Raw genomic sequence first — 56,201 nt, 5'->3', positions numbered from 1 at the left:
GGCATCTCGGGCTCCGGCGGCTCGCAGATCTCCGGCTCGTTCTCGTTCGAGCAGGCCAAGAGCCTGGCCAACCTCCTGAAGTCCGGCTCCCTGCCGCTGAAGCTCAACGTCATCTCCTCCCAGCAGGTCTCCGCGACCCTGGGTGAGGAGGCGCTCTCCCAGGGCCTCCTGGCGGGCATCGTCGGCTTCGGCGTCGTCGCGCTGTTCCTGATCGGCTACTACCGCGTCCTCGGACTCATCGCCGTCGCCGGCCTCGCCGCGTACACGCTCTTCTTCCTGGCGATCATCAAGCTCGTCCCGGTCGTCCTGACCCTGCCGGGCATCGCCGGGCTGATCCTCACGATCGCCGTGGCGGCCGACGCCAACGTCGTCATCTTCGAACGCTTCAAGGACGAGCTGCAGGACGGCAGATCGGTCCAGCGCGCCATCAAGGACGGCTACCGCAAGGGCCTCTCGGCCATCATCGACGGCAACGTCATCACGTTCCTCGTCGCGTTCGTGCTGTTCCTCGTCGCCACCGCCGGCGTCAAGGGCTTCGCGTTCACGCTGGGCGTCGGCGTGCTCCTGTCGATGTTCACGGCCGTCCTGCTGACCCAGGCGATCCTGGGCTTCGCGGCCCGGTCCAAGCTGATGTCGCACCCGGCCGCCCTCGGCGCCCGAAAGCGCGACCCGATCTGGCACCGCTTCGACTTCAACGGCTTCGGCCGCTGGTTCTTCGCCGCGTCGGGCATCATCCTCGCCATCGGCGCCATCGCCGTCGGCCAGCGCGGCCTGAACTTCGGCATCGACTTCGAGTCGGGCACGCAGATCACGGCGACCGCGCGCCCCGGCACGACCGTCGACCAGGTCCGCGACGCGCTACGCCCCGTCGGTCAGGGCGAGGCGAAGATCCAGGAGGTCAACGACGGCGCCCGGTTCCAGATCCAGACCGAGGACCTCTCCACGGCCGAGCAGACGCGCGTCAACCGCGCCCTGCAGACGGGCGTCGGCGTCCAGCCCGACGATCTGAACTCCAACACGGTCGGGCCGACGTTCGGCGAGACGGTCGCGAAGACGGCGGTGATCGCCATCCTCGCGTCGTTCATCCTGATCGCGTTCGTCATCTGGTTCCGGTTCGGCCTGCGCTACACCGTCCCGATCCTCATCGCCGTCGTCCACGACCTGCTGATCACGGCCGGCATCTACGCGTTGTCGGGTGCCGAGGTCACCGCCTCCACCGTGGCGGCGCTGCTGACGATCATCGGCTACTCGCTGTACGACACGATCATCGTGTTCGACCGCGTCCGCGAGAACCTCAACCGGCTCCCGTCGGCGGCGTTCTCGCAGATCGTCAACCGCTCGATGAGCGAGGTCCTCGGCCGGTCGCTGATCACCTCGTTCTCGGTCGGCCTGCCGACGCTGGCGCTGTTCCTCTTCGGCGGGGACACGCTGAAGGACTTCGCCCTGGCGATGCTCATCGGCACGATCTCCGGCGCCTACTCGTCGGTCTTCATCGCCGCCCCGGTGCTCACCGAGTGGATGGAGCGCGTGCCGGCCTTCAAGGCCCGTCGCGCCCGCCTGATCGCGGCCAACGGCGGCACGCTGCCGCCGTACCCGGAGAAGGGCGGCCGCGAGGTCGACGTGGACGCCGCGAAGAAGCGCCGGGCGTCCAGCCGAGTCACCACCCCGGACGCCGCGGGGGAGCAGGTCTCCGCCGCCGAGTTCGCCGAGATGGTCCGCGACCTCGGCGTCGAGGGCGCCGAGGCCCAGACCCGCGGGCGCACCGTCGAGCCGCCCGAGCTGACGACGAGCGAGCCGACCAACCGCGCCGAGCGGCGCGCGGCCGCCCGCCGTCCCGCGACCTCCCCGGCCGTCCCGGACGAGCCGGTCCAGGACGACGGGCCCCAGGCCCCCAAGCCCGTCGAGCGCGCCGCGGACCTCTCGCCCGAGGAGGTGACGTTCCGGGACGACCCGGGCCGTGGCTCCAAGCGGAAGAAGCGCCGATGAGCACGCAGAAGACGACGCCCGCCCCGCGCGGCACCACGGAGGACTGACATGGCGATCCTGGTCTGGGTGCTCATCGCGCTCGCCATCTGGCACTTCACCGTCTTCGTCCCCGACCGCTTCGCGGGCGGCATCGTCGGCGCGTTCGGCGTGGCGATCGTCGGCGGCATCGTCGGCGGCCTGCTCCTGTCGGGGCTGTCGATGCCCTCGCGGGACGCGACCGACGTCGTCACCGTGATCCTCGGGATCCCGGGCACGCTGATCTCCCTGGGCCTGCTCTGGCTCTACGGCGCCCGTCGCGAGGCCGCCGAGGCCCGCGCCGCCGGCTCCACCGAGGCCTGAGCGCCCGGGGTCGCCCGGCGGCCCCGCCGTCCGCCCGCCACCGCGGGCGGACGGCGTCGGCGACACGGCGGTCCTCCGGGCCGCCCCGTGGTCGGTGACGCTGCCGTCCGTCGCGGCGCCTACCCTCGACGGGTGCGTTTCGAGATCCCGCCCGCGCCGGCCGCCCGGGTCGCGGCCCTGCAGGCCGCGCTCGGCGTGGGCCCCGTCTGCGCCGAGGTGCTCGTCCGGCGCGGCTTCGCCGATCCGACGGCCGCCGCCCACTTCCTCGCCGCGGACGAGCACCCGCCGCTGAGCGCCTTCGCGGGCCTCGCCGACGCCGCCGAGGTGGTCCTCCGCCACGCCCGCGCGGGGTCGCGGATCGTCGTCCACGGCGACTACGACTGCGACGGCGTCTGCGCCACGGCCACCCTCGTCCGCGCGCTCCGCCAGGTCGGGGCGCAGGCGGACTGGTTCCTGCCCCACCGCGTCGAGGACGGCTACGGCCTGCACGAGCGCACGGTGCGGCGGTTGGCGGCCGAGGGCGCCGGGCTGGTGATCACCGTCGACTGCGGCATCACGTCGGTCGACGAGGCCGCGCTGGCGACCGAGCTCGGTCTCGACCTCGTCGTCACCGACCACCACCGTCCGCGCGCCGACGGCGTGCTGCCGGACGTCCCGATCGTCCACCCCGGCGACGGTCGGTACCCGTTCCCGCAGCTCTGCGGCGCCGCGGTCGCCTGGCGGCTCTCCGGGGCGCTGCTGGAGGCCGCGGGGCTCGACCCGCGCGACGCGGACGTCGACCTCGACATCGTCGCGCTGGCGACGGTCGCGGACGTCGTCCCGCTGACCGGCGAGAACCGCTGGATCGTCCGCCAGGGCCTCCGGGCGATCGCCGACTCGCGTCGGCCCGGCCTGCGGGCGCTGCTGGACGTGTCGCAGACCTCGCCGTCGGACATCGACGCCACCGCCGTGGCGTTCCGGCTGGCCCCGCGCGTCAACGCCGCCGGCCGCATCGGTCGTGCCGACCCGGGCGTCGAGCTCTTCCTCGCCGGGGACGAGACGGAGGCCCGTCGCCTGGCCGACCGCCTCGACCGCGCCAACCTCGACCGCCGCGAGGTCGAGCGACGGATCCTCGACGACGCCGAGGCGCAGGCCACCGCGCAGGGGGAGCAGCCCGCCTACGTCCTGGCGGGCGAGGACTGGCACCCGGGCGTGGTCGGCATCGTCGCCTCGCGCATCGTCGAGCGGTTCGGCCGCCCGGCGATCCTGCTGGGGCGCAACGGCGACGAGCTGACGGGGTCCGCGCGTTCCGTCCCGGGGTTCGACCTGCTCGCGGGCCTCGACGCCTGCGCCGCGCACCTGCTGCGCCACGGCGGCCATCGCGCCGCCGCCGGCCTGGCGTTGCGGCCCGACGACCTGCCCGCGTTCGCCGCCGCGCTGCGGGCCTACGCCGCCGAGCACCTCGACGAGGACGCCCTGCAGCCCGCCGAGGTCGTCGACGCCGTGGTCGGCGGGGCACAGCTCGGGATGGCGCTCGCGGACGAGCTCTCGGCCCTCGGTCCCTTCGGGGAGGGCAACCCGGAGCCCGTGCTGCTCGTGCCGTCCGGCCGGGCGGAGGGCGTCCGGCCGCTCGGGGCCGCGGGGGCGCACATCGCCTTCACGCTGGCGTCCGGCTCGTCCCGCGTCGCCGCGGTCGCGTTCGGGCGCGACCGGATCCCCGGTGCCGACGAGGCCGCGGCCTACGCGGGCGGACCGATCGCGGGCACCTACGTGCTCGAGCGTCACGCGTTCCGGGGCAACGTCACGCCCCGCCTGCGCGTCCGCGAGCTCGCGCACCCGGCGCCGGCCCCGGTCGACCGGCTCGACGGGGCGGCCGCCGACGCCGCCCTCGCCGTCCTCGAGGCCCCCGACGGCCTGCCCGCGACGGTGGCGGACGAGCCAGGCACGCCCGACTGGCGCACCCGCTTCGTCGACCGGTCCGCCTCGGGCGCAGCGGCCGCCATCGCCGCGCTGGTGGGCACCGGCGAGACCGTCACCGTGGTCGTCGCCGACGCCGTCCGGCGCGTCGGCCCGCTGTCGCAGGTGGTCGGCGGCTTCGCGCTCACCGACTGGTGGAGCGTGGCCCGCGCACCGCGGTCCCTGGACGGCACCGTCCACCTCGTCGCGCTCGATCCCCCGAGCGACCCGGCGCACGTCGCGGTGCTCGACGTGCTCGCGGGCGTGCAGCCCTGGAGGGCCTGGGGGGACCCTGAGCTACGATTCACGGTAGATGCGCTCGGACGCGAACACGACCTGCGGAGCGGGGCGACGGCCCTCTACCGCCGTCTGCGCCGCGACGGACCTACCGCCGTGGGCGCGCTCGCGGAGCCGGACCTCCCCGGATGGTGGCTCGGGCTCCTGCTCCGGGTCCTCGAGGAGTCGGGCGCGATCGTCGTCGACCGCGCCGAGCGGATCGTCGCCGTCGGTGACGGCCCCGTCCGTCCGCTGGACGACGGCCCGACGGCCCGCGCGTGGACCGCTCGCGGCCGGGAGCGCCACGCATGGCTGACCGGCACGCTCCCGCGCCCGGTCCCGGCACGGTGACCACCCACGACGGCCTCGACGCCGTCCCGACGCGCGCCCACGCGGACGAGGCGCCCGTCCGGGGCGGGGGAGTGCCCGTCACCGACGAGCGCTCCCGCGACCGCGTCGGGCTCTCCGCGGCCGACCTGGCCGCCGGTGCGCCGGGCGTCCACCAGGCCCCGCCCGAGGCAGGTCCGGACGAGGTGCGGGAGGCCGCGCAGGAGGGCGAGGTCCTCACGGCCGAGGAGCTCTCGCTCCGCGCCGACCTGCACGCCGTCATCGCCGAGCACGCCGAGGAGGACCGCGCACCGATCGACGTCGAGCGGGTCGACGACGCGTTCCGCTTCTCCTGCCTGCACCACCGCGAGCAGCGCCGCAAGTCCGGCGAGCCGTTCATCGCCCACCCCGTCGAGGTCGCGAAGATCTGCGCGGGCATGCACCTCGACACCGAGGCGGTCGTCGCGGCGCTCCTGCACGACACCGTCGAGGACACCGCCGCGGAGCTCGAGGAGATCGAGTCCCGCTACGGCCGCACCGTCCGGCTGCTCGTCGACGGGGTCACCAAGCTCGACGGCATCGCGTTCACCTCGCGCGACGAGGCGCAGGCGGAGAACTACCGCAAGATGGTCGTCGCGATGGCGGCGGACGTCCGCGTCATCCTGATCAAGCTCGCCGACCGCCTGCACAACGCCCGCACGCTCGCGGCGCACAAGCGGCCCAAGCAGCTCGAGATCGCCAAGGAGACCCTCGAGGTCTACGCGCCGATCGCCCACCGCCTCGGCATCCACGCGATCAAGTGGGAGCTGGAGGACCTCGCGTTCGCGACCCTGCACCCCCGCAAGTACCAGGAGATCAAGGGCCTGGTCAACCAGCAGCGCGGCGAGCGCGAGGTCTACGTGGCCTCCGCCGGCGAGTACCTGGCGCAGGAGCTGGAGGGCGTCGGCATCGAGGCCGAGATCTCCGGGCGCGCGAAGCACTTCTACTCGATCTACCAGAAGATGACCCGCAAGGGCCGGGAGTTCAACGAGATCTACGACCTGACGGCGATGCGCGTCGTGGTCGACTCGGTGAACGACTGCTACGGCGCGATCGGGGTCATCCACTCGATCTGGAAGCCCCTGCCGCGGCGGTTCAAGGACTTCGTCGCGATGCCGAAGGCCAACATGTACCAGTCGCTGCACACGACGGTCGTGGGGCCCGAGGGCCAGCCGCTGGAGATCCAGATCCGCACGCAGGACATGCAGCGCACCGCCGAGTTCGGCGTCGCGGCGCACTGGATCTACAAGCAGCGCGCGCCGCAGGACACGAGCACGGGCGCGTCGACCACGACCTCGGGCACCCCGACGGTCGACGAGATCCGCTCCGACGGCGACCGCTTCACGTGGCTGCGGGCGATGCTCGACACCTCGCGGGACAACGACGACCCGCAGGAGTTCATGGACGACCTGAAGGTCGCCCTGTTCGAGGACGAGGTCTACGTCTTCACCCCGAAGGGCGACGTCAAGTCGCTCTCCCGCGGCGCCACCCCGGTCGACTTCGCCTACGAGGTCCACACGGACGTCGGGCACCGCTGCGTCGGCGCCAAGGTCAACGGCAAGATCGTGCCGCTGAGCTACACGCTGCGCTCCGGCGACATCGTCGACGTGCTCACGGCCAACCGCGAGCGCGGGCCGTCCCGCGACTGGCTGACCCTCGCGCAGACCAGCCGCGCGCGGTCGAAGATCAAGGCGTGGTTCAAGGCCGCCGGCCGCGAGGACTCCGAGCACCTCGGCCGCGAGCTCCTGCAGGAGCAGCTGCGCAAGGCCGGCCTGCCGGCCCAGCGCCTCGTCGGCTCGCCGCTCCTGGCCGACGTCATCAAGGAGATGGGCTACCGGAAGGGCGACGACTTCTACATCGCCCTGGGTGGCGGCAAGGTCTCGCCGCACGTCGTCGTCAACAAGGTCCTCAAGCACCTCAAGGAGGGGGAGGCCGCCGACGACGAGCCCGCGGGCCCCGTCGAGGCGCTGCTGCGTCCCGACGTCGTCCGCCGTCAGCCGACGGGCTCCGCCAAGAGCTACGGCGTCACCGTCGACGGCGTCGGCGACGTGATGCTGCGGATGGCCAAGTGCTGCCGTCCGGTCCCGGGCGACCCGATCGTCGGCTACGTGTCGCTCGGCCGCGGCATCACGATCCACCGCGACGACTGCCCCAACGCCCAGCAGCTGCGCAAGGACCCCGACCGCTTCGTGCCGGTCGACTGGGCGGGCCAACACCAGCAGTCGTTCAAGGTCGAGATCCAGGTCGACGGCTACGACCGCCACCGCCTGCTGGAGGACCTCACGCGCGTCTTCGCCGAGGCCGGCGTCAACATCGTCTCGGCCGTCTGCACGACGACGCCGCCGATGGTCCGCAACCGCTTCGTCGTCGAGGTGGGGGACACCAAGGCCCTGCGCACGACGGTCAACCGCCTGCGCAACACCGAGTCGGTCTTCGACGCCTTCCGCATCACGCCGTCGGTGTAGGCGCCCGACGAGGCGGAGGACGCGAGCGGCGCGAGGGCCGGCCGGGCGGCCCGGCCCGTGGTCGATCGGTCGACCGAGGCAGGTTGGTGCGGTGGGGCGGCACGTCGCTGCGTCGCACCGGGCCTGCGGTCGACCGACGCAGGTTGGTGCGGTGGGGCGGCACGTCGCTGCGTCGCATCGGGCCTGCGGTCGACCGACGCAGGTTCGCGCGGTAGGGCGGCACGTCGCTGCGTCGCACCCGGCCCGGCGGCGCACCTCCGCCGCCGTGCGCCGGCCCAGCCGCCCGGGTCCCGCGGCGGGAGGGACGGGGGCCCGGCGCCCCGGGTACCCTCCCGTCCGTGCCGTCTCCCGACACGTCCGCTCCCGCCGCGACCGAGGACCGCGAGGCCCTGCTGGCCGAGGCCCTCGGTCGTCCCTGGTACCACACGATCGAGGTCGCACCCGGGCGGTTCACCGACGGGACGGTCGACCACCGGGAGATGACCCCGAAGCTGCTGCCCGCGAGCCTCGCCGGCAAGCGGTGCCTGGACGTCGGCACCTTCGACGGGTACTTCGCGTTCGCGATGGAGGAGCGCGGGGCCGCCGAGGTCGCCGCCGTCGACCTCGAGACCTTCGACCAGGCCGAGTGGCCGCCGCGCAACCGCCCGCGCCTGCTGGCCTCCGGCGGGGACGCCGAGCCCGGCGAGCGGTTCAAGATCGCCGCCCGGCTGCGGGGCTCGGACGTCCGCCGGGCGCTCACGCCGATCCACCTGATCTCGCCCGAGACGGTCGGGGGGCCGTTCGACCACGTCGTCCTCTCCGACCTGCTGCTCCACGTCCGCGATCCCGTCGGGGCCCTCGAGGCCGTGCGCACCGTGATCGCCCCCGGGGGCCGCCTGCTCGTCGCCGAGGAGGTCAACATCCGGCTGTCGATCGCGTCGCCGCGCCGGGCGGCGGCCAAGCTCCAGACCGGCTGGACGGACTACGGCTGGTGGCAGGCCAACGTCGCGGGTCTGTGGCAGTGGCTGCACCAGGCCGGCTTCCGCATCGAGAAGCGCGCGTTCTACACGCTGAACGCGAAGGGCGCCATGAAGCGCCTGCACGTCGCCTTCGAGGTCACGCCCGACCCGTCGGCACCCCAGGCCGGCTGACCCGGGCGGGCGTCAGGCCACGATCAGCAGGCCGCCCGGCCGCACACCGATCTCGGCGCGGGTCGTCCCGCCGACGAAGTCGCCGTCGACCTGGAACGGGAGCGGCCGGTCGTCGGTGCTGCGGATGACCGCGGACGTCAGGCCGGGCACCGCCTCGACGGCGCGATGGCGCCCGAGGTCCAGCGACGGGACCAGGGCGCGCAACGTGACTCCGGGCATGACGGTCGGGCGCGAGTGCCGGAGGACGGCGCCCGAGAGGTGCCCGGTGTCCAGGGCCTCGCCGTGCAGGAGCCGCACGGGCCGCGAGGCGAAGTACGTGAACTCCGGGGCGTTCTGGAAGATCGCGGTGACACCCGGCAGCTCCCGACCGTCGGGCAGCTCGAGCACGAGCTGCGGCGGGTTGCGCACGTAGTGGCGGTTGAACGTCGCGACGGCGGCCGCGGTGTAGAACCACGGACCGAACCGGGCCTTCAGGTTCGGGCGCTGGTCGACGCGGTCGACGACGCTGGCGTCCAGGCCGACGCCGGCGGCGAAGGTGAACCACCGGTCGCCGATCCGGCCGACGTCGACGGCCCGGGGCTCCCAGCGGTCCGCCAGCGACAGCATGTGCTCCGTCGCGTCGATGATGTCGCCGGGCATCCCGATCAGGCGGTGGAAGACGTTCGTCGCGCCACCGGGCAGCGGCACGAGCGGCACGCCGCTGTCGATCAGGCCGTTGGCCGCCTCGTTGACGGTGCCGTCGCCGCCCAGCGTCACGACGGCGTCGGCGCCGGACTCCACGGCCGCGCGCGCCAGCTCGGTGGCGTGGCGCGGGCCCTCCGTGTCGACGGGCTCGACGTCGAAGCGGTGCGAGAGGGCGTGGACGACGAGGCTGCGCAGCCGCGGCGACGTGGTCGTCGCGTTCGGGTTGACCACGACCGTCAACCGCCGGCGCCGGGAGGAGGTGAGCGCCGAGGCGTCGGGGGCGGGCGCGGAGGCGTGCACGTCGTTTCACAACCCCGCCGGGTCCGCCACGTTACGCCCGTCGCCCGCGACCCCTCCGGAAGTACCATCGCCCGGTGCCCCTGCCCGAGGATCCCGAGCTCCGCCGCATCGCCCGCTTCTGGGACGCCCGCGCCCGCGAGGACGCCCGCCGGTACTCCGTCCCCGGCGGCGCCCGCGTGGGCGAGGCGACGTTCGAGGGCGCCGGCGAGGCGGTCCTGAGCGCGCTCGAGGCCACGCTGGGCTGGTCGGCGGAGGGCGCCGCCGTCGCCCTCGACCTGGGGTGCGGCGCCGGACGCCTCACGCCCGCCCTCGCCGCGCGCGCCGACCAGGTCGTGGCGGTCGACGTCGCGCCCGGGATGCTCGACGCGGCCCGTCAGCGGGTGGGCTCGACCGACGCGGTCAGCTACCTGCATGCCGACGCGGGGGAGGTCACCGGGCTGCCCGCGGCGTGGGTGGACGTGGCGCTCGTCCTCGGCGTGCTGCCGCACCTGCCGACCGTCAAGCTCGTGGCCGCCGTCCTGCACGAGCTGGGTCGTCTGCTGGCCCCGGGGGGCTCGGCGGTCTTCGACGTGCGCTCCGCCGACCCGGCGCTCGTGCTCCCCGGCGAGGACGACCTGCCCGCCCACGTCGCGGGCCACCCGCTGTGGCGCGGGACGATCGTCGACCTGGAGACCCTGGCGGCCCTGGCGCACCAGGCGGAGCTCGTGGTCGAGCGGATCGAGGGCTCGGGAACCGCGCGCTGCCTGGTCCTGGTCCGCCGCGAGGAGCACTGATCGCCGCGGGGAGGGGCCCTGCGTACTGCGTCGGACCCACCGGCACCACTGGTACCCTCGCGGCGGCCGCCGTCCCGGACCGGCCGTCCCCCCTGATGCCCCATTCCTCCGCAGCTCCACGTCCACCGCGCCGCGCGCGCCGCATCCTGCTCGGGGGCGTGCTGAGCCTCGGGCTGGCCGCCGCCCTGCCGGCGGCCGCGTCCGCCGACGCGCCGACCTGGGCCGAGTTCGACCCCGCCGGACTGCCGCAGCCCGTCGAGGTGCACCCCGCCACCGGCGAGCAGAAGATGATCATGGTGGCCATCCCCGGGGGTGGCTGGAGCGCCGGCACCAACACGCTGCTCGAGCTCTACGGCTACATGGACTGGTGGACCAAGCTGGCCCAGTCCAAGGGCATCTCCATCCACGTCATCACCCACCGCCAGGGCGGCTTCTCCGGCGCGGTGCCGCTCGAGATCGCCGACCTGGGCGACGCGCTGGGCACCATCCGTCAGCAGAACCCGAACGTCCCGATCTGCGTCTACGGGCTCTCCTCCGGCGGCCACCTGGCGGCGATGCTGCAGATCCTGCGGCCGGACATCACGACGTGCGTGGTGTCCGACGGCGGCCCGCTGGACATGGACGCCTTCTTCCAGGACTCCTCCGAGCTGCGCGGCATCACGCTCGGCGACTTCTTCCAGGGGCAGACCGCACAGACGCAGGTGCGCGACTGGTTCAACACCCCGGAGCACCCCGACAACGTCTCGCGGCTCTCCCCGTCGACGCAGACGGGCCGGATCGGCGACCTGTTCGCGATCGAGGCCGGGCGCAACCCCGACAACAGCGCGGCGGACCGCTCCGTCGGCGATCGCCAGGGAGAGCTGATCCGGCAGCGGATCCCCGCCCGGACGACCGTGCGCTACGTGCACGCCGCCCGGGACGGACAGGAGTCGCTCCCGACCGCGCACAACCTCTACTCGTCGTTCCTCGACGGCTCCCCCGGCGGTGCCGAGGCCACGGAGGCCCGCCAGATCTACGGCGAGGCCGCCGACTGGATGCTGAAGCAGGCCGCCAAGTGGACGGCGGCGCAGAACCCGGCCCCGGCCGCCCCGGCGACGCCGCCGCCCGGCGCCGCCGGTCTGCCGACCGTCGTCAAGGCCCAGAAGGTCGCCGTCGCCCTCCGGGCCTCGAACGTGCGCCCCGACAGTCGCGGGCGCGTCAAGCTCCGGCTCCGCTGCACCGGGGCGACGACGTCCTGCAAGGGCAAGGTCAAGGCCACGATCTCGGGCCTGCCGTCGCGGTCGGTCTCCTACTCGATCACCCCCCGGCGCTCGACCTTCGCGACGGTGCGCGTGACGCTGACCGCCCGGCAGCTCGCGGTCCTCGCGCGGCGCACCAGCGTCGTGGCGCGCGTGCAGATGACCGCCGCGTCGCCGCAGCGCACCAGCGTCAGGTCGACGGCCAACGTCCGCATCCGCCGGACCGCCGCCCTCGCGCGCAAGAACGCGGCGGCCAAGGCCGCCGCGGCGAAGCGGGCCTCCCGCTAGAGCACCGGGGTGCGGTGCTGCGCGCTGCCGACCAGCAGTGACGCGGCACCGACCACCTCGCCCGCGGCGCGGACGGCGGTGATCCGCGGGCCGACCTGTCGCAGGGCGCGCACCTGGCGGGCCGTCCACGGCAGCGCCCCGAGCAGCGGCGATGCCCGGCGCGTCACGACGGCGGTCGCGATCGACGCCGCGGCCAGCGTCGTGGTGGCGGTCGCCGCGTTGAGGACGACCCCGGCGGTCAGCAGCTCGCGGCGCAGCTCGGGCACCCGGGCCACCAGGCTGGGCATGTGCTGCAGGTCGCGGTGGTGGAGGATCCAGCCCCGCGCGTCGCGCGGGAAGACGGCGTGCTCGACGAGCGCGTCGGGGGCCCAGGCGGTCCGCGCACCCGCCCGGATCGCGCGCCAGGCCGTCACGGTGTCCTCGCCGAACGGGCGCCGCGGGGCCTCGTGCGCGTCGGCGACCCAGTCGTCGAAGCCGCCGGCGGCGTCGAGGACGCGACGCTGCACGAGCAGGTTGGCGGTCGCCCAGAGCGGCGTGGGGGCGGGGTACTCCAGCGTCCGGTCCCAGGTGCCCCGGATCGCGGTGCGGTCGGCGGCCACCGGCCCGGCCACGAGCTCCGCGGCCGCCGTCCCCCGCCACAGCGCCGCGAGCCAACCGGGGGTGGGGAAGCAGTCGGCGTCGGTGAAGGCCACGTGCGTGCCGGTCGCGGCCGCCACCCCGGCGTTGCGCGCCCGTCCGGGACCGCCCGCCCGGTCGTCGAGCCGCACGACGCGCGCCCCGGCGCGTGCCGCGAGCTCCCCGGTGCCGTCCTGCGACGCGTTGTCGACGACGATCAGCTCGAACGCCGGTGCGCCGGCCTGCGCCAGCACCCCGCGGACCGCCCGCTCGATCGTGTCGGCGGCGTCGCGTGCGGGGACGACGACGCTGACCTGCGTCGTCGGGTCCCGGCGGTCGGTCACAGGTAGTCGTTGCGGCGGAACCACCAGATCATCCCGCCGAGGATCGCCAGCATCACGCCCATCAGGATCCAGAACGCGTGCGACTCGGCCTCGCCCGGGACCTTGACGTTCATGCCGAAGACCGACGCGATCAGCGTCAGCGGCAGCACGATGACCGTGATCGCCGTCAGGACCTTCAGGGAGTCGCTCTGCGCGTGGGCCAGCACGGACTCGTTGGAGCCCTCGAGCGCCTCGGCGACTTCCTTGAAGTTCTCCAGGGTGTCCCAGACCCGCTCCGAGGCGTCGTTGATGTCGTCGAAGTAGAGCTCCTGGTCCTCGACGAGGTACCGGCGCGCCGCGTTGAGGTCCTTCAGCGCCGTGCGCTGCGGGCGGACGATCTTGCGGAAGTTGATGATCTCCTGCTTGGCGTTGGAGATCTCGCGCACGATCTCCTTCGAACGGCCCTCGAAGATGTCCTCCTCGAGATTCTCGAGCTTGTTGCCGATCTTGCGCAGCATCGGGAACGACGCGTCCACGCACTCGTCGACGATGCGGTAGAGCAGGTAGCCCGGTCCGCGGGAGAAGTGCCGCTCGCGCTCCTCGTCGCGGTCCTCGACGCGCGAGAACAGGTAGTCGATGGTCCGCAGCGGGCGGTTGGGGATCGTGATGACGAAGTCCGGCCCGATGAAGACGTCGAGCTCCAGCGCGTTGAGCCGGCCGATCGCCTTGTCGTAGTGCGGGAAGTGCAGGACGACGAAGATGTAGTCGTCGTAGACGTCGACCTTCGGCCGCTGGTTGCGCGACGAGATGTCCTCGTAGTCCAGCGAGTGGAAGTCGAAGTGCTCCTGCAGCCACGCCATCTCGGCGCGGCCGGAACGCCCCAGGTTGATCCAGCGCAGGCCGTGCGCCTCGACGACGTCGACCTGCGGCGTGTCGGGCTCGTCGTGGCCCGAGGAGGTGGTCTCAGCGGTTCGGCTGCCGAACCCGAAGCGCGGACGGGGGAACGTCGGCATCGGGACTGAGGGGATCGTCGTCGACGGCGGGCACGGTCCGATGCACTCTACTCCGCACGCCGTCGGCGGCCCTCGCCCCCGGCGGTCCGTGGCGACGACCGATCGGCCGGGCCGCCTCTGTACCGTGCACGCCCATGACTCCCCCGACCGCGCCCGCGGCCGCCCCCACCGCCGCGGAGGTGCGCGCCGCGGTGGACGCGGTGCCGCTCTGGTACCACTCGATCGACCTGCCCCACGGGATCACCACGCCGGGCTGGTTCGACCTGCGGCCGATCATCGACACGATGCCCTGGCCCGATCTGCGCGGCAAGCGGTGCCTCGACGTCGGCACCTGGGACGGGCAGCTCGCCTTCGAGATGGAGCGTCGCGGCGCGTCCGAGGTCGTCGCGATCGACCTGAAGGACCAGACGCAGTGGGACATCCCCGTGCGCGGGCGCCCGCTCGCCGCCCCGGTCCTCGAGGGCATGGTCGGCGAGGACAAGGCCGCCGGGTTCACGACCGCCCATCGCCTGCTCGGGTCGAAGGTCGAGCGGCGCGCGATCTCGGTCTACGACCTCACCCGTGAGGCCGTCGGCGAGTTCGACTTCGCCGTCTGCGGCAGCCTCATGCTGCACCTGCAGAACCCCGTCAAGGCCATGGAGGCGATCCGCAAGGTCACCACCGGCCACTTCCTCTCGGCCGAGATGCTGCGGGTCCGCGCGACGCTCCAGCACCCGCGCCGCGCCGTCGCGCTGCTCGAGGCCGACGAGGGCCTGGTGCAGTGGTGGCACCCCAACCTCGCCGCCCATCGCCGGATGGTCTGGGCCGCCGGCTTCGTGACCGAGAAGCAGAGCCGCCCGTACGTCATCCGCCTCGGCGAGGGGCACCCGACCGGCTACACCCTCAAGGAGCGCGCCTTCGCCCTCGGCCGCCGCGCGCTCTTCGGCCACCACGGCCTGCCGCACGTCTCCCTGCTGGCGCGCGTCGACCACACCGTCGACGCCGTCGCCCGGTAGGGAGAAGGCCGGGCCCCGCCCCGAGCGTCGTGCTCCGGTCCGCGCCGGACGTCGCGCGCCTCGGGGCACCCGGAAGGACCGGGCCCCGCCCCGAGCGTCGTACTTCGGTCCGCGCCGGACGTCGCGCGGCTCGGGGCACCCGGGCGAAGCGGCTGCTCAGCCCGGACGTCGCGGGCTCCTTGATACGCTGCCCCGGCAGCACGCATAGACACATCCAGAGGGGGGGAGGGACTGGCCCGTCGAACCCCCGGCAACCACCGCGAAATCGCCGACGCGGAGAGGTGCCAATTCCAGAGAGATGTGTGGCTGGACCAGTACGGACCTCCGCCACACCCTTTCGGCGGAGGACCGACCAGGAGTTCAGCCCCTATGACTGCCAGTTCCCTGACCTGTCGCGAGTGCGGCAGCACGTACCCGCTCGAGGCGCACTTCGTCTGCTCGCGGTGTTTCGGCCCGCTCGAGGTCAAGTACGAGGACAACCCCTCCAAGGGCGATCCCGAGGCGATCAAGCGGCGCATCCAGGCGGGCCCGCAGAACATCTGGCGCTACGCCGACTTCCTGCCCGTCGACCGCGTCCCGGTCCTCCCCGCCGGCGGCCCCGGCGGGACCGCGGGCCTCGAGGGCCTGCCCGCCGGCGTGACCCCGCTGGTCCGCGCGGACAACCTCGCCCGGGAGCTCGGCCTCCGCGAGGTCTGGGTCAAGAACGACGCCGCGAACCCGACGCACTCCTTCAAGGATCGCGTCGTCGCCGTCGCCGCCGCCCGCGCCAAGGAGCTCGGCTTCACGACGCTGGCCTGCGCCTCGACCGGCAACCTCGCCAACGCCGTCGCCGCCGCCGGCGCCGCGCTCGGGATGCCCGTCTACGTCTTCATCCCGGCGGACCTCGAGGAGCAGAAGATCCTCGCGACGGGCATCTACGGCGCGACCGTCGTGACCGTCCGCGGCAACTACGACGACGTCAACCGGCTCTGCACCGAGATCGCCGGCGAGCGGCCCGACTGGGCGTTCGTGAACGTCAACATGCGCCCGTACTACGCCGAGGGCTCGAAGACCCTGGCGTACGAGATCGCCGAGGACCTCGGCTGGCAGATGCCCGACCGCATCGTCGCCCCGATCGCGTCCGGGTCGCTGTTCACGAAGATCGGCAAGGGCTTCCAGGAGTGGCAGGACCTGGGGCTGCTCGACGCCGAGCAGGCGCTGCCGATCATGAGCGGCGCCCAGGCGGCCGGCTGCAACCCCGTCGCCCACGCGTTCGAGCAGGGCCAGGACGTCTGCCGGCCCGTCAAGCCGAACACGATCGCCAAGTCGCTGGCGATCGGCAACCCCGCCGACGGCCCCTACGCGATCGAGCTGGCGCGCAAGACGTCGGGCACGATCGACCAGGTCACCGACGACGAGATCCGCGCGGGAATCGCCCTGCTCGCCCGGACGACCGGCATCTTCACCGAGACCGCCGGCGGGGTGACGACGGCGGTGCTCAAGAAGCTCGCCGACGCCGGCCGGATCGGCGCCGACGAGCGCGTGGTCATCGTGATCACGGGCGAGGGCCTCAAGACGTTGGATGCGGTCCGGGGCACCTTCGAGTGCCGCGAGATCGATCCCAACTTCGATCAGTTCGAAGCGACCGCGGAACACCGCACGGAGGTGTCGGTCTGATGGCCGAAGTCACGTTCAAGATCCCCACCCAGCTGCGCGCCGCCACCGGCGGCGAAGGCACGGTCAAGGCGGAGGGCACCACCGTCGGCACGGCGCTGGAGAGCCTCTTCACCGCCCACCCCGAGCTGCGGGGCAGCCTGACGGACTCCGAGGGCGACCTCCGCCGGTTCGTCAACGTCTACCTCGACGGCGAGGACATCCGCTTCGGCGACGGCCTCGGGACCGCGGTCCAGGACCGCCAGGAGCTGCAGATCCTCCCCGCCGTCGCCGGCGGCCGCTAGCGACCGGAGGCCGCCCGTGGGGCGGCCCGGGCGCACCGAGGGACGACGAAGGCCGGGCGCATCGCCCGGCCTTCGTCGTTCTCGCACCGCGCCCCACGCAGCCGCGCCCGACGCGGGGGAGGCCCGACACCGCCGCGCCCGGGGAGCCGGGCGGGCGGACCGCTCCGTCCGGGGCGCGCTCAGTCGCCCGAGGCGCCGGCCAGCGTCGGCCGCCGGGCCGGGGTGCGCGACGGCGTCCGGCGACGGGCCCAGGCGATCGCGGGCTTCTCGATCAGGTGCCACGAGACGACCGCCAGGACCGTGCTGATCGTGAGGACCAGCAGGATCGCCACGGCGGGCTGCGCCGGGAAGCGGTCGATCGACCGCAGGACGTAGATCACCGGGAAGTGCACGAGGTAGACGCCGTAGGAGAGCGTCCCGTACCACTGCAGCGGGCCGCGCTCGAAGACCACCGAGCCGGGCAGACGGCCCGTCGCCACCGCGGCGATCAGGAGCGCGAAGCCGACGCTGGCGGGGGTGTCGACCAGCGCCTGGTGCATCGTCGCGGGGCCGACGTCGAGGACGAGCCACCCGGCCTCCATCACGACGAGCGCGGTGCCGACCGTGGCCAGGACGATCGTGCCGCGGGGCGATGCACGGCGTCCGTGGGCGAGGACCGCGACGAGCATGCCCGCGCCGAACGACGCCAGGCGGGCGGGCAGCGTGTGGCGGACGTCCACGCCCCAGCCGTTGAGGGCGGCCTGACCGAGCACCACGGCGCCGGTCACCAGTAGTCCACCGCAGGCGACCGCGAGGACCGCTCGGCGGTGGCGCGGATCGGGCAGCCGGGCGGTCAGCGCGGCGACGAGGATCGCGAACACCGGCACGAGCAGGTAGAACGACGCCTCGACCGCCACCGTCCACGTCGGCGGGTTCAGGGTGCCCATCGCCGCCGGGTCGTAGACCTGCAGGAACAGGAGGAACGACGGGAGGACCGACGCCGGCTGGGCGTACCCGGAGTCGATGCTCGCGAGCACCGCCGCGGTCAGGAGGATCGCGACCCAGTACGCCGGGCCCACGCGTGCGACGCGCCGCAGGGCGTAGACGCCGATGCGGGGGAGGCGCCGACCCTCGATCGCCGCGGCTGCGAACGGCCGGAAGATCAGGTAGCCCGACAGCACGAAGAACATCGGCATGCCCAGGCGCAGCTGGCCCATCAGCCCGTCGGACAATGACCCCGGCGCGGCCAGGCCCGTGTCGGGGGCGAACATCCAGACGTGGACCAGGATGATCCCCAGGGCGGCCGCGCCGCGCATGCCGTCGAGCGCGCCGAGGCGCGGACGGTCGGACGCTGACGCCGACCCGGTCGCGGGCGCATCGGGACGTGGAGGACTGGAGGAGCTGCCGAAAGCGATGACCTGAGGCTGTCAACCCCGGGTTCATGCAACCTAAACGGGTCCGATGGGGTTGCTCGCCGCCTGCCCGCCGCGGGTCGTGGGGTCTGCGAGGATCGCCGGGTGCAGGACATCGAGATCCGTGGGGACATGATCCGGCTGGGGCAGCTGCTGAAGCTCGCCGGCGTCGTCGACTCCGGCGGCGAGGCCAAGGCCGCGCTGCAGGAGGGACTGGTCTCCGTCAACGGCGAGGTCGACGCCCGCCGAGGGCGCCAGCTGCACGACGGGGACGTGGTCGCGTTCGGCGACGACGTCCTGCGCATCGTCGCTGCAAATTGAGGGGTTCTGTCCGGCGACCGCTCTAGGTTGCCGCCATGTCGACGCACGCCGCCGCGGACCCGAGCTGGGCGGCCAGCGACCTCCTCGAGCACGCGCGGACGCTCACCGCTCTCGCGGCCGGCCCTGCGCCGTGGGACGCCGACGAGGGCGCGCTCGTCTCCGGCGTCCGCGAGCTCCACGCGCGGTGCGTCCGCCTCGAGATCGATCCCGTCGTCGCGCAGGTCCCGTCGCGTCAGCGCGCGCGGCTGGCGGAGGCCTTCGACCGGCTCGCCGGTGCCTCGGACGACCTCGCGTCGATCGTCCTCCTGCGCTGCACCGACGACGGCGGGGCGCCGGACGGCTCCACGCCCGACCTGCCGGCCCTCCTGGAGCGCGTCGCCGAACGCCACGACCACGTGATCGCCCTCCTGGGCCGCGCGGACGTCCGACGGACGCACCCGACGAGCTGACCCCGGGCGTCCGCCTCGGCGTCGCTCGGTGCCCCTCCGCGACGTCACCCGGCGCCCCGCCGTGGCCTCGCCCGGCGCCCCTCCGCGACCTCGCCCCGCTGCCCCGCCGTGGCCTCGCCCGGGATTCCGGGAGCCGTCGCCGGGGCCCCGCAGCCCCGCGGTCTCACGGGACTCTCACGGCGCGGCGCGGGGGCTGCTCTAGGCTCGATGCAGCCCCCAACGCCCGGTGTCCCCACCGGTCGGGCGGCCCCGTCCACGACGGGACCGCTCCTCCCACAGGCGCCCCGAGTCCGCGCCGGACAGAAGGAGAGTCCACATGATCCGCATCGCCCCGACGGTCCTCGCGACCGCCGCCATCGTCGCCGTCGTGCCAGCCGCGTCGCAGGCCGCCGCCCCGGTCGTCAAGCCCAGGGCCAGCACGGGCCTCGCCGGCTCGATCACCCCGGAGAGCGCCACCCTGACCGGAGCCGTCGACCCCGGCGGCGCGCCGACGAACTACCGCTTCGAGTTCGGCACCACGACCAAGTACGGCCTGAAGACCCCGCGGACGAGCGCCGGCTTCGGCGTCTCGCCGGTCGCCGCGACGGGCGGCCTCGGCGGGCTGAAATCCGCCACGCTCTACCACTACCGGATCGTCGCGAGCAACCGGAAGGGCACCGTCCGAGGGAAGGACCGCACCTTCAAGACGCCGCGCCAGCCCCTCGGCTTCGCGGTCGCCGCCAACCCGAGCGCCGTGGCCTTCGGCGGCACCACCACCATCGCGGGCACCCTCGGCGGCACCGGCAGCGCCGGCCGCCAGGTGCGCCTCGAGCAGAACCCGTGGCCCTACACCGCCGGCTTCCAGCCCGTCGGCAACGTGCTGCTGACCACCGCCACCGGCGGCTTCTCGTTCCCGGTCCTCGGCCTGGGCATCAACACGCAGTACCGGGTCAGCACCACCGACAAGACCCCGACGGTCAGCGACGTCGTCGGCACGCAGGTCGGCGTCGTGGTCACCACGAACGTCAAGCGCCGCGTGAAGAAGGGCAACACCCTGCGCTTCTCCGGCCGCGTCCGCCCGGCGAAGGTCGGCGAGCAGGTCGGCGTCCAGCGCCTCTCCGGCACCGCCTGGAAGACCCTCAAGGGCTCCCGCACCCGGACCGGCACCGCGGAGTACGCGAACTACGCCACCCGCGTGACGATCCGCAAGAGCGGCACCTACCGCGTCTTCGTCACCGTCGCGGACGGCAGCCTGCAGGGTCTGCCGGGCTCGTCGGTGCGCATCTCCCTGCGCCGCTGAGCAGGAGGCGCACGACGCCGACGGAGGACCCAGGGTCCTCCGTCGGGCGGCCGTCGGGGCGCCGGCCGTCGCGGCGGCCCCGCGGTGCCCCGGGCCGCTACGCCGGGTTCGCCGCGACCGGCCGGGCCTCGGCCTTCGACGGGCGCGGGTCGCCCAGACCGAGGTCGCGGCCGATGAGCTCCTGCATGATCTCGTTGGACCCGGCCCAGATCCGCGTCACGCGGGCGTCGGCCCAGGCACGGGCGACCTCGTACTCGTTCATGTAGCCGTAGCCGCCGTAGAGCTGGACGCAGTCGTCGATGACCCGGTTCTGCACCTCGGCGGTCCAGTACTTCGCCTTCGCCGCGTCGACGGCGGTCAGCGCCCCGTCGTTGTGCGCGCGCAGGCACTGGTCGACGTAGGCCTGCGTGACCTCGACCTCGGTGACCATCGTCGCGAGCTTGAAGCGGCTGTTCTGGAACGTGCCGACGGGTCGACCGAACGCCTGACGCTCCTTGACGTACTCCAGGGTCCGCTCGAGCGCGATGGCGGCGTGGCCGATGTTCACGCAGGCCGCGCTCAGCCGCTCCTGCGCGAGGCGCTCCATCATGTACGGGAAGCCACGGCCCTCCTCGCCGAGCAGGTTCTCGGCGGGCAGGCGGACGTTCTCGAAGAACAGCTCGGCGGTGTCGGCCTCGTGCTGGCCGACCTTGTCGAGCTTGCGGCCGCGGTTGAAGCCGGGCATGCCGTCCTCGACGACGAACATCGAGATCGCGCTGCGGGACGGACCGTCGGAGGTGCGGGCCGCGACGACCACGAGCTCGGCGTAGTAGCCGTTGGTGATGAACGTCTTGGAGCCGTTGAGGATCCAGGAGCCGTCGTCCTGCTGCACCGCGTTGGTGCGCAGCGCGGCCAGGTCGGAGCCGGCACCCGGCTCTGTCATGCCGATCGCGGTGCGCAGCTCGCCGGTGACGAAGCCCGGGAGCCAGCGCTCCTTCTGCGCCGGCGTGGAGAGCTCGACGAGGTACGGCGCGACGACGTCGGTGTGGATGCCGACGCTCGAGCCGTAGGCCATGCCGGCCTTGGCCAGCTCCTCCTGCAGCACCGCGTTGAAGCGGAAGTCGTCGAGCCCCGCGCCGCCGTACTCCTCGGGGATCCCGATGCCGAGGAACCCGGCCTCGCCGGCCTTCAGCCAGACCTCCTTGGGGATCTGGCGGGTCTCGCGGATCTCCTCGTCCCGGGGCATGATCTCGCGCGCGACGAACGCGGCGACCGCCTCCCGGAACATGTCGTGGTCGTCGGTGTAGATGTCGCGCTTCATCGGTGCTCCCTGGGTCTGACCGCCCGCAATCAAACCACCCGGCGACGGGTCCCGGGGGCACCCGTGGCCGAACGGGGCGGCCCCGGGCGGCGGGGCCGTCGTGGAGTGCTCGTTCCAGGTCCGTGGCGGACGTTCACCGGTGGCCGACGGGTGGTCGGGCTGATCGTCGTCAGTAGATCTGCTCGCCGGACGCCGGCTCCACGCTGTGGCGCTCCCGCGGCCAGAGCAGGTCCGCCGCCGCCCAGAACGGCACCCCCTCGGGCACCTCGATGACCTCTTCGTGCTCCGCCTCGACGACCCAGGGCTGCCCCTTCTTGTAGTCGCGGACGAGGGCCTTGACGCGCTTCATGCGAACGTATGTTCGTAGTAGCGCAGGACGGCACGGAAAGGCCTGCATCTGGTCGGTACGGCCACCGCGGGCCGGCCGCGACCCGACGGCCGTCGCCGGACTGCGGGATCCTCCGTGCGTGGACCGACTCCGGATCGTCAACGCGATCGACCGGGCCGCGACGCCGGTCGACCGCGACGGCGTCCGCGTCCTCCGTCGCGCCGATCTGCCGCCGGCGTTCCACGTCCCCGTGGCCGCGTTCCTGGGCCAGCGCGGCATCGTCCTCGACGAGGGCCGGTACGTCTTCGCGTCCGCGGACCTCTACCGGGACTCCTGAGGGCGGCCGCGCCGGCGGAGGAGCACATGGAGCGCGTCGCCCCGACCCTGCTGCGCCTCGCGCCGTTCGACGATTGACCCGCCCGCGGGGGGGGGCGACGGTCTCAGCCGACCGCGACGAGGCGCCAGGGGTGCTCGCGGTCCTCGGTCAGCGCGAAGGTCCACGCGTCGGTGCGCTCGCGCTCGTCGTCCTTCGACCCCTCGACGACCGCTGCGGTGGCGCGGTCCTCGCGGTACCAGCGCGCCCGGTAGCGGAGGCGCACCGACATCTGGCCCCGCTCCCCGGCGTCGGTCACCGCCACGACGGTGACCTCGTCGACCTGCGGGCCGCGCACGACGGTGCGGGTCCTCCCGGTCTCGTCGGGCCCGTGCAGCAGCCGGCGGGCGGCCTCCGGGTCCGCCAGGCGCTCGAGGTCGTCGTCGGGGCCGTCCACCGCGGTCGCCCACGCGGCGACGGCGCGGTCGACGGCGATCTGCAGGACGTCCGGGCTCCACCGGTCGTCGACGAGGGAGAGGTCCAGCGCGGCCGCGTGCGCGTCGTCCGCGAAGCTCGTCGAAGCGAGGCCGGCGACGGACCCCGAGGGCGCGCCGTCCGTGGCGATCTCCGTGCGGGATTCCGCCGCCAGCTCGGGGTCCTCGGCCGGGTCGAGGATGTTCTCCGACGTCAGGTGGTGGCCGCCCTCCTCGTCGCCCTCGATCGAGACCAGGCGCCAGTCGTCGCCGTGCTTGGCCATCGTCCAGTACTCGGAGAGGATCGTCGAGGGGCCCCTCCTGCCGGTGGCGTACTTCTTGCCCTCGGGGCTGTCGACCCAGGCGTCCATCGGCAGCTCGACGTGGAGGACGACGCGGTCGTCGGCGTCCTCGAGGCGGTTGACCAGCGTGATGAGCCGGATGTCCGGGTCCCCGGTGAGCACGACGCGGTTGTGCCACCCCTTCTCGTCGAAGTCGTCGAGACGCCGGACCCACTCGTCGAGCAGATCGCCGCCGATGAGCCGACCCAGGGCCTCCCGGTCGCGGGCGTCCCACGCGGTCTGCACGGCCACCACCAGGTCGGCGCCGGTGGCGACGAGCGCCTCGGCGTCGAAGTCCGGGTCGTCCTCGGCCGCCACCACGGCGCCGGACCGGGCCTCGCGGTCGCGCTCCGCATGGCCCCGACGTCGGCGACGCCGCAGGACGGACGCACGGGTCAGCCCGAAGACGGCCAGCCCGGCCATGGCGATGAGGAAGACGACGAACAGCCAGACGCCGCCTTCTCCTCCCGACCCCGACGATCCCCCGGAGCCGCCGGAGAACCCGCCGCCTCCACCCCCTCCACCGCCGCCCGAGAACCCCGACGACCCGGAGCCGGCCTGGGCGACGAGCGGGTGGGTCATCACGGACGCGAGGACGGGCACGCGGCCATCATCGCCCGCCGGTCGGCGGGAGTCGAGGGCCCTCGGGGCGGGTGGCCCGCCCCGGGCGACCGGCCGCGCGGGCGTCGCCGACCGGGGACGACGGCCCACCGGACGGACGAGGGCGGCTCAGGTCGCGTCGCGCTGAGCGGCGATGAAGGCCCGACCGGGGGCCGGGTCGACACCGAACCGGGCGGCGTAGAGCTCGTGGACCGCGTCCCACGGCCGGTGGGCGTCCTGCTCGCTGAGGTGTCCGCCGTCGAGGTGGGGCGGCAGGCGCGAGAGGTAGGCGTCCCAGCCGGCCGCGGTCTGCGCGGCGCGGTCCCGGTCGTCGAAGCCGTGCGTGAACTTGAGTCGGCAACCGTCGCCTTCGGCCCGGAGGTCGAAGCGGTAGGTGTCGGTGGCGAACGTCCAGGCCAGGCGGTGGGGCGCGTCGACCTCGGTGACCTCGCCGGTCGTGCCGTAGGCCTCGAACGTCTCGCCCTCGGTGGGGGTCCAGTCGGCTGCGGCGGGGAACCACCGCTCGAGCTCGGCCGGGTCGCTCACCGCCCGCCAGACGCGCTGGACCGGGTGGGCGAGCGTGCGCTGCAGGCGCACGGCGGGGCGGCCGTCGATCGTCTCGATGGTGTCGTGGGCGGTGGAATCCTCGGGGGTCATGGGCGCTCCTCCAGGTGTCGTTCCAGGGCGCCGAGGCGCCGGGCCGAGCGGTGAGGCTCCGCCGTGGCGGCGCCCGCGCTCGTGCCGTCATGGTGCCGCGCAGCGACGTCGACGTGGGAATCGCGTGGCTCGAGGCCCGTGAGCCGGCCCGCGGCACCGCCGGCCGCGGCGATCAGGCAGTCGCCGAGGTCGTTGCGGAGCTCCCGGACCCCGGGCTGGAGCCCGTCGGCTGCGTCTCCGGTGCGTTCTGCTCCGGCGGCGTGACGCGGGATGGCCTCGGGCCCCTCGTTCGCCCGCGGAAGGTGCGAGGCCTCGTGTTCTGACCTGCTCCGGACGGCGGTCGAGGAACGGCGTGCGAGCGACGATGTCCTGACCGACAAGGACTCGGCCAGCAATCAGGACACGTGGGAGGGCGACAACGTGGACGTGACCGCGTTCTACGACGACGACGGCAAGGTCAGGCAGCTCGACGACAGCACGGGGGAGAGCAAGTTGCCCTGTGCGAGGACCCGTCAATAGGCCTCTGCAACCGCGTCGGCCCGCACCTCGACGGCGAAGCCCTTCGCTCTCGACGAGCGATGCGACGGCGGTCGAGGCGCTCAACGCGGCTTCCGGGACGCCGATCGCCGGGGACCGGGAGCTGACGACGGACAGGCCCACGGGGCCGGAGCGCTGCCCGAGGCTCGCAACACCGTGGCCCTCTCAGACGTCTCGCCCACAAGACGTCACATTCGTCGGCTGCCGCAGTTGTGACACGCGCAACACCTCGCGGGATCGCCGCTGGCTCTGGAGGAATGAGCCGGGTTGGGGGCGTGGCGTGAGCCGTGTCAGAAGGGACCGCGGTCGTTGTTCAGTTCGGAAGGACGCGGCGGTAGACGACGTTGCCGTCGTGGTCGTACTGGGTGACCCGGTAGCGCCCGGACGTTCCGCCTCGGCCGAAGAAGCCGAACAGTCCCTCGCGTACGTCGATGCGGGCGGTGTAGGCCCCGGTGCCGCGCCAGATTCGTGCGGGGGAGCCCGGTCGGACGCGTTGGACGCGGACGGTGGTCGCTCGTGGATGGGCGAAAGCGGAGAAGCCTCCAGCTCCGGAGCTCCAGGTGTTGCGGATGCGGATCGGGTGCTGGCCGGGCTGGATGGGCGAGGCGCCGCCTCCGCCGCCGAGGCCGTCGGGGCGGATTCGGCGAGTCGAGATCACGTAGGCCTGGGTTGCGGGGTCTGTGTCGATCGAGCGGGCGAGTTGGTCCCGGGCGCGGTCGACGACCGCCGGATCGGCGTCGGGTGCACGGTCGTCGAGTGCGGCTCCGCGAGCCTTCTCGCATTCGGCCGGGTCAACAACGGTGAAGTTCTTGTTGGAGGTGGTGACGAGGAACAACAGGCGGGCGCCGTCGGGGAACTTTGCCAGTCGTACGGTGCTCCGAAGAACGGCCGCGCCGCCGCCGGCACGGAGCGCCTCGGCCATGACTGCGTCACTGACCGGGGCCGCAGGGGCCCGCGAGAGGTTCGGGAGCGCCCGGATGAGTTCGGGGAGCGGTTTGCCGTCGCTGAAGGTCGACGGTCCGGAGCGGGTCGTGATCGCCCGGCGGCAGGGGCCGTCGGTGGCCGTGTTCTCGCGAATCTCGCGTTGCAGGCTGTTGGCGCGGGACGCGATGCTGGGCCCATCGAGGATGCCGGCGGCGCCGGCCGCGCCGGCGAGGACGGCGGTCGGTACCAGGATCAGCAGCAGTCCACGACGGCGCCACCGGGGGCGGGTGCGGTCCGGGCGGAGCTCGCGGACGCTCTGGCGGAGCTGACGCTCGAGGTCGTCGAATTCGCTCATCGCTGATGCTCCAGTCGGGCTCGAAGGCCACGTAGGCCTCGGTGGACGTGCTGGCGGACGACGGATTGCGAGCACGCCATCTCGGCCGCGATCTCGGCGTACGTTCGTTCGTTGATGACGCGAGCGGTCAAAGCGGTCCGTTGACTCTCAGGGAGGTCGCTGAGGGCGACGAGGAGGTCGGCTTCCGACGTCCGGCCGCCGAGCTCGGTGATGCGCTCCAGCGCGGTGTCTTCCAGGACGAGCGGCTCCCGACCCAGCCGCAGACGCGCGTCGTTCTCGACGCGTTGGGCTCGCAGGCTCATGGCCAGCTTGTTCTTCGCGATGCCAAAGAGCCAGGCCGCTGCTGGCGCCCGGTCGGGATCGAACCTCGAGAGCCCGGTGACGACCGCGGCGAACGTCTCCGCCGCGAGGTCGAATGCGAGCTCAGGACGCCCGGTGCGCCGCAGGTGGAAGCCGACGACCAGTGGCAGGTAGTGGCGGTAGAAGTCCGCGAACGCGTCGTCGTCGCCGCGGGCGGCTCGGCGCAACAGCTCGGCGTCTGTTTTGGGGCGGTCCATCAGGAGCTACTTTGCTGCAGCGCCGAACTTGTGACGGCGAGATGCCGACGGATTTGTGGCGGTCTCGCAAACGACCGAACTCATCGGCGTCGGTGGGCGTACCGGACGAGGTGGCAGTCCTCGAGGTAGTGCATGAGGCCGGTGCTGCTCTGACCGGTGCTGATGTAGAAGGTGCCGTCCGGAAACTCGCGACCGATGCGTTCGGCCGGCCACAGGGCGTGAGTGATCCTCTCGTTGATGCGCTCGGCGACATCTCGCGACGGCGCGTGCGTTCCGATGATCCACAGGGCCTCGTCCTCGCGTGTTTCTCGGCGTTCGAGGTCTACGACGCCTGGGAGGTCGCGGACGAGCTTTTCGGCGTCGTCGAGTGGCAGGTCGGTGTTGGGGTCGAGGATCGCGTGGTACCAGCGCTGATCGTTGTCGTAGGTAGCCGATTCTGCGGCGTACCGGTCAAATTGGCGGCCGACGAGCACCGCCGCAGCGGCACGGTCTTCGGGGGTCATGTGGGGGAGGTCGTCGTATGGTTCGGTCCCGGCGCTCCACTCTTGGTCGTAGAGGCGGACCGTCACGCGCGCCGATCGGGCGGTTGCCCACGCGATCGCCGCCTCGAAGTCTCGGGCGAATTCGGCGGTCTCCCCACTCGGGTCGACGACGGCCTGAATCTCGGGGGGATCGATCGCGTAGCCGTCCTCGAAGTCGACGATCGCGGTCACCTCGGGCATCCCGCGATCCTGTCACGCGCATCGAGACGTCGGACAGCTCTCAAACGACCCGCGTAACGGGACGTTAAGCAGTGACGGTCTCGGCATGGCCCCGCGGAGATCGGGCGACTCGCGGCGACACTCCCGCTGCGCCGAGATCGGGGCGCTCGTGTTGGGCTTGAGGGCCGAAGGCGCCCGCCATGACGCTGGCGGCGACCAGCACACGCTGGGCGGCTTCCGGATCCACGTATTGATAGCTCTGCGGCGGGCGCTGCACCCCGTCGATCGAGACGAGAGGTTGTGAACGAAGGAGACGGTGTGCTTCAGCGATGCGTATGGCCGAGGCCTGGCGCGCGCCGGCGAAGTAGGCCCGATGCTCTCGCCGCGAGATCCCGGACACCCGGCCGAACCGGTCCCAGATGCCGGTGATTGTGTCGGCTTCGATGCTTCTGACGCGGAACCATCCGACTACCGCGCTCACTGGGGCGGTCGCGTAGAGAATGGCGTGGGTCGTGTCCGAAGCGAACGGGACGCGGCGGAGCTCGACGTGCTTGGTGCCGTCAAGGATGGCGTCCGCGTGACGGGGGTGGATGGAGATCAGCGCTATCCGCTGAGGACCTGCTTCACCCATGACATCCCTTCGGGTCGGACGTGAACGACAGTCTGGGGTTGACCCTTGACGACGCCATTCTGGCGCAGCTCCCGGATCGAACGGAACGGCGCGAGGAATCGGTCCTGACGGAAGAGCATCGCCAGAACGGGACCGTCAGCGGTCATGCTTCGCACTTCGTCCTCGGAATAGACGGTTCGCGATCCGACGAACTGTTGGATCGCTTCGGCGTCCGTGCTGACCATGGTCTGTTCCAGGACACCGACAGCGGTCAGGCCTTGTTCATCACGCGAGCGGTAAAAGAGCAGAGTGTCGCCGGGGCGTGCGGTGCGTACGTTCGCGCGGCACAAGTAGGCCTTTCGAAGGGCGTTGCCATGGGCGCGCGGGCCCGAAAGGGTCTGTTGTTGACCCGGGGCGTCTGGAAAGAGGGTGGTGTGGAATTCGGGCCGGATCGGAACCAGGAAAACGCGTCCATCTTGAACGAGGACGTTGGGCGGACCGAACTTGACGTGAAAGTCCAACGGGTCGAGCGTCGCGCGGTCCTGCGCCGAGGGCTCAAGACGTTTGACGTATCTCCGTTCTCCGCTCGGGTCGTCGGCGTGGTGTTCGAAGCCGAAGGTCTCGAGGAGCGCGATGAGTGGCTCGTGGCGCCTGAATACGGTGAGCCAGAGCACATCATGCGAAAGGTGTGCTGCACGGAACACCGTCTTCAGGAGGAGCTCTCCATACCGGCTGCCCTTGAACTCGTCGGCAACCTTGAAGGTGGAGATCTTGCCCGGGCGGCTGCCCACACCGATGGCCTCATCGAGGCCCTTCAAGATGCAGATGCCGGCGAGTTGCCCGTTCTCGGCGTTGACTATCAAGGCGCGTCGGCCGCTCCTAGCGCACTCGCGAAACCACGCGTCAAAGCCGGCGTAGTCGACGCGGAGGGAGTCGAAGAATGGGCTCTTGAGATCCACGGCGTGCATAGGGCGATCGTCAACGCTGGGGACAAACAGGACCGGCTGTGCAACGAGCCGCTCGAGCATCGCGATCGCATCGGTCACTGTGTGGACCCGGTCGCTTACGTTGAGACGCTGCGCCTTCCGATGGATCTTGGTGTCCTGGGTGATCAGCCCATGGACTGCGTCAGCGACCACGCAGCCCAGCAGCTGATGGTCGTACCAGTCGTGGGAGCGAAGACCGGGACTCCCAAGGGTGGCGATGACGTCGTTGGGGACCGCGGGGGCGTCCTCGAGTTCCGGGTAGCGGCCGCGGAGAAGCATCCGGAGCTGTCGACGGTCCGTGTCGGAGTCGTTGGCTATCTCCTCTTCGATAGTCGGATGGAGCAGGAGCTGATGCGACCCGGACGCCACGCGCGCCAACATGACAGCGAGCTCCGTGCCCGCCTCGACGTCTTGGGTGCGCCCCGGCTCGCTGCTGATCAGGACGTTCGTATCGATTAGGAACCGCACGAGCTCCTACCTGGTGGGTGCTCTCTCCGGGGCCATCACGCGATAGCGAGGCTAACGCGGCGGGCCGCCAGAACCACAATGCCTGGACTTGTCGCAGTCGGCGAACGCTTGGCGGGCACGAGTCAGCGCGCCGAATTGCGGCGGGCGGCGGCCTAGGTCAGAAACGACCTGGCGGGTCCGGTCCAGCGTTCGTCGGCGGGGCACGGGGCTCGAGGCGCCGACGCATGACCGACCATGTTCGGATGACGTCTCGCGCGCTCTCCGGATCGTCGGTCGGAGCCCTACGCACGTTCGCCTACTGGATCGCGAACGGCACCGTCGGTCTCCCGGCGCTCGAGGGCGTCGACTACTGGGCGACGATGCGGGCCGAGCCGAGCCTGATGGAGCAGGTGTTCGCGATCTTCGGGAACGTCCTCCGGGTGGACGAGGCCGGCCGCGTGGTCAACGCGAAGGACGCAGAGCGCCGGGCGAGCGCGTGGCTGCACCAGTACATGACCGGCGTGTTGGCCGAGCCACCGTTCGAGGACTGGGAGGTCGAGCTGCACGGGCCGTTCGGCGCCTGATCAGCGGTTCGCCGCCCTTCGCCGACCACCAGCTGTTCCGCCTCGGCCTGAGAGATCCTGGGGGAGAAGTCGGGCGTGTGCGGCGCCCGTCACCGGGGCCGGCCTGGCTTGAGCGTCGCTGAAGCGAGCTGGCTCTCCCCAGAGCACGTCGAGACCGACCGTCATGGTGCGCGCGCGAGACTGCGCCGTTCAGTCCCAGCGCGTGAGTCGGTGCTGCTTGATCAATGCGATGAGCGTCGACGCGTAGGACGGGTCGGTCGCGTAACCGGCGCGTGCGATCGCCCGGGCGAAGCGCTTCGGGCTCTTGCTGTAGCGGAACGCCGTCGCGTAGCGCGGGTTCTCGCGCAGGAACTTGCCGTGGTCGACGAACGAGGCGCGCATCGTGCGGTAGGCGCGGAATTGGGCGATCTGCCGGACGTTCTTGCCGCCTTCGGACTCGTTCGTCGGCTGATGGATGCAGGCCACGGCGAAGGAGCCCCAGCGGTAGATGCCGGCGACGGTGTCGACCCCCTGGGCCTTGATCCCGAAGAAGTTGTTCGCTCCGGCGGTGGCCTTGCCGTCGTCGGACTCCAGGATCGCCTGGGCCAGGATCACCGACGCCGGGACACGCGTGGCCTTGTACGAGCTTCGGGCCTTCGGGCCGGCAGCGCGCAGGAACGCCGCACGGGATCGGGGTGCCTTCAGCAGTCGCACGGGCCGCCGCAGGAAGCACTGCCCCTGCGTGCCGCGCACCCGGGTGGGGATGGGTGCACCGCACGGCGGTGCGACGAGGACGTCCTTCGTCGACGTCCGGGTGAACGCGTCGGGCAGGTAGGCGATCTCCCCGCTGGGCAGCTGCACCTGGTCCCAGATCCGTGAGGACCCTTCGGGCCCGTCCTTGCGCTCGGCGTTGATCTGGCAGCGGATCAGCAGGTTCTGGCCGTCGGTGACCGCGCCGCCGGGCTCGGGTGAGCGCGGGTCCTTGCGGGTGAGGAGCTGAGATCCCGGGTCCTGCGTGTGGACGATCCCGACAGGTGACGGCGCCTGCGCAACCGTGAGGACGCGGGGCGAGACGACGTCACCGGGTGCGCGAACGGCAGGCGCCGGCTGCGCTGACCCGAGCAGAGGCGGCGGGCCTGGGGCGGCGCCGGCGGTGGGGGACAGGGCGACGCAGGCAAGGCCGGAGAGCGCCACGGTGAGCAGGACGGGACGGTGAGCACGCATGGGGACACCGGGACGGTAACGGCGGCCGTCCAGGTCGTGGCCTGGACGTCGAGGGTTGGCCTTCGGAAACCACCCGGTGGTCGGTTAGTCGTAGCCGAGGCAGCCAGCCAGTGTGGACGTTCCGGAGGACCACTCTGGGATCTCTGTGATGCCGGCGGCGACGGGTGCTGCCGCCCAGGCCGGGACGACCCCGCCGGCGAAGTTGCATTGCTCCTTCCATGTCATCTCGACGGGGGAGCTCACCCCGACCGAAACGGCCGCACCGATGAGTAGGGCCGCCAGGACGAAGTGCTTTCGAATCGGCCGTCGCGTCGCTCGGCGCACGATCAAGACAACTGCCAGCAGCACCGTCAGCGCGGCTATGGGCGCCAGCGGGGCCAGCACGATGACGACGTATTCGATGCTTTCGGTGGAGGTCCCGCCGAGCGCATAGAGCACGGTGAAGATCGGAAACGGAGCAGCCAGCAGACCGGCCGCGAGCCAGATTCGGCGGGACACACGCACACCGCGATCCTGCCACGCGTCGCGAAGCCGACGACCCAGATGCGATCAGTTGCGCGGGCGCTTCTGCAGGAGAACCCCGAGGGTCGACTCCTCGTCGCCGGGCCGAACGCCGAGACAGTCGAATCGCATGTTCCCTCCCCGGCCCGGCTCGCAGCCGTAGGTGTTGCGTCGCACCTTGTAGGTAGCGGGTTCTCCGAGCCGACGGGACACGTATCGCGCAACGACTGTTGCCTCATGACACGTCAGGCCGCGGGTGTAGAGGTAGCCGCCGTAGTGCGACCTCGGTGCGCCGGCTGGCTCGCGGACGACCACCTTGCCGCACGTCTTGAGCGGGAACCGACGGCGAGCGGCTCGACGTCCATCCGTTCCTCCATCGCACCGGAAGGGCCTTCGACGAGCATGGCAACGAGCTGCCGCCAGGGACGCCCACCGTCGGGCCCTGGCGCCTGCAGAGCTTCCGGACGGTCGATGACCGAGTGAGCACAGCACTCGGTATCCCGCTGGTGCCAGACACCGAGGAGTGATTCAGCGCCCATCTGCGTGTGGGTGCCGGGCCCGAAAGTGTCGCTAGCGACCCGAGCGGTCGACGGTCGCCTATCGGGCTCCTGGAACGGCTCGGGCGCGCCGGCGAGCGCCTCGCGGGTACGGCGTTTCGGGCGCTCAGCCGTAGGTGACACTGCGCCAGACCCACCAGCTCGAGGACCTCACGTGCAGCTCAATCTTTCCGATCGCAGTCTCGTCATCTCGTCCGTCGTCGCCGGCCTGATCTATCTGGTCATCGCACTGGCCACCGGAGCGTCGTTCATCGGTGCGCTCATCGGGGCGCTCATCGTCGTCGTGGTCGCGGCGCTGATCAACGTGGCCATCCGCACGCTCAACCACCGTCGTTCGCGCCACTGACGCGAGGCTGGCGTGAAACGACGCCGAGGCACGACCGCTGGGACATCGAGACGAGAAGGCGCGACAGCGGAGAGAGCGACGCGAGTCGCCCCGGGCACTGGCGCCACACGGTCCGTGTCCGAGACGACCGTGCCCTGAACGCCTTGTGCTGGCACCGGGTCCTCTACGACCGGCGTCGGTCTCAGTCGACGGGTCGCGGAGCGCCGTCGGTCGCTGACGATCAGGTGCCTAGTTCGCCGGTGTCGACCCTGGCTGAACGTCGGTCGCGCTGTGTCGGCGAGCGGACAAGCCCGGCTGTAGGCCAGGCGAACGGCGAGAGAAGTCGCCGGGTGGGCGCGAACGCCGTGGCTGCGCGCACTGCGACGTACCCGACGGGTGCGCCGAGAACGTTGGCGAGCAGGTCGTTGACATCGGCGACGTGGCCACCGTTGCCGGTGAGGGCGTTGACGAGCTGCAGGACCTCGATGGTGAAGCTGAGCACGAACGCGGCTGCGGCCAGTGCGCCGACCGACCGGATGGGCAGAACGAGCGGGAGCAGGACACCCAAGGGGGCGAAGATCAGTGCGTTGCGCGCCATGTCGGCCGGTTCGGTCCCTCGCAGCGGGACGAGGTTCAGATAGCTCGTCCACGCCCCGCCGCTCGCCGCATCGAGGTAGATGGGGAAGGCGCTGTTGACGACGATGCCTGCCGCGTAGACGCACAAGGCTGCACCGACGAGAAGCCGCGGCAGCGACAGAGCGGCTCGGCGTCGAAGGACCGTCGCCGTGATGATGAGACCGACGGTTCCGAGGGCGATCGCCGCAGGCGCGCTTGAGATCTCGTGCGGCGGGAAGGTCACGGCCGGAAGACGATAGGGCTTGCCGGCCGCGCTCCTGACCTTGGCATAGAGCACCGAGCGGTACCCAGGAGTGCCGGGGCGCCAATCGACGGCGGGGAGCGCATCGCTCCGCCTCCGGTGGGGTTTTGAAGGCATCCCGTCCCACCGTCCCAGGTGATCACGTGCAGCCCCAGCCACGGCGTCCTCGCGACGGCACCCGCATCTCCCTCTTCGCCGCGGTAGCGCTTCTCGGTGTTGCTTTGCCCTGCAGCCCTTCAGCCGCTGCCACAGGGAGCCGGTGCACGACGGCGCCCGAGCGGATCATCGCGACCTGGGGTGCATGGGACCCGGTCAGCCCTTCGCTGATCGCCACGCGGCAGCCCGACAGCGACACGCGAACGACGCTGGAGAACGATCTTGCCGTCGACCCCAGGCTCCGCCAGGGAAGCATGGCGCGACAGGCTCACCTCGGGGTGCGGACGGTCCGCACCGCCCGGGGGATCGGCCAGCCGCAGCTCTGCGGAGCGGGCAGGCGAATCGTCCGTCTCCCTCCGATCGGGCGACGGTCGATCGTGGGCGCGGTGTCCGTGAACGGCTCGTTCGTCGCATGGAGGGTCTGGCGTCCCGGCGAACGGGGCCGCGTCTACCGCGGCCAGGTCTCGCGCGGTCGTCTGCACGACGTCGAGCGAGCGGTGACGCCGAAGAGTCCCAGGGACGAGGCCGTCGACGGACGTCTCATCGTGGTGCCGGACGGACTGGTGGCGTGGGGGACCGGCGATGCATCGTCGAAGGGCACCTTCTCGAGGGTCTACGTCTGGGAGCGAGCGGGGCGTCCCCGGAGCACGCGGCTTGCGAGCGACGAGTTCGGGCAGGCGGCGTATCTGATCAGCATCCGGCCCGTCGACGCCCGCCACGTCCTCACCAACGCGAGCGACACGCCCATCGTCGTCGGCCGGCCAACGCGCGGGTCCTGCCCGAAGCCGGTCGTCGGGACCTGGGCGGCCTTCGGCGATCGGCAGATCCTGGCGGTCGTCGACACCGACCGTCGCACGGAGTCGGACTCCGACGGCGACATCGCGAGGGGAGGATGGGTCCTGGTCTGCGACCCGTCCACCGGAGATCCGGAGTCCGTGATCTCGGAGAGCTTCTTCGGTGACAAGTACGGCTACACCGACACCACGTTGCGGCGCATCATCCGAGACGGCCCGTGGATCGTCGCCGAGCGGACCGTCGGGACCACGGACATCATCGACACCCGCGACCGCAGCCAGGCCAGCGCCCCGGGCTTCGTCGACGTCCCTGGCGTGCCGGTGCCGGCGGACGTGCAGGGCCCGGTACCGCAGACGCCCACGCCCGCGGGTGTGGTGCTGGTTCCCGGCGCGATCGCGTCGACGTCGACGAGCGGGACCTCCGGGCGCGGCATCGTGCTCCGCGACGCGACGGGCCGGCGCGTGGTGGGACACGGGCCTCCGGGCAAGGGCACGGACTACGCCTTCCGCGGCATCGCCCCGACCCTCACGCTCGACGCGACCACGCTGACCTGGACGACCGCCGACCAGCCCGGGCGTGCAGACGTCCATCCGCTTCCCACCGGACCGATCACGACCGTGCTCCGCAGAGACCTCTGAGGGGCGCGGCTGCCGGCGTCGGCGTCGGAAGCGTCCCGCGATTCGGCGGACGGCGTCGCTCGGGCTACTTGATGATCAGGACGTCCTGAGCGCCTCGGAGGTCGTCCAGGGTGTCGCCGACGATTCCGAAGGACAGAAGGCCGAACATGACGATCCCCAGAGCGAAGACGACGGCGCTCAGACGGTTGGGCCGTGGTCCGGGGCGCAAGGCGTCCCAGGCGGCGATCACGACGAGCGCGAGCGCTATCGGGGCGGTGGCCACGAAGAAGTCGTTCTCGAACAGCGAGCTGCACGGGTTGCAGTCGGTGCAGTTCCCGCGCGTGTCCGCGTCGAAGCCGAACCAGAGTACGGCGATCAGCGAGACGTAGGCGACCATCGTCTGCATCGACGGTCGGCGGAGCGCACGCACGTCTCGAGCGTATCCCGTCGCCTCCGCGGCCGACGTTCGTCCGACGGACGAGGCGGCTATCTCGCGTCATCGGCCTCCGGGCATCGTGGCCCAGCTGCTGAGGGCCGATGCCCGGCGGGTGCCGGTGCCGAACGCTCCGCCGTAGCGGGCGCGGACGCTGAAGCCGCGACGGACGACGAGGGTGGCGGAGAACCCGCCGTCGCGACGGACGATCGGACCATCGTTGTTGCCGGTCGCTCTCGTGGGCGGTGCGCCGGGTCGTGGGGCGGAGAAGAGGGTGAGGGCCGCGCCTGCCGGGATGCCGCGGGTGCGACCCGTGATGCGGACGGTGACCTCGCGCGACGTGGCTCGAAGCGTCCGGGCGACGCGGAGGTCGACGTGGGTGCGGCGCAGCGCCTCGAACGGGTCGGGATCGGTGATGAGGGTGCCCATGGGACCGTCGACCAGGACGCCGCGAGGGGTGAGGCGCGCGAACGCCGCGAACGGACCGGTGGGCGACGGCACCGCCTGGAACGTGCGGCCGCCGTCCTGGGTGAGGAACGTGCCGGTGTAGTCGGAGCTGACGATGCCGTGGTCGCGGTCCTTGAAGCGCACGAAGTACCGCGCGTTCACGCCCCACGATGGATCGAGGAACGAGAGGTCGTCGGTGGCGCCGCGCAACGTGAACGTGCGACCGGCGTCGTGGGAGACGTAGAACCGCTTGCCGAGCGAGGCGTAGAACGTGCGGGGCGAGAGCATCTGCAGGTCGGTGATGCCCGGGATGGACCGCATCATCCGCCACGTACGTCCTCCGTCGTCGGAGCGCACGATGTTCGCCTGCGACACGTCATCGATGTGCTGGGACTGGGACCACGCGACGATCGTCCTGCCCGAGACCTCGAGGTCGGTGACCTGGATGCCCAGGTCCTTCACGGTCCCGTCGACTCCCCGGATGCGTCCGCGGGATGCGCGGACCTCCGGCACCACGCGTCCTCCGACGATGCGCGCGACGCCGTCCCTGCCGGCGACGACGATCGTGTTCCCGGTGACGGCGACGTCCTCGGGGTCGACCGATCTCACGCTGACCGGCCGACCCCAACGACCGGCACGGAGCCGCCGGACGGTCTTGTCGTCGAACAGCGCGACGACGCCGCCCGGCGCCGATGCGGCGGCGATCGGGACGGCCGTGGTCGGTGCCGGCGCGAACGCGGTCCACCGGACGCCGTCGCGAGACACATACCAGCCCTCGTCCTGCGCACGGATCGTGACGCGGTGGTCGTCGAAGGTGCCGGTCGCTCGCGCCGGCCTCGGGGTGTAGCTCGCTCCGCCGTCGTCGGAACGGACGACCGAGACCGAGTCGCTGCTCTCCTCGAAGGCGGCTCCGAACGCGCCGCGGATACCGACGATCGTTCCCGGACGAGGGCTGGAGGCCGAGAGGGGCAGCGGCGGGCGTGGGGGGCCGAACGTCGTGCCGTCGAACGGGTACGCCTGGCCGGGGACCTGCTCGCCGTCGTAGTCGCCGCCGGCGTTGACCAGGCACGCCCCGGCGGGATCGCAGAGCACGGTGGGATTGTCGCCCGGGGCTTCGCGGTCGACGACCTGACCGGTGGTCGGATCGACCACCGCCACCGCCGTGCGGCTCATCGTGAGCTCACGGGTTCCACCGAGAGGGACGACGATGCGACCGTCGGCCAGGACGCCGAGCGTGTGGATCGGCTGGGCGGCGAGGAACCCCTCGCTCTGCGGGCGGGTCATCAGCCGGGTCCAGGTGCGGCCCCCGTCGGTCGAGCGCTCCAGGGCAGTGGCGGGCGGCTCGTCGTCGACCGCAGCTCGCTGGATGCTGAGCGCGCGGAGGTAGGCGCCATCGGGAGCGGCGGCCAGCGCCGTGACGGTCAGGCGTGGTCGCGGCTCCGGGGGAGGGTCCGGGGAGGTCCGGGGGCGCGCGGCATCGCGGGACGTCGGGGCGCCGGGTTCGGCTGCGACGAGGACGTGCCACGAACGACCGCCATCGCTGGTGTTCCAGACCGCTGGACCGGATCGCGGCCCGGGCGGCAGCGACGTCGTGGAGGGGAAGAACGGCGTCGACGAGGCGACGACGATGCCGTGCTGCGCGTCCTGGAACGCCGCGCCGATCGTGCCGGCCGGTGCGTCACCGGGCAGATCGACGAGACGCCAGTGGTTCCCGAGATCTCCCGACGTCGCGACGCGCGAGCCGCCGGTCAGCAGGATCCGGCCGTCCGGGAGGACCGTCGACCGCACCGGCCCGCCGACGCCGGGCAGCACACCGGTGCGACGCGACGAGCCCCGCACGGCCTCGAAACCCGAGCCGATCGAGAACGTCGTGCCGTCGGCACCGGCCGCGACGCTCGACCGGTCGGTCGCGGGACCGACCGTGCTCCACCCCGCCCACTGCGTCGGCCCCGAAGGACCGAGCGGTCCTGGACCTGCGGCCGACGCACCTGCAGGAACGAACGCACTCGCGCAGACCACGCCCGCCACCCACAGCGGGAGGGCCGCAGCGCCTGGTCGACGAACGATGAACCGAGGCCGGCTGGTGGGTGACACGAGGACTCCTGGGACGGGAACGCAGACGCATGAACCCACGCCGCACGCTGTCGATGCGCCTGGTGCCCGCACCGAGTTCCTGACCCGTGAGGCGTCGTGGTCGCGCAGCCGGGCCGCCCGAGGCACCCTGGTCGGGTCCCGCGAGTGGGCCGGCGCCGAGACGCCCCCCCGATGAAGCTGCCCCGGAAACGACGAAACCCCAGTCAACGACTGGGGTCTCGAGGAGCGCGCCCGGCAAGATTCGAACTTGCGACTTTCTGCTCCGGAGGCAGACACTCTATCCACTGAGCTACGGGCGCCGGGTGGACCGCTGGCGATCCGTTGCGGAGTGTAGCGGGACTGCCGGAGGGTCGCCGGACCCGGTCGGACCGGCTCGCGGTGGGGATGTCGGGCCTGACGGAACGCGGGAACGTGACACGGGTCGGCCCGCGGGGTCCGGGCCGAGGTTCGAACCCCGGGAACGTGCGGAACATCGCGCGCGCCGCGACGGTCCGCACGTTCCCCGCGGCAGGGCGACGACCGAGTGCGGCACGTCCCGTCGCCGACGGCGTGCCGCACCTTCTCGACGTTGCGCACCGCGCCGCCGGCCGATCCGAGCCCGCCGGTCGGCCCGGCCTGCCGTCCGCTCGGCCCCGAACGTGCCGCCGGCCTGCCGTCCGCCCGGCCCCGACCCACCGCCCGACCCGACGTCCGCCCGGGCCCGACGTGCGGACCCTCCGACCCGCGCCGGCCGCGTGGCGCGGCCGACCCCGCCGACCTCGCCACGCGGCCGACGCCGCCGACCTCGCCACGCGGCCAACCCCGCCGACCTCGCTACGCGGCCGACCCCGGCCCACCCGGCCCACCCGGCACCCCACCGACTACCCTCGCCCCCGTGAACCTCGAGGTCCTCTTCGCCGGCACCGGCGGGTCCGCGCCGACGCCCGGGCGCGGGCTGCCCGCGCTGCTGGTCCGGCGCGGGGGAGAGCACGTGCTCGTCGACTGCGGGGAGGGGACGCAGCGCCAGCTCATGCGGTCCTTCGGCCTGGCCGAGATCGACCTGGTCCTGCTGACCCACCTGCACACGGACCACTGGCTCGGGCTGCCCGGGCTGCTGAAGACGCTCGACCTGCAGGACCGCACGGTGCCGCTCACCATCGTCGGCCCGGTCGGGACGACGGCGGCGCTCGCGGCGGTGCAGGACCTGACCGGCCGGGTCCGCTATCCCCTCGACGTGCAGGACGTCGAGCCGGGCGACATCGTCGAGCGCGACGGCTGGCGGGCGGAGGCGATCGGGGTCCAGCACCGGACCACGGCGCTGGGCTGGGTGCTCGCCGAGGACGACCGGCCCGGCCGGTTCGACCCCGAGGCCGCACGTGCCCTGGGCGTCGGCCTGGAGGACCCGCGCGAGTTCGGCCTCCTGCAGAAGGGTGAGACCGTCCGCGGCGTCCGGCCCGAGCAGGTGACCTCGGAGAAGCGCTTCGGTCGCCGGATCGTGGTGTCGGGCGACACGCGGCCGTGCGACGCGCTGCGTGCGGCGGCCTGGCGGTGCGACCTGCTCGTCCACGAGGCGACCTTCATGGACGAGCAGGCCGAGCGCGCGCGCAAGACCGGGCACAGCACGACGAGCGAGGCCGCGGCTCTGGCCGCCGAGGCCGAGGTCGGGCTGCTCGCGCTCGTGCACCTCTCGGCGCGTCACCGGCCGACCGAGGCGCTGGCCGAGGCGCGCCGCACCTTTGAGCACACCGAGCTGCCGCGGGACTTCGACGTGATCGATGTCCCGTTCCCCGAGCGCGGCGACCCGATCTTCCGGCCGGGGGCGGGGCGGCCGAGACGCGCCGAGGACGCCGCCGAGGACGCTGCTAGCCTCCCGCCTGCTCGTTAAGCCGGTCCAGAGAGGCCGGGACGATCCCATCGCATGACTCTCGAGACCACCGTCCTTGACGGCGCCGACATGGCGCGCACCCTCGCGCGCATCGCCCACGAGATCGTGGAGGGTCACCCGGACCCCGACTCGATCGTCCTGGTCGGCATCCACACCCGCGGCGCCCTCCTCGCGGGCCGGCTGCAGGAGCGCCTGAGCGCCCTGCTCGGCACGGACGTACCGCTCGGCGACCTCGACATCGCCTTCTACCGCGACGATCTCGGCGAGGTGCCCGACGCGCCGGTCCGGGACGAGACGGGCCCCGTCATCCACGCCACGCACCTCGACGGCATCCCGCTCGAGGGCCGGTCCGTGGTGCTCGTCGACGACGTGCTCTTCACGGGCCGCACGATCCGCGCGGCGATCGAGGCGATCTTCGACTACGGCCGCCCGGGCCGGGTCCAGCTCGCCGTCCTCGTCGACCGCGGCCACCGCGAGCTGCCGATCCGCGCGGACTACGTCGGCAAGAACCTGCCGACGTCGGTCGCCGAGCGCGTCAACGTGCGGGTCGCCGAGATCGACGGCCGGGACGAGGTCGCGATCGAGCGGCGCCACGTCGATCCGCCGTCGCCGACCGACCCGCCGGAGGACCGCGCCGCATGAGCCTCGCCGCCGCCCGCGCCCGCCGTGCCCCCATCGCCGGAGAGGACCGCGCCGCATGAAGCACCTGCTGTCGATCGAGGACCTCGACCGCGCCGGCATCGAGCGGCTCTGCGACCGCGCTGCGAGCTTCGCCGAAGTCGCCGATCGGCCGATCAAGAAGGTCCCCGCCCTGCGCGGCCGGACGGTCCTGAACCTCTTCTACGAGTCCTCGACGCGGACGCGCTCGAGCTTCGAGCTCGCCGCCAAGCGCCTGTCGGCCGACGTCGTCAACTTCGCCGCGTCCGGCTCGTCGGTGGAGAAGGGCGAGTCGCTGCGCGACACCGTCCAGACCCTGGCGGCCCACCGGCCGCACGCGATCGTCGTCCGCACCCCGTGGGCGGGCGCGTCGAAGCTCATCACGCAGTGGACCGACGCGGCGATCGTCAACGCCGGCGACGGCCAGCACGAGCACCCCACCCAGGCGCTGCTCGACATCTACACGCTGCGCTCCCGCCTGGGCTCGCTCGACGGGCTGAACGTCTGGGTCGTCGGCGACGTGCGCCACTCGCGGGTGGCGCGGTCGCTCGTCCTGGGCCTGCAGACGATGGGCGCGAAGGTCACCGTCGCCGGCCCGCCGACCCTCGTGCCGGCGGAGATCGCGGTGCTCGGCTGCGAGGTCCGCTACACGCTCGAGGACCTGCCGCAGGCCGACGTCGTCTACGCGCTGCGGATGCAGAACGAGCGGATGAAGCAGGCCTACGTCCCGTCGATCCGCGAGTACGCCGCCGAGTACCAGATCAGCTCCCGGCGCCTCGGGGCCCGCCAGCTCCTGATGCACCCGGGCCCGGTCAACCGCGGCGTCGAGCTGGCCGGGGACGTCGTCGACGGCCCGCAGTCGCTGATCCTCGACCAGGTCCGCGCCGGCGTCCTCGTGCGGATGGCCGTCCTCTACGAGGTCCTCGCCTCCGGCGGCGGTCCGACCGCCCCGCCCGACGGTCCGCCGGACGGCCCCGAGCGTCGCCGCCGCCGACCGCACGGCGGTGGGCGCGATCCCTTCAACAACCCGGAGCTGCACCCCGCATGAGCCTGAACCCCCTCGTCCGTGCGGGTGGCCCCGGCATCGACGACGCCGACGTCCTGCTGCGGCGCGTCCACGTCCTCGATCCCCGCGCCGGCGTCGACGCCCCGCACGACGTCCTGGTGCGCGCCGGTGTGATCGCCGAGATCGGCGAGCCCGGTGGGGTCACCGCGCCCGCGGGCGTCGAGGAGGTCCCCGGCGAGGGCCTGCACCTGTTCCCGGGCTTCGTCGACCCGCACGTGCACCTGCGCACGCCGGGCCAGGAGTACAAGGAGGACCTCGAGACCGGCACGCGCTCCGCCGCGGCCGGCGGCTACGTCGCGGTCGTCGCGATGCCGAACACCTCGCCGGTCGTCGACTCCAGCTCGCTGCTGGGCTCCCTCCGCGACCTCGCCTCGCGCCTGGCCCGCATCCCCGTCGGCTTCACGGCGGCGATCACGCTGGGGCTCGAGGGCACGCACCTCACCGAGATGAACGAGCTGCGTCAGGCCGGCGCGGTCGGGTTCACCGACGACGGCCGCCCCGTCACCGACGCGGGCGTCCTGCGCAAGGCGATCCAGTACCAGCGCCTCTGCGGCGGCGTCATCGCCCTGCACGAGGAGGATCCGTCGCTCTCCGCCGGCGGGGCGATGCGCGAGGGCTCCGTCTCCGCGCGCCTGGGGATCGCCGGCGTGCCGTGGCTCTCGGAGTCCACGATGGTCGCCCGCGACGCCGCGCTCGCCGGCTACGAGGACGGGCGCCTGCACTTCCAACACCTCTCCTGCGTCGCCTCGGTCGACGCGCTGCGCGCCGCGAAGGCCCAGGGGTTCAAGGTCTCCGGCGAGGCCTCGCCGCACCACCTCTGCCTGACGCACGAGGCGGTCCGCGACCTGGACACCTCGATGAAGATGAACCCGCCGCTGGGCTTCGAGGAGGACCGCCAGGCGCTGATCGAGGGCGTCCGCGACGGCACGATCGAGACGATCGCCACCGACCACGCCCCGCACGCCCGCGACGAGAAGGAGATGCCCTTCGAGCAGGCGCCGATGGGCACCACCGGCCTGGAGAGCGCGTTCGCCGCGGTCTACTCCGAGCTCGTCCGGCCCGGGATCCTCCCGCTCTCGACCGTCGTCGACCGGCTGATCGGCGGCGCCGCGCTGATGGACCTCCCGACCCCGACCGTCGCCGTCGGTGAGCGCGCCAACCTCTGTCTCGTCGACCTCGAGCGCGAGTGGACCGTCGGCGCCGACGGCTACGAGAGCAAGTCGGGCAACTGCTGCTTCGACGGCCGGACGTTCCACGGCCGCGTGCTGATGACCGTCGCCGACGGCGCCGTCGCCTACCGCGAGCGCAGCTTCGCGGTCCACGCCGCGTAGCCCGACCGACGCACCCCTTCCCCCGGAGCACCGACCCACCGCATGACCGACGCCGCCGCCCTCGCCGGGCTGAACCCCGACCGCACCGCCCTGGTCGTCGTCGACGTCCAGGAGGCGTTCCGCAAGTCGATCGACGGGTACGACCGCGTCATCGCCCGCAGCGTCCGCATGGTCCGCGGCGCGATCGCGCTGGGGATGCCGGTCGTGGTGACCGAGCAGCTGCCCGACAAGCTCGGGGCCACCGTGTCCGAGCTGCAGGACGTGCTGCCCGACGGCACCGAGCGCCTCCCGAAGTCCGCGTTCTCGGCCACCCGCGCCCAGGGGTTCCACCTCAAGGGGCGCGACCAGGTCGTGGTCGTCGGCATCGAGGCGCACGTCTGCGTCCAGGGCACCTGCCTGGACCTGCTCCGCCAGGGCCTGGCGGTCCACGTGGCCGGCGACGCCGCCGGGTCGCGGACCGCCGAGGACCGCGAGGCCGGCCTGACCCGCGTGGCCCGCGCCGGCGCGATGGTCGGGACGACCGAGAGCATCCTGCTCGAGCTGCTGGGCGACGCCCGCGCCGACTCCTTCAAGACGATCCTGGAGCTGATCCGATGACCGCACCGGCCCCCTCCGCCTACCTGCTGCTCGAGGACGGGACCCGCTTCGACGGCGACTCCTGCGGCGCGCCACTGCCCGGCGCGGGCGCCTCGACCGACCTGCGCTCCACCGGCGAGGTCGTCTTCACGACCGGCATGTCCGGTTACCAGGAGTCCGTCACCGACCCGTCGTTCGCCGGGCAGCTGATCGTCTTCACCTACCCGCACATCGGCAACTACGGCGTCAACGCCGCGGCGATGGAGTCCGACCGGATCCACTCCCGCGCGGTGATCATGCGCGAGGCCGTCGACCGCGACGACGCCCCGCGCGCCGAGCAGGGCTGGCTCTCGTGGCTGGCCGAGAACGGGATCCCCGCGATCTCGGGCGTCGACACCCGGGCGCTCGTGCGGCACATCCGCGACAAGGGCGCGATGCGCGGCGGCGTCTTTGCCGGAGAGGTCCCGCAGGACGAGGCCGCGGCCACCGTGGCAGCCGAGCCGTCGATGGCCGGCCAGGACCTGGCGTCGACGGTGACGCCCGCGCAGGCGCACACGGTCTCGCGGCCGGGCCAGCTGCGGGGGACCGGCGACGCCGGCTCCACCGGCGACGTGCCGGACGGCAACGCCAACGGCCCGCTGATCGCGGCGATCGACACCGGCATCAAGTGGTCGATCGTCGAGGAGCTCGTCGCGCGCGGCGCCCGCGTCCGCCTGCACCCGCTGTCCGACGGCCCCGACGCGGTCCTCGAGGGCGACGTCGACGCGGTCTTCCTCGCCAACGGCCCCGGCGACCCCGGCGCGGTCGACCACGTCGTCGAGACCATCCGCGGCGTCCTGGGGAAGAAGCCGGTCTTCGGCATCTGCATGGGCCACCAGCTGCTCTGCCGGGCCGTCGGCCTGGAAACGTTCAAGATGGAGTTCGGCCACCGCGGCGCGAACCACCCCGTCAAGGACCTGACCACCGGTCGCGTCGAGATCACGAGCCAGAACCACGGCTTCGCGGTCCAGACGCCCGACGGCACCGGCCGCATCGAGGGCGACGAGCCCGTCCGCTGGGACACCGACTTCGGCCAGGCCGAGCTCTCGCACCTGAACCTCTACGACCGCACCGTCGAGGGTCTGGTGCTCGCCGAGGCCAACGCCGCGACGGTCCAGTACCACCCCGAGGCCGCGCCGGGGCCCAACGACGCGGGCTACCTCTTCGACCGCTTCCTCGACCGGATCCGCGAAGGTGGCTCGCTGGCCGACGTCAACCGCCAGACCGGTGACGCCGCGGCCGCGAAGGCCGGCGTCGCCGCCGACGGCACGACGCCCGCCGAGGCCGCGATCGCCGGGGAGTCCGCCGGGACCTCCGCCACCGGGAGCACCGACGGCCCGACCGCCACCGACACCACGACCGACGGGAGCGCCGCCTGATGCCGCGCCGCACCGACATCCGCCGCATCATGATCCTGGGCTCCGGCCCGATCGTCATCGGGCAGGCCGCCGAGTTCGACTACTCCGGCGCCCAGGCCTGCAAGGTCCTCCGCGAGGAGGGCTTCGAGATCGTCCTGGTCAACTCGAACCCGGCGACGATCATGACCGACCCGGAGTACGCCGAGAAGACGTACGTCGAGCCGCTGCTGCCCGGTCCCGTCGCCCAGATCATCGAGAAGGAGCGCCCCGACGCGCTGCTCCCGACCCTCGGCGGCCAGACCGCGCTGAACCTCGCCAAGGCGCTGCACGAGGACGGGACGCTCGAGAGGTTCGGCGTCGAGCTGATCGGCGCGAACTACGACGCGATCAACTGCGCCGAGGACCGCGACCTGTTCGCGCAGGCGATGGCCAAGGCCGGGCTGAAGATGCCCGCCTCGCTCATCGTGCGCGGCAAGGAGGGCGACTCCGCCGACGGCGCGAAGATCGCCACGGAGGAGATCGACCGCCAGATCGACAAGGCGCTGACGATCACCGGGCTGCCCGCGATCGTGCGCCCGGCGTTCACCCTCGGCGGCCGCGGCGGCGGCATCGCCCGCACCGAGGAGGAGTTCCGCCAGATCATCCGCGGCGGCATCGACGCCTCGCCGATCGGGCAGGTCCTCGTGGACCAGTCCGTCATCGGCTGGGGCGAGTACGAGCTCGAGGTCATGCGCGACCACGGCGACAACGTCGTCATCGTCTGCTCCATCGAGAACATCGACCCGATGGGCGTCCACACGGGCGACTCGGTGACGGTCGCCCCGCAGCAGACGCTGACCGACCGGCTCTACCAGCAGCTCCGCGACCAGGCGATCGCGGTGATCCGCGCGGTCGGCGTCGAGACCGGCGGCTCGAACGTGCAGTTCGCGGTCAACCCGGAGACGGAGGAGATCCTCATCATCGAGATGAACCCCCGCGTCTCCCGCTCCTCCGCCCTGGCGTCGAAGGCCACCGGGTTCCCGATCGCCAAGATCGCCGCGCGCCTGGCCGTCGGCTACCGCCTGGACGAGATCACCAACGACATCACGAAGGCCACGCCCGCGGCCTTCGAGCCCACGATCGACTACGTCGTCGTCAAGTGGCCGCGCTTCGCGTTCGAGAAGTTCCCCGGCGTCGACGAGACCCTCTCGACGCACATGAAGTCCGTCGGCGAGGCGATGTCGATCGGCCGCACCTTCGGTCAGGCGTTCGTCAAGGCGCTGCGCTCCCGGGAGCTCGACCGCACCCCGCCGATCGCCGACGACGCGACCGCCGAGGAGCTCGTCGAGCGGATCCGCCGTCCGCGCACGGAGCGCTACGACGTGCTGCTCGAGGCGATCCGTCGCGGCGCCACCGACGAGCAGCTGCACGAGTCCACGGGCATCGACCCGTGGTACCTCAGCGAGTTCCGCCGGATCGCCCTGGGCGAGGACCCCACGCCGTCCGACGGCGCCGGCGGCCCGGCGCAGGACGGCTCCGGGCTCGTCCGCACGTTCAAGTCCGTCGACACCTGCGCCGCGGAGTTCGCCGCCCAGACGCCGTACTTCTACTCCGGCTGGGAGCGCCCCGACCAGGACGGCAACCCGCGCCACGAGGTCGTCCGCGGCGACAACCCGTCCGTGGTGATCCTCGGCTCGGGCCCCAACCGCATCGGCCAGGGCATCGAGTTCGACTACTGCTGCGTGCACGCCGCCGTCACGGTCAAGGAGTCCGGCCGGGACGCGGTGATGATCAACTGCAACCCCGAGACGGTCTCGACCGACTACGACACGTCGACCCGCCTGTACTTCGAGCCGCTGACGCTCGACGACGTGCTCGGGGTGCTGAAGGTCGAGCAGCCCGAGGGCGTCATCGTCCAGTTCGGCGGCCAGACGCCGCTGCGCCTCGCGCAGGGCCTGCAGGACGCCGGCATCACGATCCTCGGCACGAGCGTCGAGGCGATCGACCGCGCCGAGGAGCGCACCGCCTTCGGCGACGTCCTCTCGAAGCTCGGCTTCAAGGCACCGCCGTACGCCACCGCGCAGGGCCTCGACGGGGCGCTGGCCGCCGCGGAGGAGGTCGGCTTCCCGCTGCTCGTCCGCCCGAGCTACGTGCTCGGCGGCCGCGCGATGGAGATCGTCTACGGGCCCGAGGGCCTGACGGCGTACCTCGAGCGCGAGGCCGACATCACCGCCGGCAAGCCGATCTTCCTCGACCGCTTCCTCGAGAACGCGATCGAGGTCGACGTCGACGCGCTGTGCGACCGCGAGTCGGTCTGGGTCGGCGGCATCATGCAGCACGTCGAGGAGGCCGGCATCCACTCCGGCGACTCCGCCTGCGCCCTGCCGCCGTTCTCGCTGTCGGACGACCTGATCGAGGAGATCCGCCGCCAGACGCGCGGCATCGCCCTGGAGCTCGGCGTCTCGGGCCTCATCAACATCCAGTTCGCGGTGTACGGGGGCGAGGTCTACGTCATCGAGGCCAACCCGCGCGCCTCGCGGACGGTGCCGTTCGTCTCCAAGGCCATCGGCGTGCCGCTGGCGAAGATGGCCGTCCGGATCATGCTCGGCGAGACGATCGGACAGCTGGGCCTGCCCGCCGAGGCCGGGGGACAGGGGTCGCTGGGCCACGTCGCCGTCAAGGAGGCCGTCCTGCCGTTCGACCGCTTCGTCGGCTCCGACGGCCTGCTCGGCCCGGAGATGCGCTCGACGGGCGAGGTCATGGGCGTCGCCCACGACTTCCCGTCGGCGTTCGCGAAGGCCTCCGCGGCCGCCGGGTCGCCGCTTCCCGACGGCGGCACCGTCTTCGTCTCGGTGACCGACGCCGACAAGCCCGCCGCGCTCGAGGTCGCCACGCGCTTCCACGAGCTCGGCTTCTCGCTTTTGGCCACCGCGGGCACCCGCGACGCGCTCGTCGACGCCGGCATCCCGTGCGACGTCGTCGCCAAGCTGCAGGACGCCGGCGCGGGCGGGCCGCTCTCCGACAGCGGCACCGCGGTCTCGCGGATCGCCGCCGGGGAGGTCGCGGTGGTCATCAACACCCCCACCGGCTCCGGTGCGCGCACCGACGGCTACGAGATCCGTCGAGCGGCGATCACCGCCGGCGTCCCGTGCCTGACCACCGTGTCGGCCGGCCACGCCGCCGCCCTGGCGATCGCCTCGGCCCGGGAGCGCGACGCGAGCGTCGTCGCGCTGCAGGAGCTCGTCCGATGAGCGGGGCGATCCCGACGGCCACCAGCGTCGCCGGGGTCGCCCTCGAGCATCCGCTGCTGAACGCCGCGGGGACCGCCAAGTCGCTCGACGACGTCCGGCGCCTGGCGCGCTCGCCCGTCGCCGCGGTGACGCTCGGCTCGATCACGAAGGCCGCCCGCGACGGGAACGCGGGGGAGGTCTACGCCTCGCGGCAGGGCTACGCCGTCAACGCCCTGGGCATGCCCAACCGCGGGGCGGACTTCTACCGCGACGTCCTGCCCGAGATGGCCGCGGCCACCCGCGCGGCCGGGAAGCCGCTGATCGTGTCCGTCGCCGGCTTCTCGCCCGAGGAGAACGGCGAGCTCGCCCACCTCGCCGCGGACGGCGGCTGCGACCTCGTCGAGCTCAACCTCGGCTGCCCGAACGTCTGGGACGGCGGCGAGCAGAAACGCATCATGTCGTTCGACCCCGAGCTCGTCTCGCGGTCCCTGGCGGCGGCCTCGGGCGTCGGCGTGCCCGTCGGCGTGAAGCTCTCGCCGCTGTCGGACCCGGTGCAGCTCGCAGAGGTCGCGGCGGCCGCCGCCGACGCGGGTGCGCGCTTCGTGGTCAGCTGCAACACGTTTCCCAACGGTCTCGCGCTGCGGGCGGACGGACGGGCAGCGGTCGACGTCGGGTACGGCGGAGTGTCCGGCGCGGCGATGAAGCCGGTGGTCCTCGGCCAGGTCTCGCAGCTCCGCGCGCTGCTCCCCGAGGGGGTCGACGTGGTCGGATGCGGGGGCGTGCGCAGCGGGCAGGACGTCCGCGACCTGCTGGCCGTGGGGGCCGTGGCCACCGGGCTCGCGACCGCGTTCTGGGACGCCGGCGAGGACCCCGGGGTGTTCGCCGACGTCCTCGCGGACTGGCTCGGCTGACCACCTGGAACTGCCGTTCTCCACAGGAGTCTGCTAGCCGCATCCGGCGCAACACTCGACGTCCTGGGCCACACCTTCACCTCGACTCGAGGTCGAGGTGACTTGTCGTCCGCGGCCCTCGCGCCGCTCGGCGGCCGGGTAGACTCGCCCCGCGATGTCGACCGCAGCAAACGCCCCGTCCAAGTCCTCTGCCACGCCCGAGCGGTCGCTCAACCAGCGGATGGACGCGCTCCAGCGCGCGAACGAGGTGCGGTCCCAGCGCGCAGCCCTCAAGCGGGACCTCAAGTCGGGTCGGCAGTCCATCGACCGCCTGCTGATGGATCCACCCGAGTGGCTCGAGACGGCGAAGGTCGTCGACATGCTCCTGGCGGTCCCGAAGTACGGCCGCGTCCGCGCGGGCAAGATCCTGCAGCAGTGCCGGATCTCCGCGTCCAAGACGATCGGCGGCCTGACGCCCCGCCAGCGCGCCGAGCTCGTGCAGACGCTCCGCAGCCCGCGCGGCTGAGCGGGGGTCCCGCGTGGCACGCGTCTTCGTCATCACCGGCCCCTCGGGGGTCGGGAAGGGCACGCTCATCCGCCGGCTCCGGCAGAACCACCCCGAGCTGCGCCTGAGCGTCTCCGCCACCACGCGCCCGATGCGCGAGGGGGAGGAGCACGGCCGCGACTACTGGTTCCTCGACGACGACGAGTTCGCCCGTCGGATCACCGACGGCGACTTCGTCGAGCACGCCGAGTACGCGGGTCGTCGGTACGGCACGCTGCGCGAGGAGCTCGACCGCCATCTCGGCGAGGGCGCGCCCGTCGTGCTCGAGATCGAGGTCCAGGGCGCCGCACAGATCCGCGAGACGATGCCCGAGGCCGTCCAGGTCTTCGTCGTCCCGCCGTCCTTCGAGGTCCTCCAGCAGCGGCTCGAGGGCCGGGGCACCGACGGCGCGGACACCATCGCCCGCCGCCTCGAGGTCTCGAAGACCGAGCTCGAGAGCCAGCACGAGTTCGACCACCGGATCGTCAACGACGACCTCGAGGCCTCGGTCGCCGAGCTCGAGTCGATCGTCAAGGCCCAGCTGCCGGCGACCAACGGCGCCTGAGTCCCGGATCGGTGCCCGGCGCGACCCGCGTCGGCCGGGCCGTCCGGCCCGCGGTGGCGCGGCGTACGAGGCCCGTCCACCGGGCCACGGCGAGCGGGCGTACACGGGCGGACCGCACGACCCCGCTACACTCCCTGTGTGATCTCTCCGCGCATGGACCAGCTGCTCAACAACGTGGACTCGAACTACGCGTCGGTCCTCGTGGCGGCGAAGCGGGCCCGGCAGATCAACGCGTACTACCACAACCTCGGTGAGGGCGCGTTCGACGAGTTCCCGCCCCCGATGGTCGAGACGGCGTCGAAGAACTACCTGACGATCGCCCTCGAGGAAGTCGCCGCCGGCAAGATCACCTACCGCTACCGGTAGGTCCCGCCGCCCACGGGCGGTACCCGAGCACGTCGCAGACGCCGTCCGATCCGGGCGGCGTTCGTCGTTCCGGGCCGTCGTCGGCCGGCCACCGCCCCGGCCCGGAGGCCATCCGGCGCGGCGCGGTGCACGGGCGCCGCCGGGCGCCCGCCCGGTGGGGCGGTCCGTCACACTCGCCGCATGGCTCGCCTGCTCCTCGGCGTCACCGGCGGCATCGCCGCCTACAAGTCGATCCTCTTCGTCCGGCTGGCCACGAAGGCCGGCCACCAGGTCCGCGTCGTGCAGACGGAGACGTCGCAGCGCTTCGTCGCCGCCGAGACCTTCCGGGCGATCACCGGCGCGCCGGTCCTCACGGACGAGTTCGAGCCCGACCCGATGCGCGGTGCGTTCCCCGGCGATCCGCAGCCGACCCACGCCGCGATCAGCCACCTCGCGCTGGTGGAGAACGCCGACGCGTACGTCATCGCGCCGGCGACGGCCAACGCGATCGCCGGCCTCGCCACGGGACGGGCCGACTCGCTCGTGGCGTCGGCCTACCTCGCGGCGGACTGCCCGGTGCTCGTCGCCCCGGCGATGAACCACCGCATGTGGCACCACCCCGCCACCCTGCGCAACGTCGCGCGCCTCCGCGAGGACGGGGCGATCCTCGTCGACCCCGGATCGGGGGCGCTCGCCTCGAAGGGCGAGCACGGCGACGGTCGCGTGGCCGAGCCCGAGGACCTGCTCGCCGCGGTGGAGGCGGTGCTCGCGGGAGCGCCCTCGGCGGCGGCCGTGCCGACGGGCCCGCTCGAGCTGGGACCGGGCGGCGTCCCGACGGCGGAGGGGTCGCTGGCCCCGGGGATCCCGCAGGACCTCGCCGGGCTGCACGTGCTCGTGTCCGCCGGCGGCACGCGCGAGCCGATCGACGCCGTGCGGTTCGTCGGCAACCGGTCCTCCGGTCGCATGGGCTACGCGGTGGCCGCCCGCGCCGTCGCCCGCGGGGCCCGCGTCACCGTCGTCGCCGCCAACGTCGGCCTACCCGACCCCGCGGGCTCCACCGTCGTGCCGGTGTCGACGGCCGAGGAGCTGCGCGCGGCCTGCGCGGACGCGTTCGGCTCCGCCGACGTCCTCGTCATGGCCGCGGCCGTCGCGGACTTCCGGCCGGTCGACCCGGCGGCGGGCAAGATCAAGAAGCAGGGACGCACCGGCATGACGATCGAGCTGGAGGCGACCGTCGACGTGCTCGTCGAGCTCTCCGCCCGCAGGCGTCCCGGCCAGACGCTCGTCGGCTTCGCCGCGGAGCACGGGGACCAGGCGATCGTCCACGCCCGCGAGAAGCTGACGCGCAAGGGCCTCGACGCCGTGGTCGTCAACGACGTCTCGCAGCCCGGCATCGCCTTCGACGCCACCGACAACGCCGTGACGATCGTGACCGCCGCCGGGGACCGGGCCGTGGCGCGGGCCGCGAAGGAGCGGATCGCCGACGCGATCCTCGACGACGTCCTCGTCGCCCGAGGCCGCTGAGGCCCACGCCGCCAGGCGACGGGCGACGGGCGACGGGCGCGCGGGCGGGCGGGGACGAGCGGCCGGGCGAGCGGGCGGTGGACGGTCGGGCGGGCGAGCGGGCGGTGGACAGGCGGGCGGCCGGTCGGGCGGGCGGCCGGTCGGGCGGGAGAGCGGGACGCGCGGTGCGTCGGGACGTGCCGGATGGCCTCGCAGGGTTTGGCAGACTCGGGGCATGTCGGAGCCCACCGCGTACGAGCTCTACCGCTCCGGGATCGACCTCCTCGAGCGCCGCGACCACCACGCCGCCGCGCTGCCCCTCCAGCGCGCCCGCGACCTCGAGCCGACGACCGGCATGGTGCGTGAGGCCCTGGGCCGCGCGCTGTTCGGGTCGCAGCGCTACCGCGAGGCCGCCGAGGAGTTCGGCGTGCTGGTCGAGCTGGAGCCCGTCAACCACTACGCGCAGTTCTGCCTGGGTCGGGCGCTGCAGCTGCAGGGTCTGCACGCCGAGGCGCGGCCGCCGCTGACGATGGCGGCGCTGCTGCAGCCCCAGCGTGCGGACTACGCGGTCTACCGCGACCGCACGATCGCGGCCCTCGCCGGTGCCGACGGCGCGCCGGACGACCGACCGGCCCCGTCCGCCGACGCCGGTGCGGAGGAGCCGCCCCCGGGCAGCCGGCGCAGCGGCGCGGGACCGTGGGGCGCCCCGGCGGCCGACGCCGGAACGGGCGGGACGGTCGGTGCGCGGGACGGCGCCGACGCACCGGATGCGGACGACGACGGGCCCGGATCGACGGGCACGGACGGCCCGGCGCGCGACCCCGGTTCCGGGGGCGGATCCGGCTCGACGCGCGCGCCCGATTCCACGGGTGAGGCCGGCTCGACCCGCGGGGACGACGTCCCGGAGGAGCTGGGCGGCCCGCCTCCTCGCGCCTGACGTCGAACGGCCGGCGCGAGGGACGTGTCGGTCCGCTCCGTCCTCCGGCGACGTCGCGAGCAGCCGCCCACTCTTCGTGCGGCACGTCGTGCCACCCGGCGCGTTCCGCACGTCGTCGTCGCCGGCACGCGGGGAACGTGCGCCACGGTCACCGAGAACGGCGGTGCCGCACGAACCCGTCGCACCGCACCGGTGCGCGGCCCGGCGTCGCCCCGCGACCGGCGCGCTCAGCCCCAGTCGGGCCAGACCGCCACCGCCGCGGCCTCCTCCGCCGCGCCGAGCATCCGGGCCAGGACGTCATCCAGCGTGGCGGGGGAGACGGCCGAGAGCACGAGGTCCCCGTGGACCCAGGTCGCGCCCTCGGCGGAGCTCGCGTAGCGCACGACCCGCACGTCCCGGCGGTTGCGGTGCAGCAGCCAGGCGGCGTCGACCGCCCCGGGCGGGGCGACCTCGGCCTGGAGCTCCAGCAGGCCGCCGACCGCCCGGGCCCCGACGTGCAGCGGCCAGGCCCCGGTGCCCAGCGCGAACCCGCGCTCCAGCGGGGCCGGCCGGTGGACGACGGCGTCGAGGTCGGCGAGGAACGCGTCGAGCAGCGCGACCGCGGCCTCCGGCGAGCCGGGGGCCGCGGGGGCGGGGGAGTCGACCGCGTCCACGGGCGTGTCGGCGGTGGCGGGCGGGGCGGCCGGGGCGGCCCGGTGTCCGAAGGCTTCCTGCATGCGGCGATGGTACGATCACTCCGTGGTGTCCCCGGGCACCGCTCCGCAGCAACCTTGGAAGTGGGCACGGAGCCCGCTTTTTTTATGGCCGAACGCACCATGAACCCCTCCATCCAGGACACCGTCGAAGAGCGACTCCGGGCCGTCGAGCCCGAGGTCGAGGTGCTGCTGGCCGAGGTCGTGGGCGGGAACACCCTGCGCGTCTTGATCGACCATCCCGACGGCGTCAACCTGGACCTCTGCGTCCGGGTCACCCGTCACATGGACGATCTGCGCGAGCGGTACGCCGTCGAGGTCTCCTCGCCGGGTTCGGACCGGCCGCTGGTCAAGCCGGAGCACTACCGCCGCTTCACGGGCCGCAAGGTGCGGATCCGCACGCGGCAGCCCATCGCGGTGGCGGGCGGCGACTCGGACGAGCCCCGCAAGTCCTTCACCGGGGAGCTCGTCGGCAACGACGAGCACGCAGTCACCCTGGCGGCCGACGGGGGCGTCGTGACGATCCCCTACGCCGAGATCCATCGCAGCAACCTCGTCGAGGAGTAGGAGCGAGATGTCCCGCGAGATCGTAGACGCCATGCGCGCCCTGGCGCGCGAGAAGAACATCCCCGAGGAGCGGCTCATCGCCGCGCTCGAGGATGCGCTCCTCTCCGCGTACAAGAAGCAGCCCGACGCGGCCAAGTACGCCCGCGTCGAGCTCGACACGGAGAACGGCGAGTACCGGGTCATCGAGCTGCTCGTGCCCGAGATGCTCGAGGCCGGCCTGATCGTCGAGACCATCGACGAGCAGAGCTACGAGGACCCCGAGACCGGCGAGTGGGTCGAGCCGACCGAGATCGAGATCCCGGCCGAGAAGCTCGCCGAGCACACGGACGAGATCCCCGAGCAGGACGTCACGCCGGACGACTTCGGTCGCATCGCCGCGCAGACCGCCAAGCAGGTCATCCTGCAGCGGATCCGCGAGGCCGAGCGCGACATGATGTACGACGAGTTCGCGGACCGCGTCGGCGAGATGGTCACCGGCATCGTCCAGCAGTCGGACAACCGGTACACGCTGCTGCAGCTTCGCGACCGCGTCGAGGCCCTGCTGCCCCGCTCGGAGCAGGTCTTCGGCGAGCGCTACGACCACAACCAGCGCCTCAAGGCGGTGATCAAGGAGGTCTCGCAGTCCGCGAAGGGCCCGTCGATCATCGTCTCGCGCCGCGACCCCGAGGTCATCCGCGCGCTCTTCGAGCTCGAGGTCCCCGAGATCGCCGACGGCCTGGTCGAGATCACCGGCGTCGCCCGCGAGCCGGGCTACCGCTCCAAGATCGCCGTCGTCTCGCACGCCTCCGGCGTCGACCCCGTCGGCGCCTGCGTCGGCCCCCGCGGCTCCCGCGTCCGCATGGTCGTGTCGGAGCTCAAGGGCGAGAAGATCGACATCATCCCCTTCAACGACGAGCCCGGGCGCTTCATCGCCAAGGCCCTGTCGCCCGCGCAGGTGCGCGAGGTCTTCATCGACGACGAGCTCCGTCAGGCGACGGTCATCGTTCCCGACGAGGACCTGACGAAGGCCATCGGTCGCGAGGGCCAGAACGTGCGGCTCGCCGCGCGCCTGACCGGCTGGCGGATCGACATCAAGAAGGCCAGCGACGCGCTCGCCCAGGCCGCGGCGCCGACCGGCGACGTGGAGGAGGGCGAGGAGGAGGTCATCGGTGACGGCCGCTGCTCCGCCGTCCTCACGAGCGGCCGCCGGTGCCCGAACGCCTCGCTGCCGGGCTCCACCTTCTGCGGTCTCCCGATGCACCAGGCGCTGGTGCGCTTCGGTGCCGTCGAGGTCGCCCTCCTGGAGAACCTGCCGGAGGACGAGCTCGACGCGCTCTCCGACCCGGACAAGTCGCAGGAGGACGTCCAGGACATCGTCACCCGGGCCGAGGAGGCGTACGCCGAGCGCGTCGCCGCCGAGGGTCCGGTGGAGCAGGTGGACGACGCGGGCGAGCTGCTCGACGTCGAGGACCAGGTCGTCGGCGAGGTCGATCAGGCGCTCCCCGTCGAGGACGGTGCGGTCGACGACGTCGATCCCACCGACGTCGGCGAGGAGATCGCCCAGGACACCGAGGCCGCCGTCCTGGACGGCGACCCGGAGGGTGCCGTCGCCACCGACGGCACCCAGGACACGGAGGACGTCCCGTCGACGTAGACGGACGTCAGCCCGAGAGGCGCTGCGTCGGATGCAACCGACGCAGGCCCCAGGCGGAGCTCCTCCGCCTCGCCGTCGAAGCGGACCACGTGGTCCGCGACGACGCGCGCCGGCTCCCAGGACGAGGGGCGTACGTGTGTGACCACGCGTGCGCCGAGGAGGCCGTCAGGCGTCGCGCGTTCCAGCGCGCGTTCCGACGGCCCATCAGCAACGACCCGAACTTCCTACACTCTTTTATTTGATGGCGAAGAAGCGCGTTCACGAGATCGCCAAGGCCCATGGCCTCCCGAGCAAGACGGTGCTCGATGCCCTCCAGGCGGACGGGCACGACATCGCAACGGCGTCGTCCTCGGTCGACGAGAGCGTCGCTGTGCGTCTGATCCAGGCCAAGGGCGCCGAGCTGAAGAGCTCCGCGGCGACAGACGAGGCCGCCGGAACCCCGGCGAAGCCCGAGACCACGACCTCCCCGGCCGCTGCCGGCGGGAGCGACGCCCCTGCGGCGAAGCCCACGCCCGCTGCAGCGGCCGCCCCGGCCCCGGCCCGTCCGGTGCGCCCCCAGGCGCCCGGCGAGTCCCGCCCGGCGCGGCCCGCCGCACCCGGTGCG

At 72.7% G+C, this 56,201-nt stretch carries 52 protein-coding genes, 1 tRNA gene, 1 pseudogene and 1 riboswitch (1 of these 55 running past the window's edge); of the genes and pseudogenes, 34 read left to right on the top strand and 20 right to left on the bottom strand.

Translation table 11 applies throughout. The features are described 5' to 3' along the window. The 5 genes from secD to Q7T67_RS09345 form a co-directional block, all read left to right on the top strand. A protein-coding gene (secD, locus tag Q7T67_RS09365; protein WP_304788369.1) for a protein translocase subunit SecD crosses the window boundary here: on the top strand, positions 1-1,986 show its 3' portion. It extends 1,089 nt beyond the left edge of the window; 1,986 of the gene's 3,075 nt are visible here — the last part of the coding sequence; its start codon lies beyond the left edge, outside the window; its stop codon occupies positions 1,984-1,986. 48 nt (positions 1,987-2,034) lie between these two features. After that, positions 2,035-2,325: a hypothetical protein gene (locus Q7T67_RS09360; protein ID WP_304788367.1), complete on the top strand. Its 291-nt coding sequence runs from the start codon at positions 2,035-2,037 to the stop codon at positions 2,323-2,325. A gap of 132 nt (positions 2,326-2,457) precedes the next feature. Next, complete coding sequence (gene recJ, locus Q7T67_RS09355; protein WP_304788365.1) at positions 2,458-4,887, top strand: single-stranded-DNA-specific exonuclease RecJ; 2,430 nt, start codon at positions 2,458-2,460, stop codon at positions 4,885-4,887. Further along, entirely contained in the window at positions 4,845-7,367 is a 2,523-nt protein-coding gene (locus tag Q7T67_RS09350; RefSeq protein ID WP_304788363.1) for a bifunctional (p)ppGpp synthetase/guanosine-3',5'-bis(diphosphate) 3'-pyrophosphohydrolase, read from the top strand. The genes recJ and Q7T67_RS09350 overlap by 43 nt, the downstream gene beginning before the upstream one ends. 338 nt (positions 7,368-7,705) lie before the next feature. Beyond that, complete coding sequence (locus tag Q7T67_RS09345; protein ID WP_304788361.1) at positions 7,706-8,497, top strand: bifunctional 2-polyprenyl-6-hydroxyphenol methylase/3-demethylubiquinol 3-O-methyltransferase UbiG; 792 nt, start codon at positions 7,706-7,708, stop codon at positions 8,495-8,497. 12 nt (positions 8,498-8,509) lie between these two features. On the opposite strand, the gene Q7T67_RS09340 is transcribed toward Q7T67_RS09345, so the two are convergent. Beyond that, positions 8,510-9,481, bottom strand: a complete 972-nt coding sequence (locus Q7T67_RS09340; RefSeq protein WP_304788359.1) for a diacylglycerol kinase family protein — start codon at positions 9,479-9,481, stop codon at positions 8,510-8,512. Positions 9,482-9,555: 74 nt separating this feature from the next. Between Q7T67_RS09340 and Q7T67_RS09335 the strand changes: the two genes are divergently transcribed. Both Q7T67_RS09335 and Q7T67_RS09330 read left to right on the top strand, forming a co-directional pair. Further along, complete coding sequence (locus Q7T67_RS09335) at positions 9,556-10,254, top strand: bifunctional 2-polyprenyl-6-hydroxyphenol methylase/3-demethylubiquinol 3-O-methyltransferase UbiG (protein WP_304788356.1); 699 nt, start codon at positions 9,556-9,558, stop codon at positions 10,252-10,254. A 158-nt stretch (positions 10,255-10,412) separates the two neighbouring features. Further along, on the top strand, positions 10,413-11,780 hold the full coding sequence (locus Q7T67_RS09330; RefSeq protein ID WP_304788354.1) for a S9 family peptidase: 1,368 nt from the start codon (positions 10,413-10,415) through the stop codon (positions 11,778-11,780). Here Q7T67_RS09330 and Q7T67_RS09325 read toward each other — a convergent pair. Then, positions 11,777-12,739 carry a glycosyltransferase family 2 protein gene (locus tag Q7T67_RS09325; RefSeq protein ID WP_304788352.1) on the bottom strand — a complete coding sequence of 321 codons (963 nt, stop codon included), beginning with the start codon at positions 12,737-12,739 and terminating at the stop codon, positions 11,777-11,779. The genes Q7T67_RS09330 and Q7T67_RS09325 overlap by 4 nt on opposite strands. Beyond that, a complete protein-coding gene (locus Q7T67_RS09320; protein WP_304788350.1) occupies positions 12,736-13,731 on the bottom strand; it encodes a magnesium transporter CorA family protein in 996 nt (331 codons plus the stop codon). The genes Q7T67_RS09325 and Q7T67_RS09320 overlap by 4 nt, the downstream gene beginning before the upstream one ends. 134 nt (positions 13,732-13,865) lie before the next feature. Between Q7T67_RS09320 and Q7T67_RS09315 the strand changes: the two genes are divergently transcribed. The 3 genes from Q7T67_RS09315 to Q7T67_RS09305 all read left to right on the top strand — a co-directional run bounded on the left by Q7T67_RS09315 (position 13,866) and on the right by Q7T67_RS09305 (position 16,663). After that, entirely contained in the window at positions 13,866-14,726 is an 861-nt protein-coding gene (locus Q7T67_RS09315) for a methyltransferase domain-containing protein (RefSeq protein WP_304788348.1), read from the top strand. 207 nt (positions 14,727-14,933) lie between these two features. Then, a riboswitch (SAM riboswitch) is annotated at positions 14,934-15,031 on the top strand. Between the two features lie 64 nt (positions 15,032-15,095). After that, positions 15,096-16,382, top strand: a complete 1,287-nt coding sequence (gene thrC / locus Q7T67_RS09310; protein WP_304788346.1) for a threonine synthase — start codon at positions 15,096-15,098, stop codon at positions 16,380-16,382. Continuing rightward, positions 16,382-16,663: a ubiquitin-like small modifier protein 1 gene (locus Q7T67_RS09305; protein WP_304788344.1), complete on the top strand. Its 282-nt coding sequence runs from the start codon at positions 16,382-16,384 to the stop codon at positions 16,661-16,663. The genes thrC and Q7T67_RS09305 overlap by 1 nt, the downstream gene beginning before the upstream one ends. A 179-nt stretch (positions 16,664-16,842) precedes the next feature. On the opposite strand, the gene Q7T67_RS09300 is transcribed toward Q7T67_RS09305, so the two are convergent. Further along, on the bottom strand, positions 16,843-17,958 hold the full coding sequence (locus Q7T67_RS09300) for an acyltransferase (RefSeq protein WP_304788342.1): 1,116 nt from the start codon (positions 17,956-17,958) through the stop codon (positions 16,843-16,845). 201 nt (positions 17,959-18,159) lie between these two features. Here Q7T67_RS09300 and Q7T67_RS09295 point away from each other — a divergent pair, with 201 nt between their 5' ends. From Q7T67_RS09295 to Q7T67_RS09285, 3 genes are all read left to right on the top strand, one after another. Continuing rightward, positions 18,160-18,375 (top strand): RNA-binding S4 domain-containing protein, encoded by a 216-nt coding sequence (locus Q7T67_RS09295; protein WP_304788340.1) that lies wholly within the window; start codon positions 18,160-18,162, stop codon positions 18,373-18,375. Positions 18,376-18,410: 35 nt separating this feature from the next. Then, positions 18,411-18,824: a hypothetical protein gene (locus tag Q7T67_RS09290; RefSeq protein WP_304788338.1), complete on the top strand. Its 414-nt coding sequence runs from the start codon at positions 18,411-18,413 to the stop codon at positions 18,822-18,824. A gap of 316 nt (positions 18,825-19,140) precedes the next feature. Continuing rightward, positions 19,141-20,103, top strand: coding sequence for a hypothetical protein (locus Q7T67_RS09285; protein WP_304788336.1), 963 nt, complete (start codon positions 19,141-19,143; stop codon positions 20,101-20,103). Positions 20,104-20,200: 97 nt separating this feature from the next. On the opposite strand, the gene Q7T67_RS09280 is transcribed toward Q7T67_RS09285, so the two are convergent. Together Q7T67_RS09280 and Q7T67_RS09275 are read right to left on the bottom strand one after the other, a co-directional pair. Further along, positions 20,201-21,403: an acyl-CoA dehydrogenase family protein gene (locus Q7T67_RS09280; RefSeq protein ID WP_304788334.1), complete on the bottom strand. Its 1,203-nt coding sequence runs from the start codon at positions 21,401-21,403 to the stop codon at positions 20,201-20,203. A gap of 169 nt (positions 21,404-21,572) precedes the next feature. Further along, positions 21,573-21,752, bottom strand: coding sequence for a hypothetical protein (locus Q7T67_RS09275; RefSeq protein ID WP_304788333.1), 180 nt, complete (start codon positions 21,750-21,752; stop codon positions 21,573-21,575). A 118-nt stretch (positions 21,753-21,870) separates the two neighbouring features. Here Q7T67_RS09275 and Q7T67_RS09270 point away from each other — a divergent pair, with 118 nt between their 5' ends. Beyond that, a complete protein-coding gene (locus Q7T67_RS09270) occupies positions 21,871-22,068 on the top strand; it encodes a hypothetical protein (protein WP_304788331.1) in 198 nt (65 codons plus the stop codon). 103 nt (positions 22,069-22,171) lie between these two features. Here Q7T67_RS09270 and Q7T67_RS09265 read toward each other — a convergent pair whose 3' ends face one another. The 7 genes from Q7T67_RS09265 to Q7T67_RS09235 form a co-directional block, all read right to left on the bottom strand. After that, complete coding sequence (locus Q7T67_RS09265) at positions 22,172-23,461, bottom strand: TIM44-like domain-containing protein (protein WP_304788329.1); 1,290 nt, start codon at positions 23,459-23,461, stop codon at positions 22,172-22,174. A 126-nt stretch (positions 23,462-23,587) separates the two neighbouring features. Next, complete coding sequence (locus Q7T67_RS09260) at positions 23,588-24,115, bottom strand: SRPBCC domain-containing protein (RefSeq protein ID WP_304788328.1); 528 nt, start codon at positions 24,113-24,115, stop codon at positions 23,588-23,590. An 850-nt stretch (positions 24,116-24,965) separates the two neighbouring features. Then, complete coding sequence (locus Q7T67_RS09255) at positions 24,966-25,931, bottom strand: hypothetical protein (protein ID WP_304788326.1); 966 nt, start codon at positions 25,929-25,931, stop codon at positions 24,966-24,968. Continuing rightward, on the bottom strand, positions 25,928-26,488 hold the full coding sequence (locus Q7T67_RS09250) for an RNA polymerase sigma factor (RefSeq protein WP_304788324.1): 561 nt from the start codon (positions 26,486-26,488) through the stop codon (positions 25,928-25,930). Before Q7T67_RS09250 ends, Q7T67_RS09255 begins: the two co-directional genes overlap by 4 nt. Positions 26,489-26,568: 80 nt before the next feature. After that, positions 26,569-27,210, bottom strand: coding sequence for a hypothetical protein (locus tag Q7T67_RS09245; protein ID WP_304788322.1), 642 nt, complete (start codon positions 27,208-27,210; stop codon positions 26,569-26,571). A 64-nt stretch (positions 27,211-27,274) separates the two neighbouring features. Next, entirely contained in the window at positions 27,275-27,820 is a 546-nt protein-coding gene (locus Q7T67_RS09240; RefSeq protein ID WP_304788320.1) for a hypothetical protein, read from the bottom strand. Then, the gene (locus Q7T67_RS09235) at positions 27,793-29,253 is read right to left on the bottom strand and encodes a GNAT family N-acetyltransferase (RefSeq protein ID WP_304788318.1); all 1,461 of its coding nucleotides are present in this window, start codon (positions 29,251-29,253) and stop codon (positions 27,793-27,795) included. The genes Q7T67_RS09240 and Q7T67_RS09235 overlap by 28 nt, the downstream gene beginning before the upstream one ends. 242 nt (positions 29,254-29,495) lie before the next feature. Here Q7T67_RS09235 and Q7T67_RS09230 point away from each other — a divergent pair, with 242 nt between their 5' ends. Beyond that, complete coding sequence (locus Q7T67_RS09230) at positions 29,496-29,816, top strand: hypothetical protein (RefSeq protein ID WP_304788316.1); 321 nt, start codon at positions 29,496-29,498, stop codon at positions 29,814-29,816. A gap of 189 nt (positions 29,817-30,005) precedes the next feature. On the opposite strand, the gene Q7T67_RS09225 is transcribed toward Q7T67_RS09230, so the two are convergent. Further along, on the bottom strand, positions 30,006-31,019 hold the full coding sequence (locus Q7T67_RS09225) for a glucosaminidase domain-containing protein (RefSeq protein ID WP_304788314.1): 1,014 nt from the start codon (positions 31,017-31,019) through the stop codon (positions 30,006-30,008). An 84-nt stretch (positions 31,020-31,103) separates the two neighbouring features. After that, complete coding sequence (locus Q7T67_RS09220; RefSeq protein WP_304788312.1) at positions 31,104-31,517, bottom strand: hypothetical protein; 414 nt, start codon at positions 31,515-31,517, stop codon at positions 31,104-31,106. Positions 31,518-32,231: 714 nt separating this feature from the next. On the opposite strand from Q7T67_RS09220, the gene Q7T67_RS09215 reads away from it, so the two are divergent. Next, positions 32,232-32,423, top strand: coding sequence for a hypothetical protein (locus tag Q7T67_RS09215; protein ID WP_304788311.1), 192 nt, complete (start codon positions 32,232-32,234; stop codon positions 32,421-32,423). Positions 32,424-32,643: 220 nt separating this feature from the next. On the opposite strand, the gene Q7T67_RS09210 is transcribed toward Q7T67_RS09215, so the two are convergent. After that, on the bottom strand, positions 32,644-33,315 hold the full coding sequence (locus Q7T67_RS09210) for a VanZ family protein (protein ID WP_304788309.1): 672 nt from the start codon (positions 33,313-33,315) through the stop codon (positions 32,644-32,646). 506 nt (positions 33,316-33,821) lie between these two features. Here Q7T67_RS09210 and Q7T67_RS09205 point away from each other — a divergent pair. Beyond that, on the top strand, positions 33,822-34,868 hold the full coding sequence (locus Q7T67_RS09205) for a hypothetical protein (protein WP_304788307.1): 1,047 nt from the start codon (positions 33,822-33,824) through the stop codon (positions 34,866-34,868). Positions 34,869-34,932: 64 nt separating this feature from the next. Here Q7T67_RS09205 and Q7T67_RS09200 read toward each other — a convergent pair whose 3' ends face one another. From Q7T67_RS09200 to Q7T67_RS09190, 3 genes are all read right to left on the bottom strand, one after another. Next, positions 34,933-35,277: a hypothetical protein gene (locus Q7T67_RS09200; RefSeq protein ID WP_304788305.1), complete on the bottom strand. Its 345-nt coding sequence runs from the start codon at positions 35,275-35,277 to the stop codon at positions 34,933-34,935. 66 nt (positions 35,278-35,343) lie between these two features. Continuing rightward, positions 35,344-37,539, bottom strand: coding sequence for a sialidase family protein (locus Q7T67_RS09195; RefSeq protein WP_304788303.1), 2,196 nt, complete (start codon positions 37,537-37,539; stop codon positions 35,344-35,346). A gap of 508 nt (positions 37,540-38,047) precedes the next feature. Continuing rightward, positions 38,048-38,120: transfer RNA gene (locus Q7T67_RS09190), tRNA-Arg, on the bottom strand. A gap of 575 nt (positions 38,121-38,695) precedes the next feature. Between Q7T67_RS09190 and Q7T67_RS09185 the strand changes: the two genes are divergently transcribed. The 13 genes from Q7T67_RS09185 (at position 38,696) to Q7T67_RS09125 (ending at position 52,705) form a co-directional block, all read left to right on the top strand. After that, positions 38,696-39,685, top strand: a complete 990-nt coding sequence (locus Q7T67_RS09185) for a ribonuclease Z (RefSeq protein ID WP_304788301.1) — start codon at positions 38,696-38,698, stop codon at positions 39,683-39,685. A gap of 33 nt (positions 39,686-39,718) precedes the next feature. Then, positions 39,719-40,327, top strand: a complete 609-nt coding sequence (pyrR, locus tag Q7T67_RS09180) for a bifunctional pyr operon transcriptional regulator/uracil phosphoribosyltransferase PyrR (RefSeq protein WP_304788299.1) — start codon at positions 39,719-39,721, stop codon at positions 40,325-40,327. A gap of 55 nt (positions 40,328-40,382) precedes the next feature. Further along, positions 40,383-41,390: an aspartate carbamoyltransferase catalytic subunit gene (locus tag Q7T67_RS09175; protein ID WP_304788297.1), complete on the top strand. Its 1,008-nt coding sequence runs from the start codon at positions 40,383-40,385 to the stop codon at positions 41,388-41,390. Continuing rightward, entirely contained in the window at positions 41,387-42,739 is a 1,353-nt protein-coding gene (locus Q7T67_RS09170; RefSeq protein WP_304788295.1) for a dihydroorotase, read from the top strand. Before Q7T67_RS09175 ends, Q7T67_RS09170 begins: the two co-directional genes overlap by 4 nt. Before the next feature lie 42 nt (positions 42,740-42,781). Next, positions 42,782-43,336, top strand: a complete 555-nt coding sequence (locus Q7T67_RS09165) for an isochorismatase family protein (protein WP_304788293.1) — start codon at positions 42,782-42,784, stop codon at positions 43,334-43,336. After that, positions 43,333-44,733, top strand: a complete 1,401-nt coding sequence (gene carA / locus Q7T67_RS09160; RefSeq protein WP_304788291.1) for a glutamine-hydrolyzing carbamoyl-phosphate synthase small subunit — start codon at positions 43,333-43,335, stop codon at positions 44,731-44,733. Before Q7T67_RS09165 ends, carA begins: the two co-directional genes overlap by 4 nt. Next, positions 44,733-47,942 carry a carbamoyl-phosphate synthase large subunit gene (gene carB / locus Q7T67_RS09155; protein WP_304788289.1) on the top strand — a complete coding sequence of 1,070 codons (3,210 nt, stop codon included), beginning with the start codon at positions 44,733-44,735 and terminating at the stop codon, positions 47,940-47,942. Before carA ends, carB begins: the two co-directional genes overlap by 1 nt. After that, complete coding sequence (locus Q7T67_RS09150; RefSeq protein ID WP_304788287.1) at positions 47,939-48,832, top strand: tRNA-dihydrouridine synthase; 894 nt, start codon at positions 47,939-47,941, stop codon at positions 48,830-48,832. The genes carB and Q7T67_RS09150 overlap by 4 nt, the downstream gene beginning before the upstream one ends. Before the next feature lie 154 nt (positions 48,833-48,986). Next, positions 48,987-49,337: an integration host factor, actinobacterial type gene (gene mihF / locus Q7T67_RS09145; RefSeq protein ID WP_304788285.1), complete on the top strand. Its 351-nt coding sequence runs from the start codon at positions 48,987-48,989 to the stop codon at positions 49,335-49,337. Between the two features lie 13 nt (positions 49,338-49,350). Further along, on the top strand, positions 49,351-49,920 hold the full coding sequence (gene gmk, locus Q7T67_RS09140) for a guanylate kinase (RefSeq protein WP_304788283.1): 570 nt from the start codon (positions 49,351-49,353) through the stop codon (positions 49,918-49,920). 153 nt (positions 49,921-50,073) lie between these two features. Next, positions 50,074-50,286, top strand: a complete 213-nt coding sequence (rpoZ, locus tag Q7T67_RS09135) for a DNA-directed RNA polymerase subunit omega (RefSeq protein ID WP_007578078.1) — start codon at positions 50,074-50,076, stop codon at positions 50,284-50,286. Between the two features lie 180 nt (positions 50,287-50,466). Beyond that, entirely contained in the window at positions 50,467-51,789 is a 1,323-nt protein-coding gene (locus tag Q7T67_RS09130; RefSeq protein ID WP_304788281.1) for a phosphopantothenate--cysteine ligase family flavoprotein, read from the top strand. 214 nt (positions 51,790-52,003) lie between these two features. Then, positions 52,004-52,705: a tetratricopeptide repeat protein gene (locus tag Q7T67_RS09125; RefSeq protein ID WP_304788279.1), complete on the top strand. Its 702-nt coding sequence runs from the start codon at positions 52,004-52,006 to the stop codon at positions 52,703-52,705. Between the two features lie 227 nt (positions 52,706-52,932). Here the strand turns inward: Q7T67_RS09125 and Q7T67_RS09120 are convergent, their stop codons facing one another. Then, the gene (locus Q7T67_RS09120; RefSeq protein WP_304788277.1) at positions 52,933-53,421 is read right to left on the bottom strand and encodes a hypothetical protein; all 489 of its coding nucleotides are present in this window, start codon (positions 53,419-53,421) and stop codon (positions 52,933-52,935) included. Positions 53,422-53,520: 99 nt separating this feature from the next. Here Q7T67_RS09120 and rimP point away from each other — a divergent pair, with 99 nt between their 5' ends. The 4 genes and pseudogenes from rimP to Q7T67_RS09105 all read left to right on the top strand — a co-directional run. Further along, entirely contained in the window at positions 53,521-53,964 is a 444-nt protein-coding gene (gene rimP / locus Q7T67_RS09115) for a ribosome maturation factor RimP (protein ID WP_304788275.1), read from the top strand. Between the two features lie 7 nt (positions 53,965-53,971). Further along, complete coding sequence (nusA, locus tag Q7T67_RS09110; RefSeq protein WP_304788273.1) at positions 53,972-55,597, top strand: transcription termination factor NusA; 1,626 nt, start codon at positions 53,972-53,974, stop codon at positions 55,595-55,597. Between the two features lie 29 nt (positions 55,598-55,626). Then, a pseudogene (locus tag Q7T67_RS21205) lies at positions 55,627-55,839 on the top strand (YlxR family protein); the annotation flags it as partial. Further along, positions 55,839-56,201: translation initiation factor IF-2 N-terminal domain-containing protein (locus Q7T67_RS09105; RefSeq protein ID WP_304788271.1), on the top strand; the 363-nt coding region annotated here is incomplete at its 3' end. The pseudogene Q7T67_RS21205 and the gene Q7T67_RS09105, both read left to right, overlap by 1 nt.

The sequence above is a fragment of the Patulibacter sp. genome (genome assembly GCF_030655195.1).
GTDB lineage: Bacteria > Actinomycetota > Thermoleophilia > Solirubrobacterales > Solirubrobacteraceae > Patulibacter.
This window is presented reverse-complemented; position numbering and strand designations above follow the sequence as displayed.

What these genes read in the sequence shown, in the direction of transcription:
- Q7T67_RS09125 (WP_304788279.1), top strand. Translation starts at nt 52,004, where the DNA reads ATGTCGGAGCCCACCGCGTACGAGCTCTACCGCTCCGGGATCGACCTC.
- Q7T67_RS09315 (WP_304788348.1), top strand. Translation starts at nt 13,866, where the DNA reads ATGACTCCCCCGACCGCGCCCGCGGCCGCCCCCACCGCCGCGGAGGTG.
- thrC (WP_304788346.1), top strand. Translation starts at nt 15,096, where the DNA reads ATGACTGCCAGTTCCCTGACCTGTCGCGAGTGCGGCAGCACGTACCCG.
- Q7T67_RS09255 (WP_304788326.1), bottom strand. Translation starts at nt 25,931, where the DNA reads ATGAGCGAATTCGACGACCTCGAGCGTCAGCTCCGCCAGAGCGTCCGC.
- Q7T67_RS09290 (WP_304788338.1), top strand. Translation starts at nt 18,411, where the DNA reads ATGTCGACGCACGCCGCCGCGGACCCGAGCTGGGCGGCCAGCGACCTC.
- Q7T67_RS09165 (WP_304788293.1), top strand. Translation starts at nt 42,782, where the DNA reads ATGACCGACGCCGCCGCCCTCGCCGGGCTGAACCCCGACCGCACCGCC.
- Q7T67_RS09150 (WP_304788287.1), top strand. Translation starts at nt 47,939, where the DNA reads ATGAGCGGGGCGATCCCGACGGCCACCAGCGTCGCCGGGGTCGCCCTC.
- Q7T67_RS09350 (WP_304788363.1), top strand. Translation starts at nt 4,845, where the DNA reads ATGGCTGACCGGCACGCTCCCGCGCCCGGTCCCGGCACGGTGACCACC.
- Q7T67_RS09120 (WP_304788277.1), bottom strand. Translation starts at nt 53,421, where the DNA reads ATGCAGGAAGCCTTCGGACACCGGGCCGCCCCGGCCGCCCCGCCCGCC.
- Q7T67_RS09245 (WP_304788322.1), bottom strand. Translation starts at nt 27,210, where the DNA reads ATGCCCGAGGTGACCGCGATCGTCGACTTCGAGGACGGCTACGCGATC.
- Q7T67_RS09130 (WP_304788281.1), top strand. Translation starts at nt 50,467, where the DNA reads ATGGCTCGCCTGCTCCTCGGCGTCACCGGCGGCATCGCCGCCTACAAG.
- carA (WP_304788291.1), top strand. Translation starts at nt 43,333, where the DNA reads ATGACCGCACCGGCCCCCTCCGCCTACCTGCTGCTCGAGGACGGGACC.
- Q7T67_RS09225 (WP_304788314.1), bottom strand. Translation starts at nt 31,019, where the DNA reads ATGCGTGCTCACCGTCCCGTCCTGCTCACCGTGGCGCTCTCCGGCCTT.
- Q7T67_RS09240 (WP_304788320.1), bottom strand. Translation starts at nt 27,820, where the DNA reads ATGGGTGAAGCAGGTCCTCAGCGGATAGCGCTGATCTCCATCCACCCC.
- Q7T67_RS09230 (WP_304788316.1), top strand. Translation starts at nt 29,496, where the DNA reads ATGACGTCTCGCGCGCTCTCCGGATCGTCGGTCGGAGCCCTACGCACG.
- Q7T67_RS09300 (WP_304788342.1), bottom strand. Translation starts at nt 17,958, where the DNA reads ATGCGCGGCGCGGCCGCCCTGGGGATCATCCTGGTCCACGTCTGGATG.
- mihF (WP_304788285.1), top strand. Translation starts at nt 48,987, where the DNA reads ATGTCGACCGCAGCAAACGCCCCGTCCAAGTCCTCTGCCACGCCCGAG.
- Q7T67_RS09170 (WP_304788295.1), top strand. Translation starts at nt 41,387, where the DNA reads ATGAGCCTGAACCCCCTCGTCCGTGCGGGTGGCCCCGGCATCGACGAC.
- Q7T67_RS09175 (WP_304788297.1), top strand. Translation starts at nt 40,383, where the DNA reads ATGAAGCACCTGCTGTCGATCGAGGACCTCGACCGCGCCGGCATCGAG.
- rimP (WP_304788275.1), top strand. Translation starts at nt 53,521, where the DNA reads ATGAACCCCTCCATCCAGGACACCGTCGAAGAGCGACTCCGGGCCGTC.
- rpoZ (WP_007578078.1), top strand. Translation starts at nt 50,074, where the DNA reads ATGGACCAGCTGCTCAACAACGTGGACTCGAACTACGCGTCGGTCCTC.
- Q7T67_RS09260 (WP_304788328.1), bottom strand. Translation starts at nt 24,115, where the DNA reads ATGACCCCCGAGGATTCCACCGCCCACGACACCATCGAGACGATCGAC.
- Q7T67_RS09275 (WP_304788333.1), bottom strand. Translation starts at nt 21,752, where the DNA reads ATGAAGCGCGTCAAGGCCCTCGTCCGCGACTACAAGAAGGGGCAGCCC.
- Q7T67_RS09250 (WP_304788324.1), bottom strand. Translation starts at nt 26,488, where the DNA reads ATGGACCGCCCCAAAACAGACGCCGAGCTGTTGCGCCGAGCCGCCCGC.
- Q7T67_RS09320 (WP_304788350.1), bottom strand. Translation starts at nt 13,731, where the DNA reads ATGCCGACGTTCCCCCGTCCGCGCTTCGGGTTCGGCAGCCGAACCGCT.
- Q7T67_RS09285 (WP_304788336.1), top strand. Translation starts at nt 19,141, where the DNA reads ATGATCCGCATCGCCCCGACGGTCCTCGCGACCGCCGCCATCGTCGCC.
- carB (WP_304788289.1), top strand. Translation starts at nt 44,733, where the DNA reads ATGCCGCGCCGCACCGACATCCGCCGCATCATGATCCTGGGCTCCGGC.
- Q7T67_RS09280 (WP_304788334.1), bottom strand. Translation starts at nt 21,403, where the DNA reads ATGAAGCGCGACATCTACACCGACGACCACGACATGTTCCGGGAGGCG.
- nusA (WP_304788273.1), top strand. Translation starts at nt 53,972, where the DNA reads ATGTCCCGCGAGATCGTAGACGCCATGCGCGCCCTGGCGCGCGAGAAG.
- Q7T67_RS09305 (WP_304788344.1), top strand. Translation starts at nt 16,382, where the DNA reads ATGGCCGAAGTCACGTTCAAGATCCCCACCCAGCTGCGCGCCGCCACC.
- pyrR (WP_304788299.1), top strand. Translation starts at nt 39,719, where the DNA reads ATGACTCTCGAGACCACCGTCCTTGACGGCGCCGACATGGCGCGCACC.
- Q7T67_RS09360 (WP_304788367.1), top strand. Translation starts at nt 2,035, where the DNA reads ATGGCGATCCTGGTCTGGGTGCTCATCGCGCTCGCCATCTGGCACTTC.